Genomic DNA, 57671 nt, shown 5'->3' with positions numbered 1-57671 from the left:
TCGACCGACAGCCGCGACCTGCTGCTGGGCGCGTCGGTGCCGTTCGGCGCCAGCACCGTGGTCCTGACCTATGTGCGGGCGGACGACCGCACCCTGCACAACCAGGATGCGCAACAGCTGGGCGCTGCCTACATGTATGCGTTCTCGAAGCGCAGCGACGTCTACGCCTCCTACGGCGTGATCCACAACCACAACGGCGCCGCCTACACCGAAGGCAACAGCGAAGAGCCCGGCACCGGCAACCGCCAGCTCGCGATGGGCTTGCGCCATCGCTTCTGACGGCCTGCCGGCTCAGTTGCCGGCGTCGCTTTCCAGATAACGCTGCAGGATCAGGTCCAGCTTCGGCTGGACCTCCTGGTGGCTGCCGACCGTGATGCCGAGGTCGTGCAGCTGCAGCGGCTCGCTCACGCCGGGGTCCAGCCGTCCGCGTAGCGCGCCAGCAGCGCGTCGTATTTCTGCGTCAGTTCCTCGGCGCTGGACACCGTCATGCCGAGATCGCGCAGCAGGCCGTCCTTCAAGCCGTACACCCAGCTGTGGATCGTCAGTTCCTGCCCGCGGTCCCAGGCGTCCTGAACCACCGTGGTTTGGGCGCAGTTGATCACCTGCTCGGCCACGTTCAGCTCGACCAGCCGATCGTGGGCGACGGTGGGCTGCACGATCTCTCCCAGGTAGCGGCCATGCTTGTGCTTGACGTCCTGCACGTGGCGCAGCCAGTTGTCGGTCAGGCCGACCCGGCGTCCGGTGAGGGCCGCGTGCACGCCACCGCAGCCGTAATGACCGCAGACGATGACGTGCTTCACCTTGAGCACATCAATGGCGAACTGGAGCACCGACAGGCAGTTCAGGTCCGAGTGCACCACCACGTTCGCCACGTTGCGATGGACGAACATCTCGCCCGGCATCATGCCCAGCAGTTCGTTGGCGGGCACGCGGCTGTCCGAGCAGCCGATCCACATGTATTCCGGGGCCTGCTGCGCGGCCAGCGAATTAAAGAAATCGGGTTGCTTGGCGACGACCGATTCCGCCCAGGCGCGGTTCTTGGCGAACAGCTCCCTGGTGATGGGTTTTGAGTTAGGCATCTGATTCTCTCGACCTTGTGTTTAAGATAACTATTAATGCAAAAAAAACCGCTGGGACTCGCGCCATCCAGCGGTTGTCGACTTCTTACTCGAAGAAGTCCTTCACTTTATCCATCCAGCCCTTGCTCTGGGGGCTGTGCTTGGCGCCGCCCTCCTTGGTCAGGCGCTCGAACTCGCGCAGCAGGTCCTTCTGCTTGTCGGTCAGCTTGACCGGGGTCTCGACCACGACGTGGCAGAACAGGTCGCCCGCGTAGCCGGAGCGCACGCCTTTGACGCCCTTGCCCTTCAGGCGGAAGATCTTGCCGGTCTGGGTGCCTTCGGGGATCGTGAAGGATACCTTGCCGCCCAGGGTCGGCACCTCGATCTCGCCGCCCAGTGCCGCCTTGCTGAACGAGATCGGCATTTCGCAATGCAGGTCGTCGCCTTCGCGCTGGAACACCTCGTGCGGCTTGATGTGGATCTCGACGTACAGGTCACCCGGAGGACCGCCGTTGGTACCCGGCTCGCCGTTGCCCGACGAGCGGATCCGCATGCCGTTGTCGATACCGGCCGGGATCTTGACTTCCAGGGTCTTGTTGCGCTTGATGCGCCCGGCGCCGCCGCAGGCCGCGCACGGTTCCGGGATGATCTTGCCGCTGCCATGGCACTTCGGGCAGGTCTGCTGGATCGAGAAGAAGCCCTGCTGCATGCGCACCTGGCCGTGGCCGTGGCAGGTCGAGCAGGTGACCGGCTGGGTGCCCGGCTTGGCGCCGCTGCCGTGGCAGGTATCGCACTTGTCCCAGCTCGGCACGCGGATGGTGGTGTCGAAGCCGGCGGCTGCCTGTTCCAGCGTGATCTCGAGGTTGTAGCGCAGGTCGGCGCCGCGGTACACCTGCGGGCCCGAGCTGCGGCCGCGGCCGCCGCCGAAGATATCGCCGAAGATGTCGCCGAAGGCGTCCGAGAAACCGCCGGCGCCGAAACCGCCGCCCATGCCGCTGTTCGGATCGACGCCGGCGTGACCGTAACGGTCGTACGCTTCGCGCTTCTCCGGATTGGTCAGCATCTCGTAGGCTTCCTTGACCTCCTTGAACTTCTCCTCCGCTTCCTTGTTATCCGGATTGCGGTCGGGGTGGTACTTCATCGCGAGCTTGCGATAGGCCTTCTTGATCTCGTCTTCCGACGCAGTCTTGGCGACCCCGAGGATCTCGTAAAAATCACGCTTTGCCATTTGTCGGCACCTTGCTGTCTATCTTGAAAAACTGTCTGTGCAAAAAAACCGAGCCGGGCACCAGAAGGCTGCATCGGCTCGGGATGTTCCGCGTTGGGAGCTAACTTGAGCGGCTAACCCCCTATTGTGACATTACTTGGCGTCCTTGACTTCCTTGAAGTCGGCGTCGACCACGTCATCGTCCGCCTTGGCGCCCGATTCAGCACCCGGCTGTTGCGCGCCAGCCGCACCCGCAGCGCCAGCCTGCTGGCCCTGCATGTCGGCGTACATCTTCTCGCCCAGCTTTTGCGCGGCGGTCGACAGGGATGCCACCTTGGCATCGATCTCGGCCTTGTCGCCCGATTTGATCGAGCCTTCCAGGTCGGCGATCGCGGCTTCGATCTTTTCCTTCTCGCCGCCGTCCAGCTTGTCGCCGTACTCGGTCAGGGACTTGCGGGTCGAGTGGACCAGCGCGTCGGCCTGGTTGCGCGACTCCGCCAGTTCCTTGACCTTCTTGTCCTCTTCCGCGTTCAGCTCGGCGTCCTTCACCATCTTCTGGATCTCGTCTTCCGACAGACCCGAGTTGGCCTTGATGGTGATCTTGTTTTCCTTGCCGGTGGCCTTGTCCTTCGCGCCCACGTGCAGGATGCCGTTGGCGTCGATGTCGAAGGTCACTTCGATCTGCGGGGTGCCGCGCGGTGCCGGCGGGATGCCTTCCAGGTTGAACTCGCCCAGGCTCTTGTTGCCCGCTGCGATTTCACGCTCGCCCTGGTAGACCTTGATGGTCACGGCCGGCTGGTTGTCGTCGGCGGTCGAGAACACCTGCGAGAACTTGGTCGGGATCGTGGTGTTCTTGTGGATCATCTTGGTCATCACGCCGCCCAGGGTTTCGATACCCAGCGACAGCGGGGTCACGTCCAGCAGCAGCAGGTCCTTGCGGTCGCCGGCCAGCACCGAGCCCTGGATCGCGGCGCCGACTGCGACGGCCTCGTCCGGGTTGACGTCCTTGCGCGGATCCTTGCCGAAGAACTCCTTCACTTTTTCCTGCACCTTCGGCATGCGGGTCATGCCGCCGACCAGGATGATGTCGTCGATGTCCGACACCTTGATGCCGGCATCCTTGATGGCGACGCGGCACGGCTCGATGGTCTTGTTGATCAGTTCCTCGACCAGGGCTTCCAGCTTGGCGCGGGTGATCTTCAGGTTCAGGTGGACCGGCGCGCCGTTCGCCATGGCGATGTACGGCTCGTTGATCTCGGTCTGCTGCGAGGACGACAGCTCGATCTTCGCGCGCTCGGCCGAAGCCTTGATGCGCTGCAGGGCGATCGGGTCCTTCGACAGGTCGAGGCCATTGATCTTCTTGAATTCGTCGATGATGTAGTCGATCACGCGCTGGTCGAAGTCTTCGCCGCCCAGGAAGGTGTCGCCGTTGGTCGACAGCACTTCGAACTGCTTCTCGCCATCGACGTCGGCGATCTCGATGATCGACACGTCGAAGGTGCCGCCGCCGAGGTCATACACGGCGATCTTGCGGTCGCCCTTGTCGGTCTTGTCCAGGCCGAATGCCAGCGCGGCCGCGGTCGGCTCGTTGATGATGCGCTTGACGTCCAGGCCCGCGATGCGGCCGGCGTCCTTGGTCGCCTGGCGCTGCGAGTCGTTGAAGTAGGCCGGCACGGTGATCACGGCTTCGGTGACTTCTTCGCCCAGGTAGTCCTCGGCGGTCTTCTTCATCTTGCGCAGCACTTCCGCCGAGATCTGCGGCGGCGCCAGTTTCTTGTCGCGCACGCTGACCCAGGCGTCGCCGTTGTCGGCCTTGACGATCGCGTACGGCATCAGGCCGATGTCCTTCTGGACTTCTTTTTCGTCGAACTTACGGCCGATCAGGCGCTTGACCGCGAACAGGGTGTTTTTCGGATTGGTGACAGCCTGGCGTTTTGCCGGCGCGCCGACGAGGATCTCGCCGTCTTCCTGGTAAGCGATGATCGAAGGCGTAGTGCGAGCACCTTCGGCATTTTCGATGACCTTGGGCTGACCATTTTCCATGATCGCCACGCAGGAGTTGGTGGTGCCCAGGTCGATACCGATGATTTTGCCCATAATATTTTCCTTTAATACTTAGTTTTAGTTTTCAGATGTGTCGAATATAGGGAAAAACTGCGTGCTTTCAAGAGCTTGGAATTAGCACGAGCAAATTTATTTCGGCTGTGCAGCGGTCACGATGGCCGGGCGCAGCAGGCGGTCGGCGATCATGTAACCTTTTTGCAACACTGTGACCACGGTATTCGCTTCCTGCTCCGACGGTACGACGGCGACGGCCTGGTGCTTGTTCGGGTCGAGCTTGTCGCCCGGCTGCGGCATCACTTCGACCAGGCGGTTCTTCTCGAACGCGGCGGTGAGCTGCTTGAGGGTCATCTCGACACCTTCCTTGATCGATTCCACGGTAGGGGCTTCGACCTTCAGCGCCATCTCCAGGCTGTCGCGCACCGGCACCATGGCCTCGGCAAAGCTTTCGATGGCAAATTTGTGGGCCTTGCTCACATCTTCCTGGGCGCGGCGGCGGATATTGTCCGCTTCGGCCTTGGCGCGCATGAAGGCATCGTGCATCTCGGCCAGCTTGGCTTCGGTGGCGCTCAGCTGTTCTTCGAGACTCGGCTCCGACGACGCCGGCGTTGCCTGGCCCGCATTCGCTGCGTTGGCTGCGGCGTCACCTTCCGGCTGGTTGGTCACCTCATGGTTTTCTTGGTCTTGCATCGAAAAAACTCCTAGAATCAAGGACTTGGCTGATTGATTGACTTGTCCTGCTTAACACACGGGCCCCATATGGGGCGATCCCCTACGTTTTCAAGGGGAATTGCAGCTCTAACATGTGCATATCCTGACATTTTTTGTTACAGGATTTACGCGGCAGCAGAACCCGGCAGCAGTTGGCCGTCTTACCATGTTTCCTAATTGGAACAGGGGAAAGATCATGAGACTGCATCTGATCAGCGGCGCCATAGTGGTCTGGACCGCCCTTGCGCTGGCAGCGATCTGCCTGGCGGAACTCGGGGCGACGCCGCAAAACGTGCCATTTTAGCAGGTCCGCGTGCGTGGGCACGCCGTGCCCACCTTGGTTATTCGCGTTATGCGCCCAGGCCTGCCGCGTGCTCGCGCGCCACGTCCGCATCCTTGCGCCGGGCCTCGCGCTGTGACGGGCTCATCATGGTGGGCCAGCCGATCAGGTGCTGCTCGGCAATTTCCGCCAGCCCCGTGATCCAGGCCGGGTTATCGTTCAGGCAGGGAATGTAGTGGTAGTCCTGGCCACCGTTCGATTCGAACTCGTGCCGCACTTCCATATTGATCTCTTCCAGCGTCTCCAGGCAGTCGCTGGTGAAGCCGGGGCACATCACGTCGATGCGTTTGACGCCTTCGCGCGCCAGCTGCTGCACGGTCGGCGCCGTATAGGGCTGCAGCCACTCGGCGCGCCCGAAGCGCGACTGGAAGGTGACCACGTACTGCTCGGGCGACAGGCGCAGGCGCGCCGCCAGCAGGCGCGCGGTGCGCTGGCATTCGCAGTAATACGGGTCGCCCAGGGTCAGGGTCCGCTTGGGCACGCCATGGAAACTCATCACCAGCCTGTCGCCGCGGCCGTGGGCTTCCCAATAGTCCAGCACCGAGTCGGCGAGCGCCTCGATATAGCCTTCATGGTCGTGGTAGTGCTTGACCAGGCGCAGCTCGGGAATGTTGCGCACCTGGGCGTAGTGGGCGTAGACGGCATCCCAGATCGAGGCCGTGGTCGTGCCCGAATACTGCGGATAGGCCGGCAGCACCACGATGCGGTCGACGCCCTTCGCCTTCAGTCCGTCCAGCACCTCCGGCAGCGCCGGCGAGCCGTAGCGCATCGCCATCGCCACCTCGACGTCCTCGTGGCCGCGCTCGCCGAGCAGTTCCGCCAGCTTCGCCGCCTGCCGCGCCGTGTACACCTTCAGCGGCGAACCTTCGCGGGTCCAGATCATCGCGTACTTTTCCGCCGACTTGCCGGAGCGGAAAGGCAGGATGACGAGATGCAGGATCAGCTTCCAGACGGCGCGCGGGATCTCCACCACGCGCGGATCGGACAGGAACTGCTTCAGGTAGCGCCGCACCGCTGTCCGGGTGGGCGCATCGGGCGTGCCGAGGTTGACCAGCACGACGGCGCTTTTGGCGACCGTGCCGTGGGTGTGGGGCGGTTCTTTTCTGAAGGGCATAAAGTGGCGGAGGTTCATGAAGCCAGCAGCTCGCGTGCGTGCTTGCGGGTAGTCTCGGTGATCTCGATGCCGCCCAGCATGCGCGCCACCTCTTCCACCCTTTCCTTCTTGTCCAGCACGTCGATGCGCGAGACCGTCTTGCCCTCGCCGGTGGTGCCCTTGGCCACCTGGAAGTGCTGGTTGGCCTGGCTCGCCACCTGCGGCAGGTGGGTCACGCACAGCACCTGGCGGCTGTGGCCGAGGCGCTTCAGCAGGCGCCCCACCACCTCGGCGACGCCGCCGCCGATGCCGGTATCGACCTCGTCGAAGATCAGGGTCGGCACCGTGGTGGCGTTCGACGTGATGACGGAGATCGCCAGCGAGATGCGCGCCAGTTCGCCGCCCGAGGCCACCTTGGCCAGTGGACGCGGCGCGACGCCGGCATGGCCGGCCACCAGGAATTCGACCTGCTCCATGCCGTACACGGCCGGCTCGCAGGGATTCAGCGACACCACGAAGCGGCCGCCGCTCATCGACAGTTCCTGCATCGCTTCCGACACCTGCTCGCTCAAACGCTGCGCCGCATCCTGGCGCGTGGCGGACAGGCGGCCCGCCACTTCCAGGTAGGCGGCCTTGGCCTGCTGTTCCTGGCGGCGCAGGCCGTCGACGTCGCTGGCATCGGCCAGCTGGCGCAGCTTGGCTTTCAGCGTGGCGTGCTCGTCCGGCAGCTCCTCGGGCGTGACGCGGAACTTGCGGGCGGTGCTGTGGATCGCATCCATGCGCGCATCGACCTGGGACAGGCGCTCGGGGTCGAGCTCGACCTTGTCGATGTAGTCGTTCAGCGCGTACACCGCTTCCTGCAGCTGAATGCGGGCCGGCTCCATGCAGTCGAGCACGTTCTGCAGGCCGGCGTCGACGTCGGCCAGCTTGCCCAGCTTCTGGTTCAGCGAGGACAGCTGCGACAAAATCGGCTGCTCGGCTTCGGAGATCGCGTTCAGGGCTTCCTGCGCGCCCTCGAGCAGGCTGGCCGCATGCGACAGGCGGCTGTGCTCGTTGGTGATCTCGGTCCATTCGCCCGGCTTCACGGCCAGTTTATCGAGCTCGCCGACCTGCCATTCGAGCCGCTCGCGTTCGAGCAGCACGTTCTTCGCATTGGTCTCGAATTCCTCGCGCTGGCGCGACAGCGCGCGCCAGGCCTTGTAGCAACTGGCGACCGCCTGCACCTGGGCCGTGGCTTCCGGATTGCGCACGGCGATCTGGTTGTCCAGCAGGGCGCGCTGGGCATCCTGCTTGAGCAGCGACTGGTGGGCGTGCTGGCCATGGATGTCGACCAGCATCTCGCCCAGCTCGCGCAACTGGCCGGCGGTGGCGGCGATGCCGTTGATGTAGGCCTTCGAGCGGCCGGCATTGTCGATCACCCGGCGCAGCAGCGCCCCGCCCTCCTCGACGCCGAACTCGTTCTGCTCGAGCCAGGCGGTGGCCGCCGGCGTGAGCGCGAAGTCGGCGCTGATGTCGGCCTTGGCCGCGCCCTCGCGCACCATGCTGGCGTCGCCGCGCCCGCCCAGCGCAAGCTGCAGCGCATCGATCAGGATCGACTTGCCGGCTCCGGTCTCGCCAGTGAAGACCGTGAAGCCATTCGAGAACTCGAGTTCGATCGTGTCGACGATGACGAAGTCGCGGATGGTCAATGTGCGCAACATGAAGAAACAGGTCTCCTGGTTTCGGAATGCTTGGTTTATTTGAGCTTGCCGTCGCTGGACGGATACTCGTTCCAGTGCAGCTTTTCGCGCAGGGTGTGGTAGTAGCTCCACCCTTCGGGATGCAGGAAGGTGATGGTGTCGGGCGAGCGCGAGATCATGATCTGGTCGCCGTGCTGCAGACTCGTGAAAGTCTGCATGTCGAAGTTCACGCTGATGTCGCGGCCATTCATGATCTCGACCACGATGTCGCTGGTGTCCGGCACCACGATCGGACGGTTCGACAGCGCGTGCGGCGCAATCGGCACCAGCACGATGCCGGCCAGGCTCGGATGCAGCAGCGGGCCGCCGGCCGACAGCGCGTAGGCGGTCGAGCCGGTGGGCGTGGAGACGATCAGGCCGTCCGAACGCTGGTTGTACATGAAGGTGCCGTCCACCGTGACCTTCAGTTCGGCCATGCCGGCGCCGGAACCGCGCGACACCACGACGTCGTTCACCGCCACCGAGCAGTGGATCTCCTTGCCGTCGCGCACCAGGCGGGCCTCGAGCAGGGTGCGCTCCTCGCCGCGGGCCTTGCCGCTGAGGATCTCGGCCAGCGCCGGCAGCATGCGGCCGATCGGGATGTCGGTCATGAAGCCCAGGCGCCCCTGGTTGATGCCGATGAGGGGCACCTTGTAGCGGGCCAGCTGGCGCGCCACGCCCAGCATGGTGCCGTCGCCGCCGACCACGATGGCGGTGCTGGCCTGCCGGCCGATCTCGTCGATCGTCATCGCGGTCACACCGTCCACCTTCACGTGGCCGGCCGTCTCGGCTTCGAGTACGGGCAGGTAGCCGGCGCCGCGCAGGAAGTCGACGATGGCCTGCACCGGCTCGTCGATGCCGGCGGTGTTGTGCCGCACGACCAGCGCGATGGTTTGTTGCGATTCGGGCGTAGCGGGCATAGGGAAATCTCGGCGGTAATGAAAAACGACACGGGGGAGATTAACCGATTCTCCCGGCTTCTGCCATACGGCCGCTCAGCGATTACTGTACAAACGCACAGTATATTTGCCCGGCGCGCATCCGGCAAGATTCGGATCAGTGCGAGGCGCCAAGCGCTACCGCCACACCGATGGCGCACGACAGCGCCAGCAGGTGCAGGAACATCAGCGTGCACCAGCGCAGCGCCGTGAGCTTGCGCGAACCGCCGTACACCCGCCGCATCGCGGTCGGCAGGTAGAAGACCAGCCACAGGCCCAGCAAGTTGCCGACGTAGGGAAGCCGCAGCGGCTTCTGGAGGATGATGAGGGTGAGCATCAGGAATGCGAAGGCATTCGTGTGCAGCGCGAACAGCAGGTGCTCGCCGTAGCGCTTGCCCGAACCCAGGTAGAGGATCTTCAGGAACAGGGCGAACAGCGGCATCATGGCGAACACCGCGTAGGGTGCGTAGCTGTAGAAGGCCTTCTTTGCCTTGGCGCCATTGTCCTCGCTGGTCGAGCTGACGATGCTCTCGATGAACGATTCGAAGCCCGACTTGTCGTCCTCCTCGTCCTTCTGCAAGGTGGCCGTCTTCGCATGCGGGTCGTCGCCCTCGTTCTCATCCGGCTTGGCGCTTGCCTGCGCTTCGGGCTTGGCCGGCGGCGCCTCGGGTGCGGTCGCGGGCGCCGCATGTTTCTTGTCTCCCGGATCGACCTGGATCACCGGAACACCTTCGAGTTTGACGTCACCGACATGATGATCCTCGCCCATGAACTTAAACATGGCAAAGAAGATCAGGCTGAAGGTCAGGTAGACGCGCAGCGGCTGGATATAGCGTACGCGGCGTCCCTGCATGTATTCGAGGCTCAGCTGGCCGGGCTTGAGCAGCAGCAGCTTCATCGTCTTCCACAGCTTGCCTTCCAGCGCCACGTAGTGGCCGATGAACTCGTGCAGGAATTCGCGCGTGCTGGGTGGATGCAGCACGGTCTCCTGCCCGCACTGGTGGCAGAAATTCCCGGACACGGCGGCGCCGCAGTTCGGGCAATCGCTGGCGGCATGGTGGTGGAGGACGACTTCGGAGGCGGCTTCAGAGTTCACGGCAATTCCCGGCAAACGGCACACAGGCAAGCATGTTAACCATTTAATTGCAAAAATGCATCATCCAATTGCGCGACCCGCTTTCACCCCACGCGTTAGGCTTTAAGCAATGTAAGCATGCCGAGGAGGATTGCTATGGTTGAAGAAGCCAAAGACCGTGTCGTCAACACCGACCGCAAGATCGAAGAGCAGGACTACAAGCGCGCACCGCACGAGCGCGACGAATCGCCGGACGGCCAGGGCGTCAAGCCGCGCGGCATCATCAAGCAGGCCGCCGAAGACCTGGAACAGGGACTGGTCGACACCGACAATTACCTGACCCGCAGCGACAAGGGCCTGGAAGACGCGGTTGCCAAGAAACCCGGCGCCACCGGCGAGGCCAACCCGCTGCCGGAGCGCAACCGCGACATGCGCGACCACGATTCCGTGGTTCCTGTGGATGGGGGCAAGAACCGATGAACGCACGCACGTCGCTCGCTGCCCTGCTGGGCGCCGCGGGCCTGTGCGCGTGCGCCCACCAGGCCGTCCCGCAGCAGGCGGCCACCGGTGGCTATCCGCCCGGCTTCGGTCCGGACCCGGTCCTGCCGGCGCCCGAACGTTCCCTGATCCCGACCCTGAACATTGCCCCGGCCGATCCGTGGCCGCCGGGCACGCATCCGGTGCCGACCGCCGGGCTGCTTGCTACCGCCTATGCAAGCGGCCTCGAGCATCCGCGCTGGCTCTACGTGCTGCCGAACGGCGACGTGCTGGTCGCCGAGAGCAATAAGCCAAGCAATGGGCCCAAGGAAACGGGCATCCGTGCCAAGGTCCAGGGCATCGAGCAGAAACGCGCCGGCGCCGGCGTCGAGTCGCCCAACAAGATCATCCTGCTGCGCGGCGTGAAGGCCGACGGCACGGCCGATACCGTAACCGTGTTCGCGCAGAACCTGAACTCGCCCTTCGGCATGACCCTGGCCGGCAACGACCTCTACGTTGCGAATGCCGACGCGCTGTGGCGCTTCCCGTACAAGACCGGCGACACCACCCTCGGCGGCCCGGGCACCAAGGTGCTGGACCTGCCCGCCGGCATCAATCACCACTGGACCAAGAACGTGGCCGCCTCGCCCGACGGCAAGAAGCTGTACGTGACCGTCGGTTCGAACAGCAACGTCGCCGAAAACGGCATGGCCGCCGAACAGGGCCGCGCCGCGATCTGGGAACTCGACATCGCCAGCGGCAAGAGCCGTGTCTATGCATCCGGCCTGCGCAATCCGAACGGCCTCGCCTTCCAGCCGCAGACCGGCGCCATGTGGACCGTCGTCAACGAGCGCGACGAGCTGGGCAACGACCTGGTGCCGGACTACATGACGGCGGTGAAGGACGGCGCCTTCTATGGCTGGCCCTACAGCTACTACGGCCAGCACGTCGATACCCGCGTCAAGCCGCAGAAGCCGGAACTGGTCGCCAGCGCGATCGCGCCCGATTACGCGCTGGGCGGGCACACGGCCTCGCTGGGCCTGGCCTTCTACGACGCCGGCCTGATGCCGCAATTCAGGAACGGCGCCCTGGTCGGCCAGCACGGCTCGTGGAACCGCAAGCCGCACTCCGGCTACAAGCTGATCTACGTGCCTTTTACCGACGGCAAGCCCAGCGGTCCGCCGCAGGACGTGCTGACGGGATTCCTGAGCAAGGACGGCAAGGCCTACGGGCGTCCGGTCGGGGTCGCGGTCGACAGGCAGGGCGCGATCCTGCTTGCGGACGACGTCGGCAATGTCGTCTGGCGCATCACACCAGCAACAAAGTAAGCATTCAAAAGGAGAACGACGATGATCAAGCGTAAGGGAAGCGCCGTCTGGAGCGGCGGCCTGAAAGACGGCAAGGGCACGGTCTCGACCCAGAGCGGCGCGCTCAACCAGCAGCAGTACGGCTTCAACACCCGCTTCGAAGACGGCGCCGGCACCAATCCGGAAGAACTGCTGGCGGCAGCCCACGCCGGCTGCTTCACGATGGCCCTGTCGGCCCAGCTGGGCGAAGCCGGCATGACGGCCCAGAAGCTGGAAACCACGGCCACGGTCTCGCTCGACAAGGCGGACGGCGGCTTCGCGATTCCGGCCGTTCACCTCGACCTGGTCGCCACCATCCCCGGCGCCAACGAGCAGGCTTTCCAGGAAGCGGCCCGCAAAGCCAAGGAAGGCTGCCCGGTGTCGAAGCTGTTCAACGCCAACATCACACTGGACGCCAGGCTTCAATCGTGACCGTAGGGTGGGCTCTCCTAGCCCACGCGTGAGGTCTGCATCCTGAAGGCTTGCGCGTGGGCACGGCGTGCCTACCCTACGTCAGCGGTGTCAGCAAAGATCCGTCCGAGCGCATAAAATCCTCGCTTTCCGTTCACACTATCAGGAACAACAATGCGCATCCTGCACACCATGTTACGCGTCGGCGATCTGCAGCGCTCCATCGACTTCTACACCAAGGTGCTCGGCATGAAGCTGCTGCGCACCAGCGAGAATCCGGAATACAAGTACACCCTGGCCTTCGTCGGCTACGGCAACAACCCGGACCACGCCGAGCTCGAGCTGACCTATAACTGGGGCACCGACAAGTACGAGATGGGCACGGCCTACGGCCACATCGCGATCTCGACCGAGGACATCTACAACACCTGCGACCAGGTGCGCGCGGCCGGCGGCAACATCACCCGCGAGCCGGGCCCCGTCAAGGGCGGCACCACCGTGATCGCCTTCATCACCGATCCGGACGGCTACAAGGTCGAACTGATCGAGCGCGCCGACCATGCCGGCGGTGGCGGCCTGAGCAGCTAAATCGGCCGGGGCCGGCAGCCTTTTGCCGGCCCTGCTACAATCCTTCTCGCCTGCTCTGCGGGCACACAAACAGATACGTCTTCGGGGCGGGGTGCGATTCCCCACCGGCGGTATGGCCATCATGGCCGAGCCCGCGAGCGCCTGCCATGCAGGGTCAGCAGACCTGGTGAGAAGCCAGGGCCGACGGTATAGTCCGGATGAAAGAAGATGTGCGTCATCACGCGTCCTGCTGCCGCTTCGGCATGCGGTGCCGCGCCATTTCGCTTTGCCCTGATGCGTTCCTTTAACTTCATGCGAGGAGCGTCTCAATGACCAGCACCACCATCAATCCCTTCACCCTTGAAAGCAATGACCTGGAAGGCCGCATCGCCGCCGCCCTCGAGGCCACGCGCGCGGGCATTCCCGTGATCCTGCTCGACGACTTCGACCGCGAGAACGAGGCCGACCTGATCGTCGCCGCCGAAAAACTCACGGTCGAGACCATGGCCGTGATGATCCGCGAGTGCAGCGGCATCGTCTGCCTGTGCCTGTCCGATAGCAAAGTGCGCGCGCTCGACCTGCCGCCGATGGCGCCGGAAAACGGCAGCCGCTACGGCACACCCTTCACCGTCTCGATCGAGGCACGCGAAGGCGTCACCACCGGCGTCTCGGCCCAGGACCGCGTCACCACGATCCGTGCCGCCATCGCCCCCGATGCCAAACCCGAAGACCTGGTGCGCCCGGGCCACGTGTTCCCGCTGCGCGCCAACCCGGCCGGCGTGCTGGGCCGCAAGGGCCACACCGAAGGCTCGGTCGACCTCGCCATCCTGGCCGGCCTGCAGCCATCCGCCGTGCTGTGCGAACTGATGAACGAAGACGGCACCATGATGCGCGGCGAGGCGATCGAACGCTTCGCGCGCGAGCGTGCTTATCCGATCCTGACGATTGCGGAGTTGATCGAGTGGCGTACCCAGCTTGAGCAGCAGGCTGCTTGAATAAACTTGCAAATCACTGCCGCAACAAAAAATGGCGCCGAAGCGCCATTTTTTCCATCGAAGCTAAAACAGCTTACGGCTGCTGCAACAAGGCATTGATCGGCTGCAGATCTTCCTCCCGCAGCGAACCGGCGGCCGCCTTCAGCTTCAGGCCGGCCAGGATGGTGTTGTAACGCGCCTTGGCCAGGTCGGTGCGGGTCTGGTACAGCTGGCGCTGGGCGTTCAGCACGTCGATGTTGATCCGCACGCCCACCTGGTAACCCAGCTTGTTCGATTCCAGCGCCGAGTTGCTCGACACCTCGGCCGCTTCCAGCGCCTTCACCTGGGCCAGGCCCGAGTTCACGCCGAGGAAGGACTGGCGCGCCAGCAGCGCGGCGTTGCGGCGGTTCGCCTCCAGGTCGTTCCTGGCCTTGTCTTCCAGGGCGATCGCTTCGCGCACGCGGCTGGTGACGGCAAAGCCGCTGAAGATCGGGATGCTATAGGCGATGCCGATCGAGTTGTTGGTCGTGCGGCCCGACTGGCCCGAAAACGCGCCGTTGACGTTGCGATGCTGCGAGTTCGCCGTCAGGTCCAGGGTCGGATAGTGGCCGGCGCGGTTCTTCGAGATGTCGCGCTTGGCCGATTCGAGCTGCAGCTCGGCCACCGACACGGCGTAGTTCTGGTTCTCGGCGGCCGAGACCCACTGGTCGACGTTGATCGGCTGCGGCGCGGTCAGGTTGACGCCGGTGCGCAGAGTCGCCAGCGCGCTAGGGGGGGTGCCGATGATGGCCTGCAGCGCCGTCTTCTTGGTCTCCAGGTCGTTGACCGCGGCGATCTCCTGCGAGATCACCAGGTCGTAGGCGGCCTGGGCTTCATGGGTGTCGGTGATGGTCTGGGTGCCGACTTCGAAGTTGCGCTTCGCCGAGGCCAGCTGCTCGGTCACGGCTTCCTTCTGGGCGCGGGTCGAGGCCAGGGTGTCCTGGGCGGCCAGCACGTCGAAGTAGGCCTGGGACACGCGGGTGATCAGGTCCTGCTGGGCCTGGGCGAACTGGGCTTCCGAGATCGCCTGCTGCAGCTTGCTCTGCTGGTAGGTTTCCCAGCGGTCCCAGCGGAACAGCGGCTGCGACAGCTGGACGTTGATTTCCTTGGCGGTCAGGTTCGGACCGCCCGATGCCACGAAGCCGCCGGTGGGGTTGCCGTTCGCGTCGAGAATCGGCTGGCCTTCGTTGAACGGCGCGTAGTCGTTGTTGGTCTTGGTAATGCCCCCCGTGATGCCGACGGTCGGCAGCAGCCCCGCGCGCCCCTGGGGAACGCGCTCGCGGCCGGCCTGGGCCGAAGCGCGCGCGCTCGCATAGGTGGCGTCATTCGCCAGAGCCTGCTGGTACACCTGGAGCAGATCGGCCGCCTGGGCGTTGAGCGAGAAAAACGCGCTGGCCAACAGCACGGCGATGAGGGGTTTCTGCATTACTTTCTCCGTCGGAGTCATCAATAGTCAAGGACGCAGACCGCCGTCGATGCTCAGTACTTCGGCATCGATGGATCGACCTGCACGGCCCAGGCGTGTACGCCGCCTGTCAAATTGGTAATTTTTTCAAATCCGTTACGCTCCAGGAAAGCTGCGACCTGCATGCTGCGCGCGCCGTGATGGCACACGCAAACGATTTCCTGGTCATCATCCAGTTCGCTCACGCGGATCGGAATCAGATTCATCGGGATCTGGGTCGAGCCCGCGATATTGCAGGTCTCGAATTCCCAGTTTTCCCGCACATCGAGCAGCAGCGGTTTCGGGCGCGACGGGTCGGCCAGCCAGGCGGCCAACTCGGGAGCGGTAATGTGCTGCATCGTCTGCCTCTTCCTTCAGAACTGGAAGTGCGACACGGCCGGCGCGCCGGCCAGGTACTTCACATTGGTCTCGAACACTTTTACCGTGTTCCAGCTGTTCTCGCCGGTGCGGGTGACGATGTTGAATTCCATGGCCGGCGGCTCGCCGACGATGGCGGCGATGCGGCCGCCCACTTTCACCTGCTTCAGGAAGGCTTCCGGCAGCACCTCCAGCGCGCCCGAGATCACGATCACGTCGTACGGGGCGCCCTTGTCCCAGCCAGCCGCGCCGTTGCCCAGTTCCACGACCACATTGCCGATGCCGGCCTTGGCCAGGTTCTTCTCTGCCAGTTCCTTGATTTCCGGGTTCACTTCCACGCTCGTGACCTTGGCAGCGCGGTGCGCCATCAGGGCCGCCATGTAGCCCGAGCCGGTGCCGATTTCCAGCACGTTTTCATGCTTCTTCAGGCCGATGTCCTGCAGGATGCGCGCCTCGATCTTCGGGTTCAGCATTGCCTGGCCGCCCGGCAGCGGGATCTCGGCATCCGCGAACGCCAGGTTCTGGTACTCGGCCGGCACGAACTGTTCGCGCTTGACCACGTGCAGCAGGTCGAGGATGTCGGTGTCCAGCACGTTCCAGGGGCGGATCTGCTGTTCGATCATGTTGAAGCGGGCTTGTTCGATATTCATCTTGATACTCGGCGGAAAAAGAAATAATCCGATATTTTATCGTTGAACGGCCTCGGGAAACACATCTTAGCGATATGGCACCCAAGACCACGGGAAATTGCGACAGTCTGCAGTTTAGAAGGGATGAACGCCGAAAAATGGCGTCTTGACGTTGCTGGACAGTTCACGCGGCGGTCGGCCGCGCAGCATCCGGCGCCGGAAGCAGGCCGTTCAGGGCCATGTCCAGGAAGGTGTCGAGGAAGGCCAGCGGCTCCAGCTCCGCGCGCGGGCAGGGGCCGACCGAATGCTTCCAGGTGATCAGCATGAGCATGGGCGCGATCAGCACCTGGGTCATCAAGTTGACGTCCAGCGGCCTGAACTCGCCGCGCGCGATGCCGCGCTCGAGCATGCCGGACATGGCCGCGGTGCCGCGCTTGATGACCTCATCCTGGTAGAAGCAGGCCAGTTCCGGGAAATTGTCGGCTTCGGCGGTGACCAGCTTGATGATGCCGGAGGCCTTGGTCGCGCCCAGGCGCTGCCACCAGGAGTGGATCAGGTGGCGCAGCAGGTCCGCGCTGTGGCCTTCGAATTCGGCGACCGAGACTTCGGCCTCGCCGATCACGGGCACGATGCTGCTGCGGACCACGGCCTTGAACAGCTCTTCCTTGTTTTCGTAGTACAAATAGAGCGTGCCCTTCGAGACGCCGGCGCGACGCGCGACGTCTTCCAGGCGTGTGGCGGCGTAGCCACGTTCGACGAACAGGTCGATGGCTGCCTCCAGCAACTCCTGGGGCCGCGCGTCTTTACGGCGCTCCCAGCGTGGCTTGGTTTCGAAAGGGCATGGCATTGCTTCTGTCCGACAACTAACTGTTGAGTCAGGAAATATAGACCCGGGGCTGGGGGCAGTCAAGCTGTGGCGAGTATACTTACAGCATGAACTCCCCGCTTTCCTCCCTCGGTTGCCGGCCTGGCTGCGGCGCCTGCTGTATTGCTCCATCGATTACGAGTCCGATCCCGGGAATGCCTGATGGGAAACCTGCCGGTGTCAGGTGCATTCAGTTGGGTGAGGACAACCGCTGCCTTGTCTTCGGCAAACCGGAGCGGCCRCCGTTTTGCGGAGGGCTGCAACCGTCCGAAGACATGTGCGGCGCGAATCGCACACATGCCATCCATTGGCTAAGCGAACTGGAGCGCGCGACGGCACCGCTCTGACGTTCTGGTTCCGGCGCCCGGGCTCTGCGTCAAAATATTTCCCATTGGCAAAACAAGATGCCATCGATATAATTATTTATCTTGCTTTTCTGACTCTTCCCGGATCCTCCAATGAGCGGTGTTCTCGATGTCCGTAACGACGCTGGCGAAGGCAGTGTCGCCAATCGCGACAATGTCATGTCCCTTCACCATGTCGACAGCCTGGTAACCCAGACCGGGACGAACATCGGCAATGGGCGCGTCACCGCCGTTGCGCAGGAACTCCTGAACTACGACCCTGAAGCCCAGGTGTGGCAAGACTCGCCGACCCTGGCACTGATGCTGTCCAGCGTCCTCAAATGGGTCGTTCTCGTCCTCATCTGGCTGGCTGCCCTTGCCGTGTTTGCTCCCGCCCCATCCCTTCCCGGCACCCCGGTCGCCGAGGCCGCACAGCCGGCCCAGCCCCCTGTCGCGGCCGACAAGCATGGCCATGGCAARAAAAAGACGCGTGCAGCCAACAAGAGCGCAAGCGTTGCCAATGAACAGGTTGCCAAGGCAAGCAGCAGCGCTTCGGCAAGCGGACCTGACGACACCTGGTACCAGGTCGCCAGATGGGCCGGCATCCTGATCGTGGCTTATCAAGTCTACTCTCACTGCGTGTGGGCGCTAAGGCTGAAAAATATCCGGTACAAGATGTCGTCGCAGCGTTTGACGATCGAGTCAGGTATCTTCAGCAAGACGACGAATACTTACGAGTTGCACAAACTTGACTCTTCCGGCCAGATCCACAGCCCCCTCTTCCTTCGGATGGTTGGGCGAGCCAATCTTTACGTCGGTGTCTGGTTGAGCGGGATTCGCAATGCCGAAGCAGTCCGGGATCTCGTCCGCAATGCGGGACAGATCGAAGCCAGCCGGGTCGACAAGGCGCGCTGGCGCTGACTTCCCCGTCCTCCCGGTCCACGGGAGACGGAATACCTTCCACTCCCATGACCGTCGTCCCGGCGGTCAGCTGTACTCTTGCCTGCGGAAAAAAAGCCACCACCTGATGCGGGGAACTCGACGGTAGGGTGCTTCGCCGTGGTAAGCTTGCGCCCTGCTTGCCGCAAGCCTGCGCAGCACCCCTTCCGCGTTTCGCATCCACAATAACATCCTTACCAAAACTTCATGGACATCATTCTCGCCCTGAAAGCGATCATCATGGGCCTCGTCGAAGGCTTCACCGAGTTCCTGCCGATCTCCTCTACCGGTCACCTGATCCTGGCCGGCAGCCTGATCAACTTTACGGGCGAAGTCGCCAAGGTGTTCGAGATTGCAATCCAGGCCGGCGCCATCCTCGCCGTGATGTGGGAATACCGTGCGCGCATCGGTACCGTGATGCAAGGTTTGACCTCGGATCCGCGCCAGCAGAAGTTCGTGGTCAACCTGTTCGTCGCCTTCCTGCCGGCCGCCGTGCTGGGCCTGCTGTTCAGCAAGGCGATCAAGAATCACCTGTTCGCCCCGGCGCCGGTCGCGTTCGCCTTCATCATCGGCGCGCTGGTGATCCTGTGGGCGGAGCGCCGCCACAAGACCCTGGCCGGTTCGCACCGCATCGAGACCGTCGACGACATGACCATGATCGACGCCTTCAAGGTCGGCTGCGCCCAGTGCTTCGCGCTGATCCCGGGCACCAGCCGCTCGGGCGCCACCATCATCGGCGGCATGCTGTTCGGCCTGTCGCGCAAGGCGGCTACCGAATTCTCCTTCTTCCTGGCGATCCCGACCCTGCTGGCAGCCACCGTGTACTCGGTGTTCAAGGCGCGCCACGACCTGCACACGACCGACCTGCCGCTGTTCCTGATCGGCGGCGTGGCCGCCTTCGTGTCGGCCTTCCTTTGCGTCCGTTGGCTCTTGCGCTTCATCAGCACGCATGACTTCACGGGCTTCGCCTGGTACCGTATCGTGTTCGGTATCGTCGTGCTGGTCACGGCGCACTTCGGCTGGGTGGTTTGGGCTGACTGAGCCGGGCTGGCTAACCTGAACAAAGTAACACCATGACGGACGACATCGAACAACGCGCGCTGCACATCCTGCAGACGGTCTTCGGCTATCCCGCCTTCCGCGGGCAACAGGCCGAGATCGTCGAGCAGGTCGCGCGCGGCGGCGACGCGCTCGTCCTCATGCCTACCGGCGGCGGCAAATCGCTGTGCTACCAGATCCCCGCCCTGCTGCGCGACGGCGTCGGCGTGGTGGTCTCGCCGCTGATCGCGCTGATGCAGGACCAGGTCGACGCCCTCGCCGAAGTTGGCGTGCGCGCGGCCTTCCTGAACTCGACCCAGAGCTTCGAAGAGACCCTGCGCATCGAGCGCCTGGTGCGCACCGGCGAGCTGGACCTGGTCTACGTGGCGCCCGAGCGCCTGATGACGCCGCGCTGCCTGGAGCTGTTCGAGGCGTCCCACATCTCGCTGTTCGCGATCGACGAAGCGCACTGCGTCTCGCAATGGGGCCACGACTTCCGTCCGGAGTACATCCGCCTGTCGATCCTGCACGAGCGCTTCCCGCACGTGCCGCGCATCGCGCTGACCGCCACCGCCGACCAGCTTACCCGCGCCGAGATCGCCCACCGCCTGCAACTGGAAGAAGCGCGCCAGTTCGTGTCGTCCTTCGACCGCCCGAACATCCGCTACGCCATCGTCGAAAAGACCAACGGCCGCAAGCAGCTGCTGGACTTCATCACGACCGAGCACACCGGCGACGCCGGCATCGTCTACTGCCTGTCGCGCAAGAAGGTCGAGGAGACCGCCGAGTTCCTCAACGAAAGCGGGATCCGCGCCCTGCCCTACCACGCCGGCATGGACTACGCGCTGCGCGCCGATAACCAGGCCCGTTTCCTGCGCGAAGACGGCATCGTGATGGTGGCGACCATTGCCTTCGGCATGGGCATCGACAAGCCGGACGTGCGTTTCGTCTGCCACCTCGACCTGCCGAAATCCCTCGAGGGCTATTACCAGGAAACGGGGCGCGCCGGCCGTGACGGCCTCCCCTCGAATGCGTGGATGGCCTATGGCCTGCAGGACGTGGTGCTGCAGCGCCGGATGATCGACGAGTCCGAGGCCGACGAGAATTTCAAGCGCGTGCTGGGCTCGAAGCTGGACGCCATGCTGGGCCTGTGCGAGACGCTGAGCTGCCGCCGGATGCGCTTATTGGAGTATTTCGGCGAGCGTTCCGGCCCCTGCGGCAACTGCGATACCTGCCTGATCCCGCCGGTGTCTTTCGACGCGACGGTGCCAGTGCAGAAGCTGCTGTCGGCCATCTACCGGGTCGACCAACGCTTTGCCGCCGGCCACGTGATCGACGTGCTACGCGGGGTGCAGACGGAGCGCATCAGCCAGTGGCATCACGACAAGCTGACCGTGTACGGCGTCGGCGCCGACCGCAGCGAGCACGAATGGCGCGCCATCGTGCGCCAGGTGATCGCGCTGGGCCTGGTCACCGTCGACCACGACGCCTTCAGCTCCCTCAAACTGACGGAAAGCGCGCGCGCGGTCCTGAAGGGCGAGCGCAAGGTGGAACTGCGCCAGTACCAGAAGCCGGTCAAGCAGAAGCGCCAGGCCGGTCCCACCAAGGGCTACGTCGAGATGGACCTTTCGCCGGCCGAGCAGAAGATCTTCGAAAAGCTGCGCTGGTGGCGCCTCGAGACCGCCAAGGCGCACAGCGTGGCGGCCTTCATCATCTTTGGCGACGCCACCCTGCGCGAGATCGCCAAGGTCAAGCCGACTTCGCTGGACGAGCTGCGCGGCGTGTCCGGCGTGGGGGCGAAGAAGCTGACCTCGTATGGCGACGAGATCGTATCGATGATTTCCGAGATGGTGTGATTTTCACTCCCGGAACAGGTGCACGAACGTCCGGCTCACCGCCAGCTTCTCCTCGCTCCCCTTCACCAGCACCTGCATGCGTTCGGCGTCGATACGCTCGGCAGCCAGGATCGCATTCACGTTGACCACGGTGGCGCGGTGGATCTGCCAGAAGCGGTCCGGATCGAGACCGCTCAACAGATCCTTCAGCGGCGTGCGCACCAGGGCTTCGTAATCGCGCAGCACGATGCGGGTGTAGCGGGTGTCGGCCTGGAAGAACAACACCTCGTCGACGTCGATCACGCGCACCTGGCGGCCGACGCTGGCCTTGATCCACCTGGTGCGCTCGTGGTGCAGGCCCGGCAGCGCCGCCTTCAGGTGGCGCAGCAACTCGCCCATGCCGGCGCCGGAGGCTTCCGTTCGCATCGACAGCTTGCCGCGCAGGCGCGCCACCGCCTTGTCCAGGCGCTCGGCCTGCAGGGGCTTGAGCAGGTAGTCGACCGCGCCGGTGTCGAAGGCATCGACGGCGTACTGGTCGTAGGCGGTGACGAACACCACGTGGGCCATGGCGCCGATGCGCTCGGCCACTTCGAGGCCCGACAGGCCCGGCATGCGGATGTCGAGGAAGGCCACGTCCGGCTCGTGCTCCAGGAAGCCGTCCCAGGCGTCGTTGCCGTTTTCCGCCACCAGCACGACGCGCGCCTCGGGCCAGCATTGCGCCAGCAGTTCCAGCAGGCGCTCGCGCATCAGGGGTTCGTCTTCGGCGACCAGCACCGTGGGATTCGTGCTCATGCTCATGCCTGCGGATGGGGGATGATGACGTCGGCGATCAGTCCCGGATCGCCGTCATGCAGCGCCAGGCCGGCGGCCTCGCCGTAGGCCAGGCGCAGGCGCAGGCGCACGTTATCGAGGCCGGTGCCGCCGCCCTCGTCCTGCTCCGGGATCGTGCTCATGCCGACGCCGCCATCCCGCACGCGGATCCGCACCTTGCCGTCGACCAGCTCGGCCGAGACCGTGACCTCGCCGCCGCGCAAGGCCGGTTCGATGCCGTGCTTGATCGCGTTCTCGACCAGGGTCAGGAGGATCATGCTGGGCAGCCGCACCTGTTCCAGCGCGCGCGGCAGTTGCAGGGAGAAGCGCAGGCGCTCGCCCAGCCGCACCTGCATCACTTTCAGGTAAGACTCGACCAGGCCGAACTCCGCGGCCAGGCAGACCTGCTCGCTGCGCATGTCGCGCATGCTGGAGCGCAGGAAGTCGATCAGGTTAGCGGTCAATTCGGCGGCGCGCGGCGCGCCATGCTGGGCCAGCTGCTGCACCGCGCCCAAGGTATTGAACAGGAAGTGCGGCTCGATCTGGGCGCGCAGCAGGCGTAACTGGGATTCGGACAGTTCACGCGCCAGGCGCGCCTGCTCGGCTTCGCGCTGCAGCTGCACGTTGAGGGCCTCGTAATGACGGTTGCGAAGGATGCTGATCAGGAGCACCGGCGCCAGGATAGCCAGCGAACCGGCCAGGACACCGCCCGTGAAATGCGACACCCTCTCCATCGTATGCGCCAGCGGCTGGCCTTGCAGCCACATGGTCATGAGGGTCGAACCCACGGCGGCGAAGACGGCAAACCCCAGCACTGCCAGCAGCAGCTTCAGCTTTTCCTGCGAAAACTGGCGATAGTTGAACCAGGCGCCGATGAGGGCAAAGGCCAGCGCAATGCCGCAGGCGTTGGCGCTGACGATTGCCGCGACCCAGCCGATATCTGGAGAGTGCAGGTGCAGGGCCGCACCGCACAGCGTGAAGACGGCCAACAAGCCGCAGGTCCAGACCCTGCCGCGCCAGCCCTTCATGGCAAGCGAGAAAGCGCGCATCTGCTGGCGCTCCACCGGCGAGCGTTCGGCCAGTTTCCGGCAGATGAGTCGGAGGCTGGGGTCTTCCGTACTGGACGCCAGTTCCGGCCGCTCGAGCACGGCAATATGCTTGTCGACGTTTGCGATCGCCCGATACTGGTCCAAAAACTTGCGCCACATGATGCCTCCTTCGCAATCGTTAATATATAGCAACGATTACAGTCTAGGCAGGCCAGTCGGCGCCGGAAAGCAAAAAGGGACGAGCGACGAATCCGGGTGGATGAACGACGACCCCGCCTCCGCGGAAGGGCATTTCCGGCAATGCCGGGAATGACAAATTATTTTTTAGTGAACACCAGGTCCCACACGCCATGGCCCAGCTTCAGGCCGCGGTTCTCGAACTTGGTCAGCGGGCGGTAGGACGGCTTCTCGGCATAGCCCTCGGCGGTATTGGCGAGCTGCGGTTCGGCGCCCAGCACTTCCAGCATCTGCACCGCGTAGTCTTCCCAATCGGTGGCGCAGTGAATGTAGCCTCCCGGCGCCAGCTTGTCGCACAGGAGCTTGACGAAAGGCGGCTGGATCAGGCGGCGCTTGTTGTGGCGCGCCTTGTGCCATGGGTCCGGGAAGAAGATGTGGACGCCGGCCAGCGAGCCGTCGGCGATCATGTTGTTCAGCACCTCGACCGCGTCGTGCTGGATCAGGCGCAGGTTTTCGATGCCCTGCTCGCCGATCTGCTTGAGCAGGCTGCCCACGCCCGGCGTGTGCACTTCGACGCCGACGAAGTCCGTGCCCGGCATCGCCTTGGCGATATGGGCCGTGGTGTCGCCCATGCCGAAGCCGATCTCCAGCACCAGCGGCGCGTTGCGGCCGAAGGGCGCGTGGAAGTCGAAGGTCTCCTTGCGGTACTCGATCAGGAATTTCGGCCCGAATTCCTCGAGCGCGCGCGCCTGCCCGGTCGACAGCCGTCCCGCACGGGTAACGAAGCTGCGGATGCGGTGATCAAGCGGGTCGTAGAGCATCGGACGGCCTTGGCTGTTGGTGGGCGTATCGGAAGACATGATCGATCGGAGACAAGAGAAAAGGGTCGACATTATATCCCCAACGGGACGGAGCCAGCCGCCATTCTCGGACATAATGGCGCTTCCACGAATGGAAAGAGAGCCGTGATGCAGTCCTTCTCCCACCCGATCGCGACCGAAGACAACGTCGCCAACTTCCAGCTGACCTCATACAGCTTCGGCAAAATGCGCGGCAATCCCGGCGCCGGCAAGAAGGTCTATATCCAGGCCTCGCTGCACGCCGACGAGGTGCCGGCCATGCTGGTCGCCCACGTGCTGCGGCGCGAGCTGGAGCGCCTGGACGCCGAGGGACGGATCGAGGGCGAGATCATCCTGGTGCCGGCCGCCAATCCGATCGGGCTGTCGCAGGTCGTCCACGGCGCCCCTTTCGGCCGCTACGACCTCGCCAGCGGCATCAACTTCAACCGCTCCTACAAGCACGTCGCCGCGGAGCTGAAGGCATCGCTGAAGGGCCAGCTGGGCACCGATTCGCAAGCCAACGCTGCCCTGGTCCGCGAACACGCGCGCCGCGCCGTCGCCAACTGGCGGACCGACAGCCCGACCCAGGACCTCAAGAAACTCCTGCTGGGGATGGCGATCGACGCCGACATCATGCTCGACCTGCATTGTGATAACGAGGCGGTGCTGCACCTGTACACCGGCACCCCGCTGGCCGACCAGGTCAAGCCGCTGGCGGCCCTGCTGGGCGCGCACGCGACCCTGCTGGCGCGCGAGTCCGGCGGCGAACCCTTCGACGAAGCCTGCAGCCGCCTGTGGTGGGAACTGGCCGACCACTTCGGGCCTTCGATGCCGATCCCGATGGGCTGCATCGGCGTGACCGTCGAGCTGCGCGGCGAGATGGACGTGCGCTACGAGCTGGCCGAGAAGGATGCGCAAGGGCTGCTGCAGTACCTGGCTTACCAGGGCGTGCTCGACATCGAACGCGAGCCGCTGCCGCCCCTGGTGGCCGAGCCGACCCCGCTGGAAGGCGTGGAACCGCTCGCCGCCCCGCACTCGGGCGTGCTGGTCTTCCTCAAGCGCCTGGGCGACCGCGTGGCCGAGAACGAAGCGGTGGCCGACATCGTCAACCCGGTCAGCGGCAAGACGACCACCTTGCGCGCGACGCGGGCCGGGATCCTGTTCGCCAGCACGGCGCACCGGCATCTGCTGCGCGGGATGCATGTTTGTAAGATTGCGGGGGATTCGGCTTTTCGGAGTGGGAGCCTGCTGGGCAGCTGACCATAACCGTCGTTCCCGCCACCTGCCCGTCGTTCCCGCTTTCGCGGAACGACGGTACAAAGCTTAGGCAGCCAGCCTGTCATCGAACAGGTAGCGCCGCGCCAGCAGCGACGCCATCGCCTCCGCCGGCATCGGCCGCGCCACCAGGTAGCCCTGCACCTCGTTGCAGCCCAGCGTACGCAGGATCGCCAGCTGTTCCTCGTTCTCGACGCCCTCCGCCACCACTTCCATGCCGAGCGCGTGCGCCATCGAGACGATCGCCTGGAAGAACACGGTCCCCTCCTTCGAGCGTCCCAGCTCGGCGGTGAAGGAGCGGTCGACCTTCAGCACGTCCATCTTCATGCGCTGCAGCTGCGACAGCGAAGAGTAGCCGGTGCCGAAATCGTCGACGTGCAGCTTGACGCCGAGCGTGCGGATCGCCGCCAGCTCGGCCAGGATCTCGTCCTGGTCGCCCATCATGGCCGACTCGGTGATCTCGACTTCCAGCAGCCGCGGCGCGACCCCGTGGCGGGACAAGGCTTCGCCCAGCTGGCGCGCGACGCCGCCGCGCAGGAACTGCTTGGGCGAGACGTTGATCGAGACCGGCGCCACCGGCCCCCTGTCGGCGGCCCAGGCGGCCAGCTGGGCGCAGGCCTGGTCGATCACGATGGCGCCGATCGGCACGATCAGGCCGCTCGACTCGGCCAGCGGGATGAATTCGTCGGGGCGGATCATGCCCAGTTGCGGATGCTCCCAGCGCAGCAGCGCCTCCATGCTGAGCAGCTCGCCGCTGCGGGTGTCCACGCGCGGCTGGTAGTGCAGCACGAACTGGCGCTTGTCGATCGCTTCGAGCAGGCGCTGGCGCAGCTGGGCGCGGGTCTTCAGGGTGCTCGACTGGGCCGGATCGAAGAAGCGGTACTGGCCCTTGCCCTCGTTCTTGCCGGCGTACATGGCGATGTCGCTGTGGCGGATCAGGGTGGCGGCATCCTGGCCGTCGCGCGGGAACACGCTGATGCCGACCGAGGCGCCGATCACGTGCTGCTCCTCGGCAATCTGGAAGGGTTTGCTGAAGGCCTGGATGATGCGCTGCGCCACCATGCCGATCTGCTCGTCGCTGTCGAAGGGGCTGAGCAGGACGATGAATTCGTCGCCGCCGAAGCGCGCCACGCGGTCGCTCGGCCGCAGCTGCGACAGCAGGCGCGTGGCCGCCGCCTTCAGCAGGCGGTCGCCGACCGCGTGGCCGTGCGAGTCGTTGACCTGCTTGAATTCGTCGAGGTCGATGAACAGCAGCGCAACGCCCTGGCCGCTGGCCTCGGCATGCGCCAGCGCGGACGGCACGAAGTGCAGGAACCAGTGGCGGTTCGGCAGGCCGGTCAGGCTGTCCTCGTTGGCCAGGCGCGCCAGCTGGGACTCGTGTTCCTTGCGCTCGCTGATGTCCTGCAGGGTCACGGCCAGGCCGTCGCCGACCCGCACCACGCGCCGGTGGCCCCAGCGGATGTTCAATCGGTTATCGTCCGGCATGCGGCGGTCTTCCTGGTGGAAGCCGCTCGCCATCGCCTGGCGGTAGTTGGCGAGCAGCTCGGCCGAACCGAGCCCGCGGTGGAGTTCGGAGATCAGGATGCCGACCAGGCTGGCGCGCGTCAGCCCGTAGAAGAAGGCGCCGCGCTCGTTGCAGTCGACGATGCGGAAGTCCACGATCTGGCCCTTGCGGTCGCGCAGCGGCGCGACCATGTAGAAGCCGTCGTTGCCGCTCTCGGTGGCGGTGCGGTAGGCGCGCGCCACTTCGTCCTGCTCGCGCGCCCGCGCCGCCGCGCGCAGCGACAGCATGCTGGCGATACCGGCCAACAGCAGCAGCACCGCGGTGGCCATCGAGGTATAGGTGCGGCTGTCGCGCCAGTAGGCCTCGGCGCCCGCCAGCGCCCCCTCGTGCGACAGCGCCACCAGCGCCACCACCGGGTAGGCGCTGGAACGGCGCCAGCCCAGCACGCGCGCGCGGCCGTCGCCGAAGCCGGCCTGCTCCGCGCGGCCGGGCCCCCGGACCGCGTCGACCAGCTGCACGCCGCGGGCCACCGGCCAGCGCTCCGCATTCGCCGGCAGCAGCGAGCCGCGCGCACCGAGGCGCACGGCGCCGCTGCTGTCCTGTTCGAGCCGCAGATTGCCCTCGCTGCCGACCAGCGCCAGCAGGCTGTTCTCGCCCAGCGTGGGCGAGCTGACGAAGGAGGTGAAGTAGGCGGCGTCGACCGCCATCAGCAGCACGCCGGCGAATTCGTCGTCCGCCGTGTCGAGGCGGCGCGTGAACATCACCGCGCCCCGCAGCGCGCCCAGTTCCGGCGGCGGCATGCCGATCCGCAGCGCGGTCGAGTTGCTGTCGCGGTGCTGGACGAAGAAGGCGGCGGACGACAGGTCGGCGTCCTGGCCGGCGTGCAGGCCGCGCGACGAAGCCAGCTTGCCGTCGCGCCCGATCACGCTCACCGCGAGGAAGGCGCTGTCGGTGAACATGCCGTCGCGCCGCATGTCCTCGACCAGGGCGCGGTTGCGCGAATGCTCCCAGCTGTGCTTGAGCTGCATGGTGATCTGGTCCATCTGGGCCAGCGAACGGGTGACGTACTGCTCGTAGGCCTCGGCGTAGGCGTCGGCTTCCTTGAAGGCCTGGTCCTCGGCGCGGCGGTGCTCGGCGTTCGCGCGCAGCATGGCGGCGCTCCACAGCGCGGCGCAAGCCAGCAGGGCCAGCGCCGGCCACAGCAGCGCAAAGAATCGGTGGGTGCGGGGGACGGTGTGCGCGCTGGGCTTGCTCATGCGGCAAGTCTAGCCAGCGCAGGTTACCGTTTGATGACAGCCCTCAGCGGCCGCGTTCCCGGGCCGCCTCGGCCAACACCTCGTTGACCTGGTCCATGTCCGCCGGCTTGACGAGGTAGTGGTCGAAGCCGGCCTCTTCGGCCTCCTTGCGGTCCTGGCTCTGGCCGTAGCCGGTCAGCGCGACCAGGGTGGCGCGCGCGCCGCCGGCCTGGCTGCGCAGGCAGCGCGCCAGCTCGTAGCCGTCCATGTCGGGCAGGCCGATATCGAGCAGCAGCACGTCCGGTCGTTCGCGCTGGGCGCGTTCGAGTGCGCCCCTGGCGTCGTACTCGACGCTGACGGCATGGCCCTGTACCTCCAGCAGCGCGGCCAGCATCTGCGCGGCGTCGACATTGTCGTCCACCACCATCACGCGCAGCGCGCCAGGCGCCCGCATGCCGGCGGCGGCGACCTCGTCCTCCGCCGCCCCGCCGAGGCTCGCCAGGCGCGGCAGGCAGATGCAGAACTCGCTGCCCTGTCCCAGTCCCCCGCTCTTCGCGGACACGGTGCCGCCATGCAGGGTGACCAGGCTCTTGACCAGGGCCAGGCCGATCCCGAGTCCGCCCTGGGAGCGGTCCGGGGTGCGCTCGGCCTGGGTGAACAGGTCGAAGATGTAGGGCAGGATGTCGGGCACGATGCCGACGCCGTTGTCGCGCACGGCCACGTGCACGCGCTCCTCGTCGACCGTCACCGACAGCGTGATCCTGCCGCCCGGCGCGGTGTACTTGGCGGCGTTGTTGAGGATGTTCGAGATCACCTGCACCAGACGGGTGCGGTCACCGATCACATGGGCGCTGCGGCCGGACAGCTGCAGCGTGAGCGAGTGGCGGCGCGCGTCGATCAGCGGCCGCACCTGCTCCACCGCGGCGGACACGATCACGTTCAGGTCGAGCTCTTCCTTCTCGAGCGTGACCAGGCCGCGCGTCACGCGCGAGACGTCCAGCAGGTCGTTCACCAGGTCGGTCATGTGGGACGCCTGGCGCACGATGATCTCGCTGGCGTTGGCGATGTTCCTGCTATCGAGGCTGCCGATCTTCAGCAGCTGGGCCGCGGTCATGATCGGCGCCAGCGGGTTGCGCAGTTCATGGGCCAGCATGGCGAGGAACTGGTCCTTCTGACGGTTCGCCGCGCGCAGCTCGTCCTCGATCTGCTTGCGCGCGGAGACGTCGCTGCCCTCGACGAAGATGCCGGAGACGGCACCGCTGGCGTCGCGGATCGGCTGGTAGACGAAGTCGATGTAGCGCTCTTCCAGCGGGCCGTCCGGCTCGCGCTGCAGGCGTACCGGCAGCGCGTGACCGACAAAGGGTTCGCCGGTGGAATAGACCCGGTCGAGCAGTTCGAAAAAGCCCTGCCCCACCACTTCCGGCAGCGCCTCGCGCGCGGCCTTGCCGACGATCTGGCGATGGCCGATCAGCTGCAGGTAGGACTGGTTGGTCAGCTCGAACACGTGTTCGGGACCGCGCAGCACGGCAATGATGCCGGGCGCCTGTTCGAACAGGGTGCGGAAGCGCTCGTTTTCTTCGTCGCGGTATTTTTCGGACAGCACCTGGTCTGTGACCTCGACGCAGGCGCAGTGCATGCCGCGGATGATGCCATCCTCGTCGCGCACCGGCGAATACGAAAAGGTGAACCAGGTGGGCTCGTCGTAGCCGTGACGGTTCATGACCAGCAGCAGGCGGTCGACGTAGGTGGCCTCGCCCTTCAGCGCGCGATCGATCAGGGGCCAGATGTCGTCCCAGATCTCGGCCCAGATGTCGTGGAAGCGCCGGCCCATCGCGCGCGGATGCTTGTCGCCGAGGATCTCGCGATAGGGATCGTTGTACAGGAAGCCCAGCCCCTCGCCCCAGGCGACGAACATCGGGAATCCCGAATTGAGCATCAGCCCGACCAGGGTGCGCAGGGCCTGCGGCCAGCTACGCGGATGACCGAGGGGCGATTCGCTCCAGTCCTGCATGCGCATCAGCGCCCCGGCTTCGCCGCCCCCGCTCAGGAACATGAGCGAGCCGGCAAGGCTGTCGGCATCGTGCGACGGTTGATCGGGCCGTGGAGCGTGTTGTTGCATGGTCATGGCTGGTCGGATGAAGACCCGAGTTTGCCATAACTTCAAGAGGCAAGCCGCACGGCGAGGCAGGGGCTAGGCGGGCGGAAGCGTTTCGGGGAAGGCTGGAGCGGGTGAAGGGAATCGAACCCTCGTCGTAAGCTTGGGAAGCTTCTGCTCTACCATTGAGCTACACCCGCGTTGCCCGCATTCTACGCGGGTTTCAACGTTGTTGAGGCTCTGTTGCACAAATAAGGAAAAGGCGAGTGTGCCTTTCTGTCGACACATTTATCGCATAGAGACCGTAACGGGCGCGCCGAGGCGCGTGAAGCGGTTCAGCACTGCAGCGCGCACTTGCAGCTCGGCGACCTGACGATCGAAGTCCCGCGCCATGATGCGTTCGCCGAGCAGCTTAAAGCAGCGCATTTTGGTTTCGACAAGGCTACGTCGGTGGTAGCCGCTCCACCTCTCCCATATTGCTCGTCCGAGGCCGGGGCGTTGCTCGCAGAATCTCGTTTTGCGCCTCGGCACCCTGACGATTCGTCTTCCAGGGTTTAGCATTCTTCCTGGTCGGGATGACTGCCTGGGCCTGGCGTAGAGCGATGGCTTCATGACAGGCCTTGGTGTCGTAAGCCCTATCACCGCTGACGGCAGAGATCTGCTCGTCGAGAGGGATCTGGCTCAATAGATCCGGCAGCACAGGCGCATCGCCAATACCGTTGTCGGTCACTTCCATGGCCCGGATTTCGAGTGTGGCGGCATCGATGCCAAGGTACACCTTGCGCCATTGCCGTCGATATTCAAAGCCATGCTTCTTTGTCTTCCATTCGCCTTCGCCCAGCATCTTGATGCCCGTGCAGATGCAAGCCTGTCGTGGTGGGTGCAACTTCAACGGTTACCTGCAGCGGCCTTTGACGCCGGCTTACCGCGCTGTAGTCCGGCACAGGTCAGTCCAGCCCAGCCCTGCCAGATGCAAAAGGCTCTCGGCCATTCCATGGCCTGGCGCAAGGGTAAGTTGAACAAACACTTGATGCTCAGACAGAATTGAATGGCCTGGTCACTGAAGGTCGGACTGCGTCCACGCTTGTCACTTGCCTGGCCGTGCCAGTTCATCGTTGGGTCGAGCCAGATGAGCAGTGAGCCGCGCGACTTGAGCGCCGCGTTGTATGCCTTGCAGTTCGTCGTTCGGTATTTCTGGGGAGGGGGTTTCATGCACAAAGGCTACCTGAGCCGCAGACGACATGCCGTCCGGCTGGATTTATGCAACAGAGCCTCTTGGGCATTTACACAACGCCGGCACCTTGCTCGGTGTCGGCGCTTGTTCGTTGAAAGAAGATCACATCTCACACTGATCTTTTACGCGATAAGGCCCCAACCAGAGTCAGGCCTAGAACGATTAAAACTCCAGTGCCGGGTTCTGGGACGCTCACAATCGGGGCCGCGCCTGCAGGGAGGTCAATGATCGCTGTGATTGCACTGAGGGCGTCATTAAATCCTGCATCCAAAGTTATATGGAGGGAATTGGGCCCTAATGTTAAGAATGGCGTAATATCAAAACTAACTATATCGAACAAGTTACCGTTGCCAATGGATGGCCCCGGTAGGCTGGCGCCTTGAAAGAGACCACCGCTCGCCAAGGCTACTCCGTTGATCCGCAAGGTACCATCGTCGTTCGGCCCGAAATTCTGACCATCAGATACGAACAATCTCAGGAAAGCCGAGCCTCCGGTATAGTTGATACCTGCAAGGTTGATGTCCCAACCCGCAGTATCGTAGGCGGAGGCGAAATTCGAATCATTACCGTCGAAAACCACTACGTCCCTATTATTTGCTGAGTTACCATCATTGAACAACACTAGCGTTGCAGCACCGTTAACCTCAACTCCAGGCTTATTAAAGTTGGTAAGATTATAAGCACCATTGGCGTTGATAACGTTTGTGGTGTTTGCTCGATATGCTTGGCTGTTAGCGAAACCCCAGAAGTTATTATCGGAAAACCCTATGTTCGTTCCGGTAACTCCATTTCCATTCACGTTGACATTTGCATTTGCATTTGGGTCCATGGAATTTGTTGGGCCATGCCAGTAGAGCAGGGAGTTTGTGACCGTGCCGGTCACGCCGCTCACATTGATCGTTCCGGTACCAGTACCTCGCAAACCACCTGTGCCAGCGGTGGTCAGATCGGTATTAAAAAACGTCGTGTAAGGCGTTAGGGCCCCAGCGTGAGCGGGGGAAATGAGTATAGAACAAAAGCTTAGAAGGCCCAGGAATGCCTGCGTCGATCTCATTTTCATGACATTAACCTTTTCGTTAAATGATTTTATTAACAAGGGACTGCGCACACTGGATAGCATAAACCGTGCCAACAGGATTCACACGTTATAAATCAGTGACTTAGAATTTTGTTCTATAATATTTTTCATCGTCCTTGTAAATTTTCTCGACAGTCTTCGTTCCAGTTACTCGTATCACATATCCCAATCTCTCGAGTCCATCGTTAAAATGATACTGCTTCGGCTTAACGTTGGGAGTGCCTTATCACAGCACCAGCCTATGAGAACTGATCGGATAATATGACATCTCTTCTTTCATCGAATAAAATCAAATCCTGCGCCAGTCAATAAAATTCATAAAAATCAATCACTTAAGTTTGCATGAAATTAATATTGCAATAATTCATGAAAAAAATTTAAAATATAGACTTTTATTTTTAAATTTCAATTTAAAAATATTTATTTACTGATGGAATTTCTGTTGAAATGCAGGCAGCTTGACCAAGCCCGAAGCCGCTGTCCCGACGTGACCTAAGATGCCCAGTACAGGCGACTGCGCAAGCCGGTAGAAACTTTCCGCATGAGCTAGCATTTTTATATTCATTGGAATCCGCAAACCGGCCCGATATATTGGAAGCGCGGCGCGCACGCCCTGGCGCCCAGCGCTTATTTCACTCGAGGAACAACTGATGGCTCACTTCGACATTGGCGCGATCGTGCGCGACCTGCACGACGCCCGCCAGCAATGGCGCCAGGCCCACCGTCCCGCCGGCGAGGTACGCGGCATTGAATTTCCTTCGCGCGATGCGCTGGCGGACATCATCGGCCAGCTCAAGGGCGTGCTGTTTCCCATGCGCCTGGGGCCGCCCGGCCTGCGCCGGGAAAGCGAAGACTTCCACGTCGCCCACGCCCTCGATTCCGCCCTGCACGCCCTGCTGCGCCAGGTCCAGATCGAGCTGCACTACAGCGCCGCGCTGAAGCAGCGCACCGACGGCGACATCGCCAGCCAGGCCATCGAGGCCACCCGGTCCTTCAGCGCCGCCTTGCCGCAAGTCCGCATGGAAATCGACAGCGACGTGCTGGCCGCCTACCAGGGCGACCCGGCAGCGCGCAGCGTCGACGAAGTGCTGCTGTGCTACCCCGGCGTGCTGGCGATGATCCATTACCGCCTGGCGCACCGCCTGTACGAACTCGGGCTGCCGCTGCTGGCGCGCATCATCTCCGAACTGGCGCATGCCGCCACCGGCATCGACATCCACCCCGGCGCGAAGATCGGCACCGGCTTCTTCATCGACCACGGCACCGGCGTCGTGATCGGCGAGACCGCCGTGATCGGCCAGCGCGTGCGCCTGTACCAGGCCGTCACCCTGGGCGCCAAGCGCTTCCCGACGAATGCCGACGGCAGCCTGCAGAAGGGCCTGCCGCGCCATCCGATCCTGGAAGACGACGTCGTGATCTACGCCGGCGCCACCGTGCTGGGCCGCATCACGATCGGCAAGGGCGCGGTCATCGGCGGAAACGTCTGGCTGACCCACGACGTGGCGCCAGGCGCGCGTGTGGCCCAGGCCGCTTCGCGCGAAGAAGTGTTCGAGACCCTGGGTTTGCCTGGCGATCCGGGCTGATCGTTATTTGGGGTTCTCGACCGTATAACCCTTGGCCTGCAACTCGGCCAGATAGCTCTTCGGGCCGAGCACCTGGCTCATCGACAGCAGCGCGAAGGTGCTCGCATTCTTCGCGAGCGCCCGTTCCGCCGTCTTCATCCATGCCACCCGGCCGCGTTCGCGCATGTCCTGGAAGGCCGGATTATTCCGAGCGAACGAACCGTTCATCATGGCGTCGTTGCAGGTGTCTTCGCGCTCGGCATAATCGAGCTTGCCGATCTCGGCGATGTTGCCGTTAGCCCAGGCATTCGCGCGCAATTTCATCGCATCGATATCGCCTTCGAAACTCTCCAGGGTCTTGGTGAAGCAGGCCACGTCTTCCATCTGCGACTTCTTGAAGTCCTTCAGCGCCTCGCGCGGATGCTCGAGCGTGACCGAGACACCGGTGCTGGTGAGCTTCACGTCGTGCTTCCTGGCGATCTTCTCGATCTGATCGGCGACTTCCCCTCCTTTCGACAGCCCGCTTTTCTTCAGCCCCGCATCCAGCAACTCCTCGGCGGCGAAGAAGGGACGGTAACGCTCGACGCCGTCGTCGCCGCCGATGTATTTCTGCTTCAGCACAGTCCAGCGTCCATAGACATCGGCCGGCAGCAGGTCGTGCAACTCGGCGCCGTCCGGGTTCTTCTTCAGGCCGATCAGCGATGGCAGCATGCTCAGTCCGCTCATCCAGCCGACCGTGACGCTGACCCCGGGACGCAGCAGCACCTCCTGCGATTGCGCCACCAGGCGTTCGACCCGTACCGAATCCCATTCCATCTTTTGCGGCAGCGGCGAATGCATGGCGAACACCCACATCACGTGGCCATCCTTCGAGACTTTCCAGAGACCGGGACCGGGACGCTTGCCCGAGACGACGACCGTGGCGGGCGCCGCGTCGAGCTCCTGCCCGGCGGGCGCGGATGCGGGCGGCGGATCGGTCTGCGCCAGCGCGGCGGCGCCGAGCAGGCTCAGGGACAAGGCACAGGCAAAGCGTGCGGCAAGCATCGGAGAACCCCTTATTGTTGTGTTGCCAAAGCTTAGCTAACTGGCATCAAGAGGGCTACTCGCGTAACAGCTTGTCACAAAGCATGCATATCTGTCAGTCGGCAGCGGGCGGCTCTTCCGGCTGCCGGTCCAGCAAACCGTGGGCCAGCTTCAGCCCCTCCACCATGGCCTGGAAGGCTTCGCGCTTGGCGTCCTCGCCCGGCACCCGCAGCACGTAGGAGGGGTGATAGGTGGTGACGATCCAGTGGCCTTCGTGGAAGACCGGCTTGCCCATCGCGTTCTTCAGCGTCACGTTGGCGCTACGCATGACCGACTTCAGGGCGGTCGCGCCCAGCGCCACGATCACGGCCGGTCTTACCTGGGCCAGTTCCTTGTCGAGCCAATAGTGGCAGGCTTCGATTTCCTTCTGCGCCGGGGTCTTATGGAGGCGCCGCTTGCCGCGCGGTTCCCACTTGAAGTGCTTGACGGCGTTGGTCACGTAGATGGTCTCGCGGTCGACGCCGGCCGCCTCGCACACGCGGTCGAGCAGCTTGCCGGCGGGGCCCACGAAAGGCTGGCCGGCCAGGTCTTCCTGGTCGCCCGGCTGCTCGCCGACGAACATGATCTTCGCCTTCTTCGGCCCTTCCCCGCCGACGGCCTGGGTGGCGAACTGCCACAGCTCGCAGCGCCGGCACTCGTCGAGTCTGGACGGCTGCTGCCGCTCCGGCTGGGCATCCTCGGGGGCGATCGGGATGGTCGTGCCCTTGCGCTGGCCCACCGCCTCGTACTGGCCGATCTTGCGCGCCCCCATCGCTGCCTCGGAAATCATGTGCGGCACGATTTTGCCTTCTGGCAAATTTTTCCAGCGGTCCGATGTGATGTGCTGGCGCATCACCTCGGCATTCAGGCGCGCCGGATTGAACACGCTACGGTAGTAGGTCAGCCACAGGGCCTCGCCGGTATCCTCCAGGTCGTCGGAATTCTTCACCAGCGGGCCGGTATTGTGCAGGGTCTGGCCATCCCACAGTACGCTGGCCTCGGGCGTGGCGATCATCCAGCTGACCTTGCCCATACGGGAAATAAAATGCTCGGCGACCTGGGGCAGCACGTCGTGGCGCGGCTCGTACCAGGCGACGAAGCGTGGCGGCCCGGCTTCAGGCGGGCGTTCGCGGAATCGGATATAGGCATGCATGTCGTGTTCCTCGCGGCGCACCGCCTTCACCATCGCATGCAGGCGCGCGCCGTCTTCGTCGGCCGGCGACTGCACCTCGTGCTCGCCCTGCTGCCAGCGCCAGATCACGCGGTAAAGAAAGGCCCAGCGGTCCGGCACGCGGCAGCAGGCGGCGCTTTGCAGCATGTCCATCAGCGAGCGCGGAATGCTCGGCGCGCCGTGTTTCGGTCCGTGGCGCGCCGGGTCCGATGCGGGCGGCGGCAAGTCGGAAGGATTATGCGGCTGCTCGGCCGTGGACGGCGCACCCGAGAACAGGTCGCCGCCGGCGTAGGGCGTGCTCCAGGTAAGCAGCTCCGGCGGCACGTCGTGGACCAGCAGTTCGCGCGCCGCCTCGCGCCATTCGGCGAAGGTCTCGACCAGCAGCGGCTGGCCCGCACGCTGTCGGTCGATCGCGCTCATGCCGCCTGCAGCTCCGGCCACAGCTTCATCTGCTGCGGGGCATCGGCCATGTTCCGCCGCAGCAGTTCGGAGGACGCCGCGTCTTGCGCCGGCTTGTAGTCGGCGGTGACCACGAAGGGCGCCAGCTTCTTCAGGCTGCAGCGCAGGCGCGACAGATCCTCCCAGCGGATCCGGCGCAGGCGGCGCAGGTCGATGAGCCGTTTGGCCGAACGCAGGCCGATGCCGGGTACGCGCGCGATCATGGCTTCGTCGGCGCGGTTCAGGTCGAGCGGGAAGTGCTCGCGGTTGCCGAGCGCCCAGGCCAGCTTGGGGTCGATGTCGAGCGCCAGGTTGCCCGCCTGCGGCATCAGTTCGCCGGCCGTGAAGCCATAGCCGCGCAACAGGAAATCGGCCTGGTAGAGGCGGTGCTCGCGCAGCAGCGGCGGCGGCGCGGACGGCACGCTGGAGGGGCTCTGCGGGATCGGGCTGAAGGCCGAGTAGTAGACCCGCTTGAGCTTGTAGCTGCCGTACAGGGTCTGGGCCGTGTTCAGGATGGTCTGGTCGTCGCTGGCGTCGGCGCCGACGATCATCTGGGTGCTCTGCCCGGCCGGTGCGAAGCTAGGGGCCTTCGGGTGCTCGTCCTTCTCGTCGAGCTTGGTGCGGATGGCGCCCATCGCCAGCTTGATCGTGTGGACGCTTTTTTCCGGCGCCAGGCGGGAGACGCTGTCCTGGGTCGGCAGCTCGATGTTGACCGACAGCCGGTCGGCGTACTTGCCGGCCAGCTCGATCAGGCGCGGGTCGGCATCCGGAATCGTCTTCAGGTGGATGTAGCCGCGGAACTTGTGCTCCTCGCGCAGACGCCGCGCGACCTCGACCAGCTGCTCCATCGTGTAATCGCTGGACTGGATGATGCCCGAGCTGAGAAACAGCCCGTCGATGTAGTTGCGGAGGTAAAAATCCTGGGTCAGCTTGACCACTTCGTCGACCGCGAAGCGGGCCCGCGGCACGTTCGAGCTGCGGCGATTCACGCAATACTGGCAGTCGTAGATGCAGAAGTTGGTCAGCAGGATCTTCAGCAGCGATACGCAGCGTCCGTCCGGCGTGTAGCTATGGCAGATACCCATGCCGTTGGTGGCGCCCAGGCCGTCCTTGTCGGCCGAATCCCGCTTGGGCGCGCCGCTGCTGGCGCAGGAGGCGTCGTATTTGGCGGCATCGGCCAGGATCTCGAGCTTGTCTTTGAGTTCCATTGCGCAGTAAATACTGTATGGATGAACAGTATAACGCAGTTCATGCCGGCACGGCGGTACGTAGACGCACGCAATGGAAGTTCAGCGCATGCGTTTGCAACATTAGTAAACTGTGATAGTTTGCAATTTGTTTTTTGGCGAATCTGAGTACCAATGTCTGTCCAATTCCGCAATAACGTCCACGTCGCCGGCGCCGGCCACGCGACCATGGTGTTCGCCCACGGCTTCGGCTGCGACCAGACCATGTGGCGCTTCCTCGCCCCCGCCTATGAAGGGCGGTTCCGCACCATCCTGTATGACCTGACCGGCAGCGGCGATTCCGACCGCACGGCCTATGACCGCGCAAGGCATGGAAGCCTGCATGGCCATGCCGACGATTTGCTGGAAATACTGACCGCCTGCGCGGCCGGGCCGGTGATCTTCGTCGGCCATTCGGTCAGCGCCACGATCGGCATGCTGGCGGCGATCAAGGCGCCGGAGCGCTTCGCTGCGCAAGTCATGGTGGGGGCGTCGCCCTGCTACATCAACGACGGCGATTATGTGGGCGGCTTCAGCCGCGAGGATATGGACAACCTGCTGGCGTCGATGGACGACGATTTCCCGAGCTGGTCACGGCGCATGGCGCCCATGCTGATCGGGGCGAAGCGGCCGGCGCTGACCGCGGAGCTGATGGCCAGCTTCATGCGCAACGACCAGGGCATTGCCCGCCATTTCGCCCGCGTGACCTTCCTGTCCGACCACCGCGCCGACCTGGCTCGTTCGACCGTGCCGTCGCTGATCCTGGAATGCAGCGACGATCCGCTCGTCCCGCGCGAGGTCGGCCACTACCTGCTGCGCCACCTGCCGAACAGCAGCCTGGACGTCATCGACGACGAAGGCCACTGTCCGCACATCAGCGAGCCGACCGCCAGTTCCCGGGCGATCGATGCCTTCCTGGCGCGGACGCTCGGCTGAGCGCTCAGCGGACCGGCTTGCCGTCCGCGTCCAGCACGGTCACCTCGCCCCAGCCCAGCTTGCGGATACCCGGCTCGACCTTGCGCAGGTCGCCGATCACCAGCCACACGACTTCGTCCGGATGCACGTAGCGCGCGCCGGCGCCGGCCAGCTGCTTGTCGCTCAGCGAGCGCATGCCGCCGGCGTAGCGGTTCCAGTAATCGTCCGGCAGGCCGAGGTTGATGCTGGTGATGGCCGCGCCTTCGAGCGCATCCAGGGTGGCGAAGCGGCCCGGCAGGCGCGAGGTCACGTTGCGCATCACGCTGTCGAATTCCTCGCCGGCGATCGGACGCTGGCCGGCGATGTCGCGGATCTCCTTCGACACTTCCTGCATCGCCTCGACCGTCTTGTCGGTCTGCACCGGCGCGATCGTCAGGAAGCTGCGCTGGCCGCGCATGTCGATCATGCGGGCGGTGGTGCCGTAGCTCCAGTGCTTGTCGAGGCGCAGGTTGCGGTTCAGGCGCGAGGTCGCCATGCCGCCGAAGTCGTGCATGACGGCCTGGATCGCCAGTTCGTCCGGCTGGCCGGACGGCAGCGAGACGTGGGCGGCGACGATGGTCGACTGCGGCGCCTCCGGCTTGTCGATCAGGTAGATGCGCTTGCCCGCGGTGGCCGGCACGCTCGGCACCTGCTTGGCGGGAGCGCTGCCGGCCTGCCATTTGCCGAAGCTCGACTCCAGCGCCGGCATCAACTTTTCGAGGGTGGTGTCGCCGGCCACGACCAGGGTCGCGCTGCCCGGACGGAACCAGGCGTCATGCCAGCGCGCGACGTCGTCGCGGCTGATGGTCCGGGTGCTGGCTTCGGTGCCGGAAGCCGGACGGCCGTAGGCATGGCCCGCGCCGTACAGGATGCCCGGGATCACGCGCACCGCGAGGGCGCTCGGCTGGGCCTTCTCCTGCCCCACCTGGGCCAGGCGGCGCTGCTTGGCCAGCTCGACCTGGTCCTGCGGGAAGGTAGCGTTGAGGGCGGCGTCGGCCATCAGCGCCAGCGACGGCGCCAGGTTGGCGCTGGTTGCCTTCAGGCGCAGCACCGACTGGTCCTGGGAGGTGCCGGTGCTGATGTCGGCGCCCAGCGATTCCAATGCGTCGGATAACTGGAACGCGTTGCGCGCCTTGGTCCCCTTGTCGATCAGGCCGAGGCTCAGCGACGCCAGGCCTTCCTTGCCGGCCGGGTCGGCGGCGGCGCCGGCATCCAGCACCAGCGCGGCGTTAACGATCGGCGCGCCATGGCGTTCCAGCAGCACGACCTTCAGGCCGTTCTTGAGCTGGGCGCGCTGCATGGCCGGGAAGCTGACGTCGGGCGCCTGGCCCAGGGCCGGCAACTGCTTGCGGTCGAAGCCGGATTTGACGGCCGCCAGTTTCGGATAAGGCTTGACCGTCATCGTGTAATGATGCCCGCTGAGCCAGCGCTTGCCGGCCGCCTTCACGTCCGCCGGGGTGGCGCTGGCCATCTGCTCCAGGCGGGTCAGGTAGGCGTCCGGGCTGCCGCCATAGGTCATGCTCTGGGCCAGCACGTCGGCGCGGCCGCCGAAGCCGCCCAGGCGCTCCAGGCTGCGCGAGAAGTCGGCCAGCTCGCGGGTCTTCACGCGCGCCAGTTCCTCGCCCGTCGGACCCTTTTCCAGCAGTTCGCCCACGATGCGGTCGACTTCGCGTTCCGCATCGAGCTGGTCGGCGCCGTTCTTGAGCGTGACCGTGATCCCGAAGGTGCCGCCCAGTTCACTGTCCTGCATGCCGGCGGACACGCCGGTGGCGATGCCTTTCTCGTACACCAGGCGCTTGTCGAGGCGCGCGCTCTTCGAGCCGGCCAGCACGTCGGCCAGCAGCTGCAGGCGCGCCACATCCGCATCCTTCCAGGCGGCGGCGTGCCAGCGGCGGTAGACCCGCACCTGCGGCACCTGGTCTTCCATCTCGTCGCGGATGTCGCGGTCGAGCACAGGGATCCAGGTCTCGGTGCGCGGCAGCGGCGGTCCCGGCGGCAGCGCGCCGAAGTACTTGTTCACCAGCTCGAGCGCGCGCTCGGGCGTGATGTCGCCGGCCAGCGACAGCACCGCGTTGTTCGGGCCGTAGTAGGTGCGGTACCACTCGCGGATGTCTTCCAGCGAAGCGGCGTTGAGGTCGTCCATGCTGCCGATCGTGGTCCACGAATACGGGTGCGAGTACGGGTACATCTTGGCCGCGAATTCGTAGCGCACCTTGCCGTAGGGCTGGTTGTCGCCTTGCCTCTTCTCGTTTTGCACCACGCCGCGCTCGCGCTCGAGCATGGCCTGCGAGATGTAATTGCCGAGGAAGCCCATGCGGTCCGATTCCAGGAACAGCGTGCGCTCCAGTGCCGAGGTCGGGACGTCCTCGAAGAAGTTGGTGCGGTCGGTGTTGGTGGTGCCGTTGCGGTTGTTGGCGCCGAGGTCGTCCATCGCCTCGCGGAAGCCGTGCGGGTAGTTCTCGGAACCGTTGAAGAAGAAGTGCTCGAACAGGTGGGCGAAGCCGGTCTTGCCGCGCTTCTCGTTGCGCGAGCCGACGTGGTACCAGACGTTTACGCCCACCACCGGCACGCTGTGGTCTTCATGCACCAGCAGGGTCAGGCCGTTCGGCAGCACAAACTTCTTGTAGGCGATGCTGTAGGCCTTGCGGTCGAATCCCGACGGCGCGGATTTGGAAGCGGTGGCGGTGGCATTGGCGGCGAGTGCCGGCGCGGAAGCAAGCGCGGCCAGGCCGAGCGCGAGCACGATCTGCTTGAGTTTCATCTTCTCTCTTCTGTTTCTGGTTTTTGTTATGCCGCGCCAACGTATCCGTTGGCCTGCGCGAGCAGGTGGGGTTCCATGCGTGCGGCGATGCGCTGGATGTAGCTGGTGGCGGGTTGAACGCCGGCGGCACCGGCGCGGTGCAGCCAGGCATAGGCTTCGACCAGGTCCTTCTGCACGCCCTGGCCGCTGGCGTACATGACCCCGAGGTTGAACTGGGCGCGCGCATGGCCCTGGCGTGCGGCGCACAGGTACCAGAAGTGGGCGGCTTCGTAGTCGCGTTCGACGCCATGGCCGCTGTCGTAGCGCAGGCCGAGCGCGAACTGGGCGAGGGCGTGGCCCTGGTCGGCGGCCTTGCGGTACCACTCGTAGGCCTGGCGCGGGTCGATGGTGCCGCTGTCGTCCTGGTCGAGCAGCTGGCCCAGCATGTACTGGGCCGGCGCGTAGTCCTGGTCGGCCGCCTTGCGGTACCAGTGCATGGCCTCGGCCTCGATGCGCAGGGCGAGGTCGAACTGGGCGCGCAGGTGGCCTTGGCTTGCGGCCTTGCGGTACCAGTCGAGCGCCTGCCCGGCATCCTGCTCGACGCCATGGCCGGCATCGAGCAGCTGGCCGAGGTGGTACTGGGCGCCGGCGGAACCCTGCTCGGCGGCCTTGCGGTACCAGTGCGCGGCCAGTCCGTAATCCTGGTCCACGCCCTGGCCGTGCTCGTAGCGCAGGCCGAGATTGTCCTGGGCGCCGGCATGGCCCTGCTCGGCCGCCTTGCGGAACCAGTGCAGCGCCAGGTCGGGATCGCGGGCCACCCCGTGGCCGCTGTCGTGGATGAGGGCCAGGTTGAACTGCGAGCTGGCATGGCCCTGCTCGCCGGCGCGGCCGTACCACAGGATCGCCTTTTCGCTGTCCTGCGGCAGGTCCTGTCCCTTGTCATAGCGCAGGCCGAGGTTGAACTGGGCCGGCGCATAGCCCTGCTCGGCCGCCTTGCGGAACCAGTGGATGGCCTGCTGCACGTCGCGGTCCACACCCTGGCCGCTGTCGTAGCGGAGCGCCAGGTTGAACTGCGCGCGCGCGTAGTTCTGGTCGGCGGCGCGGCGATACCATTCGATGGCGCGGCCGATGTCCTGGGCCACGCCCTTGCCGCCTTCGTACATCATGCCGAGGTTGTGCTGGGCGCCGGCGTCGCCCTGTTCGGCCGCCTGGCTGAACCAGTGCATGGCCTGCTGCACGTCGGCCGGCACGCCCTGGCCCTTGGCGTACAGCCAGCCCAGGTTGTACTGGGCCGCGGCATATCCCTGCTCGGCCGCCTGGGTGTACCAGTAGATCGCCTGCGCCAGGTCCTGGGCCACGCCCTGGCCCTTCTGGTACATCACGCCGAGGTTGTACTGGGCCTGTTCGAGGCCGGCGCTGGCCGCCATCCGGTACCAGGCCACCGCCAGCTCGTCGTTCTTCGGCACGCCGTGGCCGTTCACGTACATGAAGCCCAGGCTGTGCTGGGCACTGGCGACGCCGCGCTCGGCCAGCGCTTTTACGCGCAGGAACTCAGCGGTGTGATGAGCGACGGTATCAGGCATGGCAAGGCGGCTTCCTTACGCCTGGAACGCGAGCACGTTGCCCGCGCCGGCCGGCAGGCCCTGGCCGCGCAGCACGTCGACGAAGCGGCCCAGCGGCATCGGCCGGTGATACAGGTAGCCCTGCATCGTCATGCAGCCGTTGGCGCGCAGGTAGCGTGCCTGCGGCTCGGTCTCGACGCCTTCCGCGATCAGGTTCAGGCCCAGGCCGCGCGCGATCGAGATGATCGCCAGCACCACCGGATAGTGGCCGTACTCGTCGTGGATCTCCTTGACGAATGACTGGTCGATCTTGATCGTGTGGACCGGGAATCGGTGCAGGTAGGCCAGCGAGGAATAGCCGGTGCCGAAGTCGTCGATCGCCACCGAGACGCCGAGCTGGCCCAGCTTGTTGAGCTGCTCGATCGCATGCTGCGGGTTGCGGATGCAGATGTTCTCGGTGATCTCGACTTCGATCTGGCTCGGCGCGATCCCGTAGCGCAGCAGGGCGCCGCGCATCTTCTCGAAGAAGTCGCCGCGGTCCAGGTATTGCGGGGACAGGTTCAGCGACAGCCGCACCTGGTTGGCGCAGATGCCCTTCCACTGCAGCATGTCGCGGCACAGTGCGCCGATCATCCAGTCCGAGATAGGGATCATCAGGCCGTTCTCTTCGGCGAAGGGCAGGAACTCGCCCGGCGTGACGATGCCGCGGGTCGGGTGGTTCCACCGCATCAGCGCCTCGGCGCCGACGATGCGGCCGCTGGCGGCGTCGATCTGCGGCTGGTAGTACATCTCCAGCTCATCGTTCTCCAGCGCACGCCGCAGGCTCTGGCCGAGCGCGATCTTCTGGTGCGAGATGTCCTGCATCGAGGCGTCGTAGAAGGCGTGGCCGTTCTTGCCCTGCCCCTTGACCTGGTACATGGCGATGTCGGCGTGGCGCAGCAGCTCGTCGATCGACTCGCCGTGGCCCGGATAGATCGCGATGCCGATCGAGGCCGAGATGTGGACCTGGTGGCCGTCCAGGTCGAACGGCAGCTGCAGGCACTCGAGGAATTTGTCGGCGACGCTGCGCGCGTCGTCGCGGTCGCGCAGCTCGGGCAGCACGATGGTGAATTCGTCGCCGCCCTGGCGCGCCAGGGTGTCGCCCTTGCGCAGGCAATCCTTCAGGCGCACCGCAACCTGCTGCAGCAGCTCGTCGCCCTTCACGTGGCCGAGGGTGTCGTTGACCAGCTTGAAGCGGTCGAGGTCGATGAACATCACCGCGAGCTCGGTCTGCTTGCGCTTCGCCTGGATGACGGCCAGGCCAAGCCGGTCCTTGAACAGGATGCGGTTCGGCAGGTCGGTCAGGATGTCGTGGTAGGCCTGGTAGGAGATGACTTCTTCCGCGCGCTTGCGGTCGGTGATGTCGCGCGCCACGCCGTAGGTGCCGAAGAATTCCAGCTTCTTCACTTCCTGGTCGGGCACGTGCATGCCGATCGCGTTCAGCGAGATCGTCATCAGGGTGTTGTTGAAGGTGCGTTCCTGGTTCGAGCCGGCATGGCACTTCAGGCGCAGCTCGACGTTGCGCGAAGCGCGTTCGTCGACGCGGCGCTCGTTGAAGGCGTAGCGGGCGCGCTCCAGGTCTTCTTCGTGCACCAGGATCGAGTAGTGCTGGCCGATCAGCTCTTCGCGGCGGTAGCCGAGCAGCTGGTAGGCGCGGTCGTTCACGAACGTGAATTTTCCCTCGTGGTTCAGGGTATAGATGATGTCCGGCGAGGAGTCCACCAGGTAGCGGTACATCTTTTCCGAGTTTTCCAGCTGGGTCGCGATGCGGCTGTTGGTTTCCTCGAGGCGGCGCGCCTTGAGCGCGTTGGCCACGGTCGTCAGGAGCTCTTCGCGGCTGTAGGGCTTGCGCAGGTAGTCGTAGGCGCCGCGTTTCAGGGCGCCGATCGCGGCCTCGATGCCGACCTCGCCACTCATCACGATGACGTCGGCGTCGATGCCCTTCGCGTTGATGAAGTCCATGATCTCGTGGCCGCCGATGTCGGGCAGGCGCAGGTCGAGCAGGACCAGGTCGAAGCGCAGTTTCCCTAGGTGGGCCAGGGCTTCGCTGCCGGTGGCGGCGGTGACCAGCTGGTAGCCGCGGCCCTGCAGCAGTTCGTACAGCGAGGACAGCAGGCGGGGTTCGTCGTCGACCAGCAGCAGGCGCGGCTGCTCCATCGTGGACGGGAATGCGGCTTGCGGGGCAAGCGCGTCATGGGGTGCGGTTGACGGGGCGCTGTCGGAGATGGGATTCATTGTTACCTTATACTGATCCGAGCGCGCGCATCGGCGTTCCAGCCGGGGCGCTTGCGCCGGCATGCGCCGGCAGCAGAATTTCGAAACTGGTGCCGGTCTTGCCGCTGCGGCAGGCGATATGCCCGTTCAGCTTCTTGACCAGGCTGTGCACGATCGACAGGCCGAGCCCATGGTGCGGGCCTTCCTTCGTGCTCTTCACGGCGGAGAACAGATTGGCCAGCACCTCGCGCGACAGGCCCGGGCCGGTGTCGGAGACGACCAGCTCCAGGTACAGCCTGCGCTCGCGGTTGACGTGGCCGCGGTTGGCGATCTCGATGCGGCCGCCGGTGGCGGACAGCGCCTCGATCGCATTCTTGATCAGGTTGACCAGGATCTGCTTGAGGATGTCGGGATCGCCCTCGACGCGCGCCGCTTCGCTGGACATGCTGACCACGATCTCGACGTTGGGCGGCACGAAGTCGGTGGCGCGGAACAGGCGCAGCACGTCCTCCACCACCTTGGCCACGTTTGCGCTGACGCCGCCGTCCAAGGAGGAGGAAACTGCGGGCTGCACCTCGGTCAGGCTGTTGACCAGCTGGCCGACGCGGTCGATCTCCTCGTTCAGGATCGACAGCTCGCCGGCCACCGGCTCCTGGCGTTCCAGCTTGCTGTCGAGGACCGACAGATAATTCTTGATGATCGACAGCGGGTTATTCACTTCGTGCACCACGCGGCGCGACGCTTCCCTGTACTCCTCGGCCACATGGGCCAGCTGTCGGCGCGCATGGCCGCGCTCAAGCATCGCGTTCTCCAGCGCGGTCGCGGCCTGGGCGCCGAAGGACTGCATGAAGCGCTCGCGCTTCTGGCAGGCCGGCACCTGCCAGCTGGCGATGCCGCCGATCAGGACGCCGATGCAGCGCGCCCCGCTCACCAGCGGCACGCAGACCAGGGATTCGGTGCCGAGCATGCGCAGCAGCTGTTCCTCGGGCAGGCCGAGCGGCGCGCCGTCGCGGCGCACGAAGGCCAGGCGGCGTTCCAGCGCGGCCTTGGCCACCGCCCCGCCCTTCGACAGCGGGATCGAGAATTCCGAGATGCGCTGCTGGTTGGCGGTGGGCGCGCCCACCAGCGCGTGGCCGGTCGGGTTCTCCAGCATCACGGCGGCGTTCTCGAAGTCGAACAGCACGCGCGCCGAACGCGCCACCGATTCCAGCAGCCCGCTCTCGCCGCCCTTGCCCTGCTGGCGCGCGAAGGCCTGGCCGATCTCCGAGACTAGCACCAGGTTGCGCATCTCCTCGGTCAGGCGCTGCTGCACAGGATCGACGGGCGGCGGCGGCGCGAAGGCCGGCAGGGCGGGAATGTCGTCGGCGCCGGCCAGGTCGATACCGAGATGGACCGCGGCGCGCTCGACCTGGCGCGCGGCCTGGGCCAGCAGCTCATCGGCGGCTTCCGGTTCGAGGTCGCACAGCTTGGCCGCCTCGACCACCAGGTTCGGGTCGTCGGCATGGGCGGACAGCAGGTGGGCGGCGCGCACGATGCGGATCAGGGGATGGGCGCCCTCCAGGCGCTCGCCCGGCTCGTGGTGGTAGAGCACCGAGTCGGCCAGGAAGGAGTCGAGCTGCCAGCGTTCGATCAGCCAGGCGCCGGCTTCGGCGTGGGTGATCTGGAGCGTGCGCTGCTCGACCGCGCACAGGTCTTCGTCGTCGCGCGCGGTGAAGTTGTAGCCGTATTCCTTCGGGGCGGTGGCCAGCAGGGCCAGGCGGCCGACGTTGTGCAGCAGCCCGGCCAGGTAGGCTTCCTCGGGCTGGGAATAATTCAGGTGGCGGGCCAGGTCGCGCGCCAGCACGGCGGCGGTGAGCGAGTTCTTCCAGAATGCGCGCAAGTCGGTCGCGCCGGAATTCGGGAAGCTGTTGAAGGTCTGGAATACCGAGTCGCTGATCACCAGGGTCTTGATCATGTCGGTGCCCAGCGCCACCATGGCCTGCTCGAGGTTGGGCAGGCGGCCGCCGCGATGATAGGCCGAGCTGTTGGCGACGCTCAGGATCTTGCCCGTCATGCCGGCGTCCTTGGCCACCAGCGCAGCCAGTTCCGGCATGCCGAGATCGTCCGCCTGCAGGTGGGCCAGCAGCTTGATGAGTATCTGCGGCATGGCCGGCAGCCGCGCGATCAGCAGGCGATTGCGGATATCCTGGTCTGGTAGGTAGTTGGTCTCAAGCACGGCCGCCACTGCTGTTCTGGATGGTTGGTGGCGGCCCTCCCCGGCTCAAGCTGCCACGATAATTCTTCTTGTAATCCCCGGAATAAAACTGGTTTTTTGGCATTGTTCCGGATGTAAAAAACTTATCTTAGCATATATACATTTCTGACCGGGAACAACATTTTCCGGTAAAAGTGATGTGTTTTAGAGTCAGAACTCAGCTGCACGTCTTGACGCGCCTCATATTCCCGTAGGGTGGGCAGGTAAATCAGTCCCCCGGACTGATTTACTCAGTCCCCGGACTGATTTCCCCCCTACGCCAGGGCTTGCTTGCGCCGATAGTGGCGCGACACCATCCAGCAAGCCAGCGACGCCAGCGCAAACGCAGCCTGGCCGAGCGCCATCGCCAGCACCGAGTAGGTCAGCGCCGGCGCGATGATGCCCGCCACGATCGCGCCCATCAGCGTGGTAACGAAGGATTGGCAGGACGCCACCGTGCCGCGGATGTGCGGGAACAGGTCGAGCGTCAGCAGGGTCGCGCTGGGGTTGATGATCGAGCTGCCGAAGTTATAGAAGAACATCGGCAGCACGGTCCACGGCAAGGCCGGCGGCAGGAAGGAGTGGTATAGCACGCTGCCGGTCACCGCGGCCAGCATCAAGGCATAGCCGATGCCGATCTGGCGCCCGTAATGCATCTTGCCGGCCAGGCGGTTGGCGGCCAGGGCACCCAGGAAGATGCCGGCCACCGCCGGCACGAACAGCCAGGCGAAGTCCGAGGGTCCCAGGTGCAGGTGCACCGGCAACAGCACCGGTGCGCCGGCGATGAACAGGAACATGCCGCCGAAGTTGAAGGCGACCACCGCCGACTTCATCTGGAACAGCACGGAGCTGAAGATGTCCCAGTAGCTGCGCGCCAGGAAGCGCGGATTGAAGGGCTGGCGGCGCTCTTTCGGCATGGTCTCCGGCAGGTGCTGCCAGCAGACCCACCACAGCCCCAGGCTGAACACCAGCAGGCCGAGGAAGATCGCGCGCCAGTCCAGCAGGGTCACGATCCAGCCGCCCAGCACCGGCGCCACCGCCGGCGCGATCGAGAAGATCATCGTCACCATCGACAGCAGGCGCGCGGCCGGCGCGCCCGAGTACAGGTCGCGGATGATCGCCCGCCCCACCACCACCCCGGCCCCGGCCGAGATGCCCTGCATGATGCGGAAGATCCACAGGTAGTGCACCGAATGCGCCGAGGCGCAGCCGAGGGTGCCGACCGCGAACACGATCAGGCCAACCAGCACCACGTTGCGGCGCCCGAAGGCGTCCGCCAGCGCGCCATGCCACAGCGACATGACGGCGAAGGACAACATGTAGGCCGTCAGGGTCTGCTGGACTTCCAGCGGGGTCGCATGCAGGGTCTCCTGGATGCGCGGAAAGGCCGGCAGGTAGGCATCGACCGAGAACGGCCCCAGCATCGACAGCGCGGCCAGCAGCGAAGCCAGGCCGCCGGCCGACAGCATGGTGACCTTGTGCGGTTCCGGCAGCGGGACCGGAATGACGGGGTCCCTGGGCAGGTTGTCTGGTTCGGGTTCGGGCAGCATCGATTACTCTTGTTGCGGGCGGGCCGCGTCCGGCTTCGCGGCATCGCGGCGGTTGAAGCCGGCGACCATGTCGAAGCGGAACAGGCGGCATTCGAGCGCGCCGTTGAAGAACGGGGTCTTGCGCGATTCCTTCAGGCGCAGCATCTTCGGCAGCGAAAGGTCGGCGGTGAACAGGTAGACGGTCCAGCCGGCGAAGCGCTGCTTGAGCGTGCCGGACAGGGTCTGGTAGAAGCCGACGGCCATCTCGTCCTGCGGGATGGTGGAGTCGCCGCGCACGCCGATACGCTCGCCGTAGGGCGGGTTGGTCAGCAGGATGCCCGGCTGGCTGGTGGGCGGCTGCACCTGCTGCGCCTCGATCTGCTTGAGCGGCACCTCGAACAGGACGCCGGCCACGCGCAGGTTATGGCGGGTCATCGCCACCATGTCGCCGGAGATGTCGGAACCGAAGATGGTGGGAGTGTCCGGCAGCGGGTTCGGCTTGATCGCCGTTTTCATCTCCTGCCAGGCCTTGCTGTCGAAGTTACGGAATTTTTCGAAGGCGAAGCGGCGGCGCGCGCCTGGCGGAATACCCTGCACCATCTGGGCCGCCTCGATCAGGATCGTGCCCGAGCCGCACATCGGATCGAACAGCGGCACGCCCGGCTTCCAGCCGGCCACGCGCAGCAGGCCGGCTGCCAGGTTCTCGCGCAGCGGCGCGTCGCCGGTTTCTTCACGCCAGCCGCGCTTGAACAGCGCCTCGCCCGAGGTGTCGAGGTAGACCGTGAAGTTGTGCTTGTCGAGGAAGCCGAGGATGCGCATGTCCGGCTCGCGCGTGTTGACCGAGGGGCGCTTGCCGAACTGGTCGCGGAAGCGGTCGCAGATGGCGTCCTTGATCTTCAGCGTGGTGAACTCCAGGCTCTTCAGCGGCGATTTGACGGCCGTGATGTCGACCCGGATCGTGTGATCGACGCCGAACCAGTCTTCCCAGGGCTGCTCGAGCACCAGGTCGTAGATGTCGTTCTCGTTGGTGTAGGTCTTGTTCGCCATGCGCATCAGCACGCGCGAAGCGATGCGCGAATGCAGGTTGATGCGATAGGCATCCTGCATGCTGCCCGAGGCGTGCACGCCGCCCGGCACCTGCTGGTGGACCTTCAGCGTGGGGCTGTTGGTGTTCTGCGCGATTTCAGCGAGTTCTTCGGCGAGTGCCGCTTCCATGCCGCGCGGGCATGGGCAAAAGTAGGAGGCCATCAGGTGTACCCTTTATCCGTTGTGGTGGGGGACCTCGCAAACCTGCCGGTTTTCGAGGCCCAGTTACTTTACTAATAAAAAACAAACGGCCGGAATGAGCCCGGCCGCCCTTCTCGCCCGATTACCCGGGGTTCAAACTTGCAGCAGACGCTCGACGAAATCCAGCCGGTCCTGTCCCCAGAAACCCTGGCCGTCGACCACATACCACGGCGAGCCGAACACGCCGGCGTCCAGCGCTTCCTTCGTGAATCCTTCGAACTTCCGGCGCACCGCCGGCCCTTGTGCCGCCGCCACCAGGGCCGCGCCGTCGAAACCGGTGTCGTCGGCCAGCCGCGCCAGGGTGGCCGCGTCGGCAATGTCCTGCTCTTCCGCCCAGACCGCGCGCATGACCGCACCGGCCAGGGCCAAAGCCTGGTCGGCGCCCTGCTCCTCGCGCGCGGCGACCAGCAGCAGCGCGGCCGGCACCGGATCGACCGGGAAGAACTTCGGATGCAAGTTGAGCGGCAGTCCGGTGTGCGCCGACCAGCGCTGCAGTTCCTGCAGCCGGTAGGCCTGGCGCGCCGGCGGACGTTTGGCCAGCGGCAGGCCGCCGGTTTCGGAAAACACCGCGCCCAGGTCGACGGGCCTCGGCTCGATCATCGCGCCGTACCGGGTCGCCAGCTTGAGCAGGCGCTCATGGCCCAGATAGGCCCAGGGCGAATGCGGCGCGAAATAGTACTGGATGGTTTTGCTCATGTGTAGTCAGTCGGGGTCAGAGCCCACCCGAGTGAATCGGGCTCCGACCCCGAATAATTAAAATGGCTTCACAACGACCAGGATCACGATTGCGATCAGCAGCAGCACAGGGACTTCGTTAAACACGCGGAACCATTTATGGCTGCGCGTATTCGCCCCGCGTTCGAACTTCTTCAGCAGCGATCCACAGGCGTGATGGTAGCCGATCACCAGGATGACCAGCGCCAGCTTTGCATGCAGCCATCCGCCGCGGATGCCGAAGCCCAGCCACAGCCAGAGGCCCAGCACCAGGGCCGGGATCATCAGCATCGTGGTGAAGCGGTAGAGGCGGCGTCCCATGCCCAGCAGGCGCTCGATCGTGGCGGGATTGGTTTCCTGCGCCAGGTTCACGAAGATGCGCGGCAGGTAGAACAGGCCGGCGAACCAGGAGGCGATGAAGACGATGTGGAAGGCTTTGATCCAGAGGTACATTTTTTTCCTAAATGGGTCCCCGCCTCCGCGGGGACGACGGAGAAATTATTGGCGGATCTCGCCGTGGCCGAACACCACATACTTCAGCGAAGTCAGCCCCTCCAGCCCCACCGGCCCGCGCGCATGCAGCTTGTCGTTCGAGATGCCGATCTCGGCGCCCAGGCCGTACTCGAAACCGTCGGCGAAGCGCGTCGAGGCGTTCACCATCACCGAGGCCGAATCGACTTCGCGCAGGAAGCGCATGGCGTCGGTGTAATCCTCGGTGACGATGGCGTCGGTATGCTTCGACGAATAGGTGTTGATGTGTTCCATCGCCTCGTCGATATCGGCCACGATCTTGACCGCCAGGATCGGCGCCAGGTATTCGGTGCTCCAGTCTTCCTCGGTTGCCGGCGCCAGGTGCGGATAGCCCAGCAGGATCGCCAGCGCTTCCGGATCGGCGCGCAGTTCGACTTCCTTGGTCGCGTACAGCTCGGCCAGCTGCGGCAGGATCGTCGGCGCGATGGCGCGCGCCACCAGCAGGGTTTCCATCGTGTTGCAGGTGCCGTAGCGGTGGGTCTTGGCGTTCATCGCGATCGGCAGCGCCTTGGCGATATCGGCCTTGGCGTCGATGTAGACGTGGCAGATGCCGTCCAGGTGCTTGATCATCGGGACCGTCGCTTCCTGCATCAGGCGCGCGATCAGGCCCTTGCCGCCGCGCGGCACGATCACGTCCACGTATTCCGGCATGGTGATAAGAAAGCCGACGGCGGCGCGGTCGGTGGTCTCGACCACCTGCACGCCCTGTTCCGGCAGGCCGGCGCCGCGCAGCCCTTCCGCCACCAGCTCGGCCAGGGCGCGGTTGCAATGGATGGCTTCCGAACCGCCGCGCAGGATGGCGGCATTGCCGCTCTTGATGCACAGCCCGGCCGCGTCCACCGTCACGTTCGGGCGCGCTTCGTAGATGATGCCGATGACGCCCAGCGGCACGCGCATCTGGCCGACCTGGATGCCGCTTGGGCGGAACTTCATGTTCGAGATTTCGCCGATCGGATCCGGCAGCGCGACGATCTGGCGCAGGCCGTCGACCATGGTGGCGATCGCCTTGTCGGACAGCGCCAGGCGGTCCAGCAGGGCCGGCGCCAGGCCGGCGGCGCGGGCGGCATCGAGGTCGCGCGCATTGGCGTCGCGCAGGCAGGCGGCGTCGCGCTCGATGGCGTCGGCGATCAGGAGCAGCGCCTTGTTGCGGGCGGCGCTGTCGGCGCGCGCCATCGCGCGCGAGGCCGCGCGCGCCTGGCGGCCGATGGTTTGCATGTATTCGTTGATGTCCATTTGCGTCGTCCGTATATAGGGTGGGCACCCATGCCCACCCTACGTCATGAGGCTACTCTTAATGCCAGCTGCAGCATCGCATCCCAGGCATCGCCCGCGAACTGCTTCGCACGCAGACCCTTGACCATGCGGTCGACCTGGGCCGCCTCCTGCATGGCCGCTTCCAGGGTCGGCAGCGAGATGCGGCGCAGCGCCGGTTCCATCATGCGCTCGCGCGGGCCCCAGATCCGGTATTCCTTCAGCAGCGCGCCCAGCGGGCGTCCCTGCGCCATCCCTGCCTTCAATTTTAGCAGCGTGCGGATTTCCTCCGACACCGCCCACAGCACCAGCGGCAGCGCCTCGCCCTCGCCTTTCAGGCCTTCCAGCATGCGCACCAGGCGCGCCGGATCGCCGGCCAGCATCGCTTCGGACAGCTTGAACACGTCGTAGCGCGCCACGTTCAGCACGGCGTCCTGGACTTGCTCGAAACTCAGCTTGCCGGGCTCGTACAGCAGTCCCAGCTTCTGGATTTCCTGGTGCGCCGCCAGCAGGTTGCCCTCGACGCGATCGGCGATGAAGTCCAGGCTCTGGCGGTCTGCGCTCTGCTGCTGCGCCGAGAGACGCATGCCGATCCAGGCCGGCAATGCGGGCCGTTCCACGTTCGGGATCTCGACGTAGACCGCGGCCTGCTGCAGGTTCGCCACCCAGGCCGCCTTCGCCGTCTGCCAGTCCAGCTTGGGCAGGGTGATCAGGGTCAGGTTGTCCGGGTTCAGGTCTTTCGCGTAGTTCTGCAGGGCCGCGCTGCCGTCCTTGCCGGGCTTGCCGCCGGGGATGCGCAGCTCGATCAGCTTCTTGTCGCCGAACAGCGACATCGCCTGGTTGGCGGCCAGCAGCTCGCCCCACTTGAAGTTGCGCTCGACCGTGAGCACGTCGCGCTCGGAATAGCCTTGCGCACGCGCGGCGCGGCGGATCTTGTCCGCCGCTTCCAGCGCCAGCAGGTGCTCGTCGCTGGTGATCACGTACAGGGGCGCCAGCCCCTTGGCGAGCTGCCCGTCGAGCGCCTCAGGCCGCAACTGCATAGTCTCTCTTCCTTACTTGGCCGGCGCTGGCCGGAGCGCGGCCAGGCGGCGCATGATCTGCTGCACCAGGTCGGCCTGCATGTCGCGGTACAGCAGCGCTTCCTCGGATTCCTTGGCCAGCACCTGGGTCTCGTCGAAGGCCATGTTCCGGCGCAGCGTGATCTCGGTGGCCGGCAGCAGCTCGACGCCCTTGCTGTCGCGGACCGCGAAGGTCAGCGTATAGGTCAGCAGGTATTCGCGCACCCGGCCCAGGCTGTTCAGCGACAGGATCGACTTGCCGCGGTTCTCGCTCAGCACCACGAACTGCGCTTCCGCCTGGTCCGGCTTGTCGGCGATGGCGACGTCGCCCGCGCGTAAATTACGCTTGAGTTCAGTCCCGAGCGGCGAGGTGTCCGGGAAGGTCAGGAACAGGCTGTGGAAGGGCATCGTGTAGCTGCCGTTCGAGCCGCGCAACTGGAAGCCGCAGGCCGCCAGCGACGCTGCTACTACCAGCGCCGCGACGGAACGCACCACTACTTTCTTATAGGAGGCCGGCATCGATTACACCACGATGTTGATCAACTTGCCGGGGACGACGATGACCTTCTTCGGCGTACCTTCGACGAACTTCTGGGCCGCTTCCGAGGCCAGAGCCGCGGCTTCGATGGCGGCCTTGTCGGCGCCCTTCGGCACCTTGACGGAACCGCGCAGCTTGCCGTTCACCTGGATCATCAGCTCGATCTCGGACTGCTCCAGCGCGGCCGGGTCGACTTCCGGCCACTGCACGTTCAGGATGTCGCCGTACACGCCGGCGTAGCCCAGTTCCTGCCACAGCGCGTGGGTGATGTGCGGCGCCACCGGGTTCAGCATGCGCAGGAAGATCGACAGGCCTTCGGTAATGACGGCGTCGCTCGCCGAACCCTCGGCCAGCTTGGCCGACTCCAGGGTATTCAGCATCTTCATGCAGGCCGAGACGACCGTGTTGTACTGGATGCGCTTGAAGTCGTAGTCGGCCTGCTGCAGGATCTTGTGCACTTCGCGGCGCAGGGTTTTCTGGTCGTCGTCCAGCGTCCCTTGCTGCTGGCCGGCCAGCGCCGCGGCGATGCGCTCACGCTGCGCATGGGCGAAGGCCCAGACGCGGCGCAGGAAGCGGCTCGCGCCTTCCACGCCCGACTCCGACCACTCCAGGGTCTGCTCCGGCGGCGCCGCGAACATGGTGAACAGGCGGGCGGTGTCGGCACCGTACTGCTCGATCTGGGCTTGCGGGTCGATGCCGTTGTTCTTCGACTTCGACATCTTCTCGGTGCCGCCGATGATGACCGGTGCGCCGTCCAGCTTCGATGCCGCCGCCTGCGGGCGGCCGCGGTCGTCGAGTACGAGGTCGACGTCGGCCGGGTTGAACCAGGTCTTCTTGCCGGATTCGTCTTCGCGGTAGTAGGTCTCGTTCAGCACCATGCCTTGCGTGAGCAGGTTGACGAAGGGCTCGTCGAACTTCACCAGGCCGAAGTCGCGCATCACCTTGGTCCAGAAGCGCGCGTACAGCAGGTGCAGCACGGCGTGCTCGATGCCGCCGATGTACTGGTCCATCGGCATCCAGTAATCGTTGCGGGCCGGGTCGACCATCTGGTCGTTCGAACCCGGCGAGGTATAGCGCATGTAGTACCAGCACGAGTCGACGAAGGTGTCCATGGTGTCGGTCTCGCGGCGGGCGGGCGCGCCGCAGCACGGGCAGTCGACCTTCAGGAAGGCTTCGTGCTTCTTCAGCGGGTTGCCGGTGCCGTCCGGGACGCAGTCTTCCGGCAGCACGACCGGCAGGTCCTTTTCCGGAACCGGCACCGTGCCGCACTTCTCGCAGTGGATCATCGGGATCGGCGTGCCCCAGTAGCGCTGGCGCGAGATGCCCCAGTCGCGCAGGCGGAAGGTGACCTTCTTGTCGCCCAGGTCCTTCTCGGCCAGGTCGCCGGCCACGGCGTTCACGGCGGCGGTGTAATCGAGGCCGTCGTACTTGCCGGAGTCGATCAGCACGCCCTTCTCTTTATCGCCGTACCACTCCTGCCAGCCGTCCAGCGAGAAGGTCTCGCCTTCCACCGCGACGACCTGCTTGATCGGCAGCTCGTATTTTTTGGCGAACGCGAAGTCGCGCTCGTCGTGCGCCGGCACACCCATCACGGCGCCGTCGCCGTAGGTCATCAGCACATAGTTGCCGACCCAGACCGGCACCTGCTCGCCGGTGATCGGGTGCATGACGGACAGGCCGGTCGGCATGCCCTTCTTTTCCATCGTCGCCATGTCGGCTTCGATCACGGAGCCCTGCTTGCACTCGGCGATGAAGGCCTGCAGTTCGGGATTATCCCTGGCCGCCTGGGTGGCCAGCGGGTGCTCGGCGGCGACCGCGCAGAAGGTCACGCCCATGATGGTATCGGCGCGGGTGGTGAAGACGTAGAGCTTGCCTTCGTTGATCAGCTCACCCTGCTCGTCCATGATCACGTGCGGGAAGGCGAAACGCACGCCGGTCGACTTGCCGATCCAGTTGGCCTGCATGATGCGCACGCGCTCCGGCCAGCCCGGCAGTTTATTGTCGACGTAGTCCAGCAGCTCCTCGGCGTAGTCCGTGATGCGCACGTAGTACATCGGGATCTCGCGCTTTTCGACCAGCGCGCCCGAACGCCAGCCGCGGCCGTCGACGACCTGCTCGTTGGCCAGCACGGTCTGGTCGACCGGGTCCCAGTTCACGGTGCCGGTCTTCTGGTAGATGATGCCCTTCTCGAGCATCTTCAGGAACATCCACTGGTTCCACTTGTAGTAGTCCGGCTTGCAGGCGGTCATTTCGCGCGACCAGTCGATGGCCAGGCCCATCGACTCCATCTGGCCGCGCATGTGGGCGATGTTCGAATAAGTCCATTCGGCCGGCGGCACGTTGTTCGCCATTGCCGCGTTCTCGGCCGGCATGCCGAAGGCGTCCCAGCCCATCGGCATCAGCACGTTGTAGCCGTTCATCCGCAGGTAGCGGTACATCACGTCGTTGATCGTATAGTTGCGCACGTGACCCATGTGCAGCTTACCGGACGGGTAAGGCAGCATCGAGCAGGCGTAATACTTGCCTTTTGGGAAACGCGGGTCATTTTCGACCGCTTTATAGGCGTCGATCGACTTCCAGTAGGCCTGGGCGGCCTGTTCGACTTCGGCTGGACTATATTTATCTTGCATGATGTTCTGCGGACTAATGGAGGTGAGCAGAACATTATACTGGTTGATTCACCTAGCGGGCTCGGAGAGCCCGCCCTACCGCAGCTCGAGCTCCAGGGCCGGCTTTTCGCCGTAGTCCTCGTAGCGCTCGTTGATGCCGATGATGCAGA

Annotated in this window: 47 protein-coding genes, 1 tRNA gene, 1 pseudogene and 1 riboswitch (2 of these 50 running past the window's edge); of the genes and pseudogenes, 13 read left to right on the top strand and 36 right to left on the bottom strand. The window is 64.9% G+C overall.

The features are described 5' to 3' along the window. A protein-coding gene (locus AB4Z32_RS16060) for a porin (protein ID WP_442122852.1) crosses the window boundary here: on the top strand, nt 1-279 show its 3' end. Its footprint begins 780 nt before the window's first position; only the last 279 of its 1059 coding nucleotides appear in the window; its start codon lies beyond the left edge, outside the window; it ends in the stop codon at nt 277-279. 125 nt (nt 280-404) lie between these two features. Here the strand turns inward: AB4Z32_RS16060 and can are convergent, their stop codons facing one another. From can to AB4Z32_RS16020, 8 genes are all read right to left on the bottom strand, one after another. Further along, nucleotides 405-1079, bottom strand: coding sequence for a carbonate dehydratase (gene can / locus AB4Z32_RS16055; protein WP_442122851.1), 675 nt, complete (start codon nt 1077-1079; stop codon nt 405-407). 85 nt (nt 1080-1164) lie between these two features. Beyond that, nucleotides 1165-2286, bottom strand: a complete 1122-nt coding sequence (gene dnaJ, locus AB4Z32_RS16050; RefSeq protein WP_442122850.1) for a molecular chaperone DnaJ — start codon at nt 2284-2286, stop codon at nt 1165-1167. A gap of 132 nt (nt 2287-2418) precedes the next feature. Beyond that, nucleotides 2419-4362, bottom strand: coding sequence for a molecular chaperone DnaK (gene dnaK, locus AB4Z32_RS16045; protein WP_442122849.1), 1944 nt, complete (start codon nt 4360-4362; stop codon nt 2419-2421). A 96-nt stretch (nt 4363-4458) separates the two neighbouring features. After that, nucleotides 4459-5016, bottom strand: a complete 558-nt coding sequence (grpE, locus tag AB4Z32_RS16040) for a nucleotide exchange factor GrpE (RefSeq protein ID WP_442122848.1) — start codon at nt 5014-5016, stop codon at nt 4459-4461. Nucleotides 5017-5387: 371 nt separating this feature from the next. Further along, a complete protein-coding gene (gene hemH, locus AB4Z32_RS16035) occupies nt 5388-6491 on the bottom strand; it encodes a ferrochelatase (RefSeq protein WP_442122847.1) in 1104 nt (367 codons plus the stop codon). A 14-nt stretch (nt 6492-6505) separates the two neighbouring features. Further along, nucleotides 6506-8170, bottom strand: a complete 1665-nt coding sequence (gene recN, locus AB4Z32_RS16030) for a DNA repair protein RecN (protein WP_442122846.1) — start codon at nt 8168-8170, stop codon at nt 6506-6508. Between the two features lie 35 nt (nt 8171-8205). Next, nucleotides 8206-9108, bottom strand: a complete 903-nt coding sequence (locus tag AB4Z32_RS16025) for an NAD kinase (RefSeq protein ID WP_442122845.1) — start codon at nt 9106-9108, stop codon at nt 8206-8208. A gap of 136 nt (nt 9109-9244) precedes the next feature. Continuing rightward, nucleotides 9245-10222 carry a DUF3667 domain-containing protein gene (locus AB4Z32_RS16020; RefSeq protein WP_442122844.1) on the bottom strand — a complete coding sequence of 326 codons (978 nt, stop codon included), beginning with the start codon at nt 10220-10222 and terminating at the stop codon, nt 9245-9247. Between the two features lie 135 nt (nt 10223-10357). On the opposite strand from AB4Z32_RS16020, the gene AB4Z32_RS16015 reads away from it, so the two are divergent. The 5 genes from AB4Z32_RS16015 (at nt 10358) to ribB (ending at nt 13997) form a co-directional block, all read left to right on the top strand. Then, nucleotides 10358-10681: a hypothetical protein gene (locus AB4Z32_RS16015; protein ID WP_442122843.1), complete on the top strand. Its 324-nt coding sequence runs from the start codon at nt 10358-10360 to the stop codon at nt 10679-10681. Continuing rightward, entirely contained in the window at nt 10678-12006 is a 1329-nt protein-coding gene (locus AB4Z32_RS16010) for a PQQ-dependent sugar dehydrogenase (protein ID WP_442122842.1), read from the top strand. The genes AB4Z32_RS16015 and AB4Z32_RS16010 overlap by 4 nt, the downstream gene beginning before the upstream one ends. A 21-nt stretch (nt 12007-12027) precedes the next feature. Then, complete coding sequence (locus tag AB4Z32_RS16005; RefSeq protein WP_442122841.1) at nt 12028-12456, top strand: OsmC family protein; 429 nt, start codon at nt 12028-12030, stop codon at nt 12454-12456. Nucleotides 12457-12609: 153 nt separating this feature from the next. Continuing rightward, a complete protein-coding gene (gloA, locus tag AB4Z32_RS16000) occupies nt 12610-13023 on the top strand; it encodes a lactoylglutathione lyase (protein ID WP_442122840.1) in 414 nt (137 codons plus the stop codon). Between the two features lie 73 nt (nt 13024-13096). Continuing rightward, nucleotides 13097-13236: riboswitch (FMN riboswitch) on the top strand. Between the two features lie 95 nt (nt 13237-13331). Beyond that, nucleotides 13332-13997 (top strand): 3,4-dihydroxy-2-butanone-4-phosphate synthase, encoded by a 666-nt coding sequence (ribB, locus tag AB4Z32_RS15995; RefSeq protein ID WP_442122839.1) that lies wholly within the window; start codon nt 13332-13334, stop codon nt 13995-13997. Between the two features lie 73 nt (nt 13998-14070). Here ribB and AB4Z32_RS15990 read toward each other — a convergent pair whose 3' ends face one another. The 4 genes from AB4Z32_RS15990 to AB4Z32_RS15975 form a co-directional block, all read right to left on the bottom strand. Further along, on the bottom strand, nt 14071-15441 hold the full coding sequence (locus tag AB4Z32_RS15990; protein ID WP_442122838.1) for a TolC family outer membrane protein: 1371 nt from the start codon (nt 15439-15441) through the stop codon (nt 14071-14073). 53 nt (nt 15442-15494) lie between these two features. Next, on the bottom strand, nt 15495-15818 hold the full coding sequence (locus AB4Z32_RS15985; protein ID WP_442122837.1) for a rhodanese-like domain-containing protein: 324 nt from the start codon (nt 15816-15818) through the stop codon (nt 15495-15497). 15 nt (nt 15819-15833) lie between these two features. Beyond that, entirely contained in the window at nt 15834-16487 is a 654-nt protein-coding gene (locus AB4Z32_RS15980; RefSeq protein WP_442122836.1) for a protein-L-isoaspartate O-methyltransferase family protein, read from the bottom strand. Nucleotides 16488-16650: 163 nt separating this feature from the next. Continuing rightward, nucleotides 16651-17313 carry a TetR/AcrR family transcriptional regulator gene (locus AB4Z32_RS15975; protein ID WP_442122835.1) on the bottom strand — a complete coding sequence of 221 codons (663 nt, stop codon included), beginning with the start codon at nt 17311-17313 and terminating at the stop codon, nt 16651-16653. An 86-nt stretch (nt 17314-17399) separates the two neighbouring features. Between AB4Z32_RS15975 and AB4Z32_RS15970 the strand changes: the two genes are divergently transcribed. From AB4Z32_RS15970 to recQ, 4 genes are all read left to right on the top strand, one after another. Next, complete coding sequence (locus AB4Z32_RS15970) at nt 17400-17678, top strand: YkgJ family cysteine cluster protein (RefSeq protein WP_442122834.1); 279 nt, start codon at nt 17400-17402, stop codon at nt 17676-17678. A 111-nt stretch (nt 17679-17789) separates the two neighbouring features. After that, on the top strand, nt 17790-18596 hold the full coding sequence (locus tag AB4Z32_RS15965; RefSeq protein WP_442122833.1) for a hypothetical protein: 807 nt from the start codon (nt 17790-17792) through the stop codon (nt 18594-18596). A 225-nt stretch (nt 18597-18821) separates the two neighbouring features. Further along, a complete protein-coding gene (locus AB4Z32_RS15960) occupies nt 18822-19655 on the top strand; it encodes an undecaprenyl-diphosphate phosphatase (RefSeq protein WP_442122832.1) in 834 nt (277 codons plus the stop codon). Nucleotides 19656-19687: 32 nt separating this feature from the next. Further along, nucleotides 19688-21508 carry a DNA helicase RecQ gene (gene recQ / locus AB4Z32_RS15955; RefSeq protein WP_442122831.1) on the top strand — a complete coding sequence of 607 codons (1821 nt, stop codon included), beginning with the start codon at nt 19688-19690 and terminating at the stop codon, nt 21506-21508. Nucleotides 21509-21511: 3 nt separating this feature from the next. Here recQ and AB4Z32_RS15950 read toward each other — a convergent pair whose 3' ends face one another. From AB4Z32_RS15950 to trmB, 3 genes are all read right to left on the bottom strand, one after another. Beyond that, nucleotides 21512-22279 carry a LytR/AlgR family response regulator transcription factor gene (locus tag AB4Z32_RS15950; protein WP_442122830.1) on the bottom strand — a complete coding sequence of 256 codons (768 nt, stop codon included), beginning with the start codon at nt 22277-22279 and terminating at the stop codon, nt 21512-21514. Nucleotides 22280-22281: 2 nt separating this feature from the next. Beyond that, nucleotides 22282-23505 (bottom strand): sensor histidine kinase, encoded by a 1224-nt coding sequence (locus AB4Z32_RS15945; RefSeq protein WP_442122829.1) that lies wholly within the window; start codon nt 23503-23505, stop codon nt 22282-22284. A gap of 158 nt (nt 23506-23663) precedes the next feature. Beyond that, complete coding sequence (trmB, locus tag AB4Z32_RS15940) at nt 23664-24344, bottom strand: tRNA (guanosine(46)-N7)-methyltransferase TrmB (RefSeq protein ID WP_442122883.1); 681 nt, start codon at nt 24342-24344, stop codon at nt 23664-23666. 147 nt (nt 24345-24491) lie between these two features. Here trmB and AB4Z32_RS15935 point away from each other — a divergent pair, with 147 nt between their 5' ends. After that, nucleotides 24492-25622, top strand: a complete 1131-nt coding sequence (locus AB4Z32_RS15935; RefSeq protein ID WP_442122828.1) for a succinylglutamate desuccinylase/aspartoacylase family protein — start codon at nt 24492-24494, stop codon at nt 25620-25622. A 63-nt stretch (nt 25623-25685) separates the two neighbouring features. Here the strand turns inward: AB4Z32_RS15935 and AB4Z32_RS15930 are convergent, their stop codons facing one another. From AB4Z32_RS15930 to AB4Z32_RS15910, 5 genes and pseudogenes are all read right to left on the bottom strand, one after another. Continuing rightward, nucleotides 25686-28397: a bifunctional diguanylate cyclase/phosphodiesterase gene (locus tag AB4Z32_RS15930; RefSeq protein ID WP_442122827.1), complete on the bottom strand. Its 2712-nt coding sequence runs from the start codon at nt 28395-28397 to the stop codon at nt 25686-25688. 43 nt (nt 28398-28440) lie between these two features. After that, on the bottom strand, nt 28441-30501 hold the full coding sequence (locus AB4Z32_RS15925) for a hybrid sensor histidine kinase/response regulator (RefSeq protein WP_442122826.1): 2061 nt from the start codon (nt 30499-30501) through the stop codon (nt 28441-28443). A 96-nt stretch (nt 30502-30597) separates the two neighbouring features. Then, nucleotides 30598-30671, bottom strand: a tRNA-Gly gene (locus tag AB4Z32_RS15920). Between the two features lie 88 nt (nt 30672-30759). After that, nucleotides 30760-31683: pseudogene (locus AB4Z32_RS15915) on the bottom strand (IS5 family transposase). Between the two features lie 131 nt (nt 31684-31814). Continuing rightward, nucleotides 31815-32597, bottom strand: a complete 783-nt coding sequence (locus AB4Z32_RS15910; RefSeq protein ID WP_442122825.1) for a PEP-CTERM sorting domain-containing protein — start codon at nt 32595-32597, stop codon at nt 31815-31817. Between the two features lie 836 nt (nt 32598-33433). Between AB4Z32_RS15910 and epsC the strand changes: the two genes are divergently transcribed. Beyond that, nucleotides 33434-34366, top strand: a complete 933-nt coding sequence (gene epsC / locus AB4Z32_RS15905) for a serine O-acetyltransferase EpsC (protein WP_442122824.1) — start codon at nt 33434-33436, stop codon at nt 34364-34366. Nucleotides 34367-34369: 3 nt separating this feature from the next. Here the strand turns inward: epsC and AB4Z32_RS15900 are convergent, their stop codons facing one another. The 3 genes from AB4Z32_RS15900 to AB4Z32_RS15890 all read right to left on the bottom strand — a co-directional run bounded on the left by AB4Z32_RS15900 (nt 34370) and on the right by AB4Z32_RS15890 (nt 38224). Continuing rightward, complete coding sequence (locus AB4Z32_RS15900; protein ID WP_442122823.1) at nt 34370-35389, bottom strand: TraB/GumN family protein; 1020 nt, start codon at nt 35387-35389, stop codon at nt 34370-34372. A gap of 94 nt (nt 35390-35483) precedes the next feature. Further along, nucleotides 35484-36998 carry a UdgX family uracil-DNA binding protein gene (locus tag AB4Z32_RS15895; protein WP_442122822.1) on the bottom strand — a complete coding sequence of 505 codons (1515 nt, stop codon included), beginning with the start codon at nt 36996-36998 and terminating at the stop codon, nt 35484-35486. Then, nucleotides 36995-38224, bottom strand: coding sequence for a putative DNA modification/repair radical SAM protein (locus AB4Z32_RS15890; RefSeq protein ID WP_442122821.1), 1230 nt, complete (start codon nt 38222-38224; stop codon nt 36995-36997). The genes AB4Z32_RS15895 and AB4Z32_RS15890 overlap by 4 nt, the downstream gene beginning before the upstream one ends. Before the next feature lie 153 nt (nt 38225-38377). Between AB4Z32_RS15890 and AB4Z32_RS15885 the strand changes: the two genes are divergently transcribed. Continuing rightward, complete coding sequence (locus AB4Z32_RS15885; RefSeq protein WP_442122820.1) at nt 38378-39178, top strand: alpha/beta fold hydrolase; 801 nt, start codon at nt 38378-38380, stop codon at nt 39176-39178. A gap of 4 nt (nt 39179-39182) precedes the next feature. Here the strand turns inward: AB4Z32_RS15885 and AB4Z32_RS15880 are convergent, their stop codons facing one another. The 13 genes from AB4Z32_RS15880 to AB4Z32_RS15820 all read right to left on the bottom strand — a co-directional run. Then, nucleotides 39183-41957, bottom strand: coding sequence for a M16 family metallopeptidase (locus AB4Z32_RS15880; protein ID WP_442122819.1), 2775 nt, complete (start codon nt 41955-41957; stop codon nt 39183-39185). 26 nt (nt 41958-41983) lie between these two features. Continuing rightward, entirely contained in the window at nt 41984-43519 is a 1536-nt protein-coding gene (locus AB4Z32_RS15875; protein ID WP_442122818.1) for an SEL1-like repeat protein, read from the bottom strand. A gap of 15 nt (nt 43520-43534) precedes the next feature. After that, nucleotides 43535-45772 carry a putative bifunctional diguanylate cyclase/phosphodiesterase gene (locus AB4Z32_RS15870; protein ID WP_442122817.1) on the bottom strand — a complete coding sequence of 746 codons (2238 nt, stop codon included), beginning with the start codon at nt 45770-45772 and terminating at the stop codon, nt 43535-43537. Nucleotides 45773-45779: 7 nt separating this feature from the next. Further along, a complete protein-coding gene (locus AB4Z32_RS15865) occupies nt 45780-47897 on the bottom strand; it encodes an HDOD domain-containing protein (RefSeq protein WP_442122882.1) in 2118 nt (705 codons plus the stop codon). Between the two features lie 362 nt (nt 47898-48259). Further along, a complete protein-coding gene (locus tag AB4Z32_RS15860; protein WP_442122816.1) occupies nt 48260-49534 on the bottom strand; it encodes a multidrug effflux MFS transporter in 1275 nt (424 codons plus the stop codon). Between the two features lie 3 nt (nt 49535-49537). Beyond that, nucleotides 49538-50761 (bottom strand): THUMP domain-containing class I SAM-dependent RNA methyltransferase, encoded by a 1224-nt coding sequence (locus AB4Z32_RS15855; protein ID WP_442122815.1) that lies wholly within the window; start codon nt 50759-50761, stop codon nt 49538-49540. Nucleotides 50762-50893: 132 nt separating this feature from the next. Next, on the bottom strand, nt 50894-51496 hold the full coding sequence (locus AB4Z32_RS15850) for a 2-hydroxychromene-2-carboxylate isomerase (protein WP_442122814.1): 603 nt from the start codon (nt 51494-51496) through the stop codon (nt 50894-50896). A 57-nt stretch (nt 51497-51553) separates the two neighbouring features. Further along, complete coding sequence (locus tag AB4Z32_RS15845) at nt 51554-51967, bottom strand: CopD family protein (RefSeq protein ID WP_442122813.1); 414 nt, start codon at nt 51965-51967, stop codon at nt 51554-51556. 45 nt (nt 51968-52012) lie between these two features. Further along, on the bottom strand, nt 52013-53278 hold the full coding sequence (locus AB4Z32_RS15840; protein ID WP_442122812.1) for a glutamate-5-semialdehyde dehydrogenase: 1266 nt from the start codon (nt 53276-53278) through the stop codon (nt 52013-52015). 44 nt (nt 53279-53322) lie between these two features. Beyond that, entirely contained in the window at nt 53323-54336 is a 1014-nt protein-coding gene (gene holA / locus AB4Z32_RS15835) for a DNA polymerase III subunit delta (protein ID WP_442122811.1), read from the bottom strand. 12 nt (nt 54337-54348) lie between these two features. Next, the gene (locus AB4Z32_RS15830) at nt 54349-54873 is read right to left on the bottom strand and encodes an LPS-assembly lipoprotein LptE (RefSeq protein ID WP_442122810.1); all 525 of its coding nucleotides are present in this window, start codon (nt 54871-54873) and stop codon (nt 54349-54351) included. A 3-nt stretch (nt 54874-54876) separates the two neighbouring features. After that, a complete protein-coding gene (gene leuS / locus AB4Z32_RS15825) occupies nt 54877-57522 on the bottom strand; it encodes a leucine--tRNA ligase (RefSeq protein ID WP_442122809.1) in 2646 nt (881 codons plus the stop codon). A gap of 75 nt (nt 57523-57597) precedes the next feature. Beyond that, nucleotides 57598-57671, bottom strand: the final stretch of a protein-coding gene (locus tag AB4Z32_RS15820; RefSeq protein WP_230026254.1) for a barstar family protein. It continues 253 nt past the right edge of the window; the window shows 74 of its 327 coding nt (coding positions 254-327); the start codon falls outside the window, past its right edge; its stop codon occupies nt 57598-57600.

This window comes from Massilia sp. 2TAF26 (genome assembly GCF_052115005.1).
Classification (GTDB): domain Bacteria; phylum Pseudomonadota; class Gammaproteobacteria; order Burkholderiales; family Burkholderiaceae_D; genus Telluria.
The sequence above is the reverse complement of the archived record's forward strand: the minus strand, read 5'-3'. Positions and strand labels throughout refer to the sequence as shown.

What these genes read in the sequence shown, in the direction of transcription:
- can (WP_442122851.1), bottom strand. Translation starts at nt 1,079, where the DNA reads ATGCCTAACTCAAAACCCATCACCAGGGAGCTGTTCGCCAAGAACCGC.
- dnaJ (WP_442122850.1), bottom strand. Translation starts at nt 2,286, where the DNA reads ATGGCAAAGCGTGATTTTTACGAGATCCTCGGGGTCGCCAAGACTGCG.
- dnaK (WP_442122849.1), bottom strand. Translation starts at nt 4,362, where the DNA reads ATGGGCAAAATCATCGGTATCGACCTGGGCACCACCAACTCCTGCGTG.
- grpE (WP_442122848.1), bottom strand. Translation starts at nt 5,016, where the DNA reads ATGCAAGACCAAGAAAACCATGAGGTGACCAACCAGCCGGAAGGTGAC.
- hemH (WP_442122847.1), bottom strand. Translation starts at nt 6,491, where the DNA reads ATGCCCTTCAGAAAAGAACCGCCCCACACCCACGGCACGGTCGCCAAA.
- recN (WP_442122846.1), bottom strand. Translation starts at nt 8,170, where the DNA reads ATGTTGCGCACATTGACCATCCGCGACTTCGTCATCGTCGACACGATC.
- AB4Z32_RS16025 (WP_442122845.1), bottom strand. Translation starts at nt 9,108, where the DNA reads ATGCCCGCTACGCCCGAATCGCAACAAACCATCGCGCTGGTCGTGCGG.
- AB4Z32_RS16015 (WP_442122843.1), top strand. Translation starts at nt 10,358, where the DNA reads ATGGTTGAAGAAGCCAAAGACCGTGTCGTCAACACCGACCGCAAGATC.
- AB4Z32_RS16010 (WP_442122842.1), top strand. Translation starts at nt 10,678, where the DNA reads ATGAACGCACGCACGTCGCTCGCTGCCCTGCTGGGCGCCGCGGGCCTG.
- AB4Z32_RS16005 (WP_442122841.1), top strand. Translation starts at nt 12,028, where the DNA reads ATGATCAAGCGTAAGGGAAGCGCCGTCTGGAGCGGCGGCCTGAAAGAC.
- gloA (WP_442122840.1), top strand. Translation starts at nt 12,610, where the DNA reads ATGCGCATCCTGCACACCATGTTACGCGTCGGCGATCTGCAGCGCTCC.
- ribB (WP_442122839.1), top strand. Translation starts at nt 13,332, where the DNA reads ATGACCAGCACCACCATCAATCCCTTCACCCTTGAAAGCAATGACCTG.
- AB4Z32_RS15990 (WP_442122838.1), bottom strand. Translation starts at nt 15,441, where the DNA reads ATGCAGAAACCCCTCATCGCCGTGCTGTTGGCCAGCGCGTTTTTCTCG.
- AB4Z32_RS15985 (WP_442122837.1), bottom strand. Translation starts at nt 15,818, where the DNA reads ATGCAGCACATTACCGCTCCCGAGTTGGCCGCCTGGCTGGCCGACCCG.
- AB4Z32_RS15980 (WP_442122836.1), bottom strand. Translation starts at nt 16,487, where the DNA reads ATGAATATCGAACAAGCCCGCTTCAACATGATCGAACAGCAGATCCGC.
- AB4Z32_RS15975 (WP_442122835.1), bottom strand. Translation starts at nt 17,313, where the DNA reads ATGCCATGCCCTTTCGAAACCAAGCCACGCTGGGAGCGCCGTAAAGAC.
- AB4Z32_RS15960 (WP_442122832.1), top strand. Translation starts at nt 18,822, where the DNA reads ATGGACATCATTCTCGCCCTGAAAGCGATCATCATGGGCCTCGTCGAA.
- recQ (WP_442122831.1), top strand. Translation starts at nt 19,688, where the DNA reads ATGACGGACGACATCGAACAACGCGCGCTGCACATCCTGCAGACGGTC.
- AB4Z32_RS15950 (WP_442122830.1), bottom strand. Translation starts at nt 22,279, where the DNA reads ATGAGCACGAATCCCACGGTGCTGGTCGCCGAAGACGAACCCCTGATG.
- AB4Z32_RS15945 (WP_442122829.1), bottom strand. Translation starts at nt 23,505, where the DNA reads ATGTGGCGCAAGTTTTTGGACCAGTATCGGGCGATCGCAAACGTCGAC.
- trmB (WP_442122883.1), bottom strand. Translation starts at nt 24,344, where the DNA reads ATGCTCTACGACCCGCTTGATCACCGCATCCGCAGCTTCGTTACCCGT.
- AB4Z32_RS15935 (WP_442122828.1), top strand. Translation starts at nt 24,492, where the DNA reads ATGCAGTCCTTCTCCCACCCGATCGCGACCGAAGACAACGTCGCCAAC.
- AB4Z32_RS15930 (WP_442122827.1), bottom strand. Translation starts at nt 28,397, where the DNA reads ATGAGCAAGCCCAGCGCGCACACCGTCCCCCGCACCCACCGATTCTTT.
- AB4Z32_RS15925 (WP_442122826.1), bottom strand. Translation starts at nt 30,501, where the DNA reads ATGACCATGCAACAACACGCTCCACGGCCCGATCAACCGTCGCACGAT.
- epsC (WP_442122824.1), top strand. Translation starts at nt 33,434, where the DNA reads ATGGCTCACTTCGACATTGGCGCGATCGTGCGCGACCTGCACGACGCC.
- AB4Z32_RS15900 (WP_442122823.1), bottom strand. Translation starts at nt 35,389, where the DNA reads ATGCTTGCCGCACGCTTTGCCTGTGCCTTGTCCCTGAGCCTGCTCGGC.
- AB4Z32_RS15895 (WP_442122822.1), bottom strand. Translation starts at nt 36,998, where the DNA reads ATGAGCGCGATCGACCGACAGCGTGCGGGCCAGCCGCTGCTGGTCGAG.
- AB4Z32_RS15890 (WP_442122821.1), bottom strand. Translation starts at nt 38,224, where the DNA reads ATGGAACTCAAAGACAAGCTCGAGATCCTGGCCGATGCCGCCAAATAC.
- AB4Z32_RS15885 (WP_442122820.1), top strand. Translation starts at nt 38,378, where the DNA reads ATGTCTGTCCAATTCCGCAATAACGTCCACGTCGCCGGCGCCGGCCAC.
- AB4Z32_RS15880 (WP_442122819.1), bottom strand. Translation starts at nt 41,957, where the DNA reads ATGAAACTCAAGCAGATCGTGCTCGCGCTCGGCCTGGCCGCGCTTGCT.
- AB4Z32_RS15875 (WP_442122818.1), bottom strand. Translation starts at nt 43,519, where the DNA reads ATGCCTGATACCGTCGCTCATCACACCGCTGAGTTCCTGCGCGTAAAA.
- AB4Z32_RS15870 (WP_442122817.1), bottom strand. Translation starts at nt 45,772, where the DNA reads ATGAATCCCATCTCCGACAGCGCCCCGTCAACCGCACCCCATGACGCG.
- AB4Z32_RS15865 (WP_442122882.1), bottom strand. Translation starts at nt 47,897, where the DNA reads ATGCCGCAGATACTCATCAAGCTGCTGGCCCACCTGCAGGCGGACGAT.
- AB4Z32_RS15860 (WP_442122816.1), bottom strand. Translation starts at nt 49,534, where the DNA reads ATGCTGCCCGAACCCGAACCAGACAACCTGCCCAGGGACCCCGTCATT.
- AB4Z32_RS15855 (WP_442122815.1), bottom strand. Translation starts at nt 50,761, where the DNA reads ATGGCCTCCTACTTTTGCCCATGCCCGCGCGGCATGGAAGCGGCACTC.
- AB4Z32_RS15850 (WP_442122814.1), bottom strand. Translation starts at nt 51,496, where the DNA reads ATGAGCAAAACCATCCAGTACTATTTCGCGCCGCATTCGCCCTGGGCC.
- AB4Z32_RS15845 (WP_442122813.1), bottom strand. Translation starts at nt 51,967, where the DNA reads ATGTACCTCTGGATCAAAGCCTTCCACATCGTCTTCATCGCCTCCTGG.
- AB4Z32_RS15840 (WP_442122812.1), bottom strand. Translation starts at nt 53,278, where the DNA reads ATGGACATCAACGAATACATGCAAACCATCGGCCGCCAGGCGCGCGCG.
- holA (WP_442122811.1), bottom strand. Translation starts at nt 54,336, where the DNA reads ATGCAGTTGCGGCCTGAGGCGCTCGACGGGCAGCTCGCCAAGGGGCTG.
- AB4Z32_RS15830 (WP_442122810.1), bottom strand. Translation starts at nt 54,873, where the DNA reads ATGCCGGCCTCCTATAAGAAAGTAGTGGTGCGTTCCGTCGCGGCGCTG.
- leuS (WP_442122809.1), bottom strand. Translation starts at nt 57,522, where the DNA reads ATGCAAGATAAATATAGTCCAGCCGAAGTCGAACAGGCCGCCCAGGCC.